This is a genomic window from Ochrobactrum sp. 19YEA23, assembly GCF_029909865.1.
Classification (GTDB): Bacteria; Pseudomonadota; Alphaproteobacteria; order Rhizobiales; family Rhizobiaceae; genus Brucella; species Brucella gambitense.
The window spans coordinates 57672-115342 of record NZ_JASAMQ010000010.1 but is presented as its reverse complement, the minus strand read 5'-3'; the positions used below and the strand labels follow the sequence as shown (position 1 = coordinate 115342).

The following is a 57671-nucleotide window of genomic DNA, read 5'->3' as shown; positions in this document are numbered from 1 at the left end:
GCTTTCAACGGGCGCGACGGTGAATGGAAGGTCCGGCTGAAGCCGGAAGGCAAGAAGCGCGTTCTGCTCGTACCTGTTGAGGAGACGCGCCCGCAGCCGACGCCAAGCGATCTCGTCTATTGTTTCGCACCACTGAAACAGGGCCGCCTCGATTATATGGTGCAAAAGGCTGTTGAGATGGGCGCAGGCGTATTGCAGCCGGTCGTCACCCAGCACACGCAGGTGCCGAAGCTCAGCACCGACAAGATAAAGGCCAATGCCATCGAGGCTGCCGAGCAATGCGGCGTGCTCAGCCTGCCGGAATGCCGCGACGCAGTGCGCTTCGACCGCTTTATCGACCAGTGGGACCCGTCTCGCCGCCTGATCTTTTGCGACGAAGGCCACGAATCGGACGACCCGTTGAGCATTCTGCAAGGTTTGAAGCCCCAATCGAAGCCCTGGCCGATGGGACTTCTGATCGGCCCGGAAGGCGGATTTTCGGAAGAAGAGCGGCAATTGCTGCATCGCCTGCCCTTCGTGACTGCCATTCCGCTCGGCCCCCGCATTTTGCGGGCGGATACGGCTGCGGTTGCGGCTATGGCTCTGGTACAGGCCATTCTCGGTGACTGGAGAAATGCGGCATGATGTTCTCTAAATCGATCGTTCAATGAAATTGACTTGCGTGATTTGACAAATTTGTCCAATCACGCTGACAAGCTGAAATACGACCAGGGATAGACTGTATGGCGCGCGATACGACTGACGAAACGGCACTGACGGGCGTTGAAGAACTTGCGATCTATCTTGCCGGGGGAAACAAACCCAAGGATGCCTGGCGCATCGGCACCGAGCACGAGAAATTCCCCTTCTATACGGCGGACAACAGCCCCGTTCCCTATGCGGGTCCGCGCGGCATCAAAGCTATTCTGGAAGGCATGCAGGCCATGCTCGGCTGGGAGCCGATCATGGATGAAGGCAACATAATCGGATTGGTGGAGCCGACCGGACAGGGCGCAATTTCGCTGGAACCGGGCGGCCAGTTCGAGCTTTCCGGCGCGCCGCTTACGACCATTCACCAGACTTGCCGCGAGATGAACGCCCATTTGAGCCAGGTGCGTGAAATCGCCGAGCCTCTGGGCATTCGTTTTCTTGGCGTCGGCGGCAGCCCGAAATGGACGCTGGCCGAAACTCCGGTCATGCCGAAGTCTCGCTACAAGATCATGACCAACTACATGCCGAAGGTCGGCCATGAAGGTCTGGACATGATGTACCGGACCTCGACCATTCAGGTGAACCTCGATTTCAGCTCCGAACGCGATATGCGCCGCAAGATGCAGGTTTCGATGAAACTGCAATCGGTCGCCACCGCGCTGTTTTCCAGCTCACCCTTCACCGAAGGCAAGCCGAACGGCCTTCTGTCGTGGCGCTCGAGCATCTGGCGCGATACCGATAACCAGCGCGCCGGTGTGCTGCCTTTCGTCTTCTCGGAAAATTTCGGCTTTGCTGACTATGTCAACTGGGCGCTTGATATTCCGATGTATTTCATCCTGCGCGATGGCCGTTATCACGATTGCACCCATGTCACTTTCCGCCAGTTCATGAACGGCGCATTGAAGGGTGAAGTCAGCGATCCGGTGCCGAATATGGGCGACTGGACCAACCATCTTTCAACGCTGTTCCCGGAAGTGCGCCTCAAGCGTTTCCTCGAAATGCGTGGGGCAGACGGCGGCCCGTGGCGGCGCATCTGCGCCTTGCCCGCCTATTGGGTCGGCCTGCTCTATGACGAAGAAGCGCTGACGGCAGCCGAAATGCTGACCAAGGACTGGACCTATGAAGAGGTTCTGGCGCTGCGCAATGACGTGCCGACCAAGGCGCTCACTGCAACATTCCGCGGCAAGCCGCTGGAAGGCATCGCCCGCGAAACGCTGAAGATTTCGCGTCTTGGCCTGAAGAACCGCAACAAGCTGAACCCGGAAGGTTTTGACGAAACCCACTTCCTGGCCCCGCTGGAAGAAATCGTCGCCGCTGGCATCACCGATGCCGAGCGCATGCTGAAAGCTTACAACAGCATCTGGGCCGGTTCCGTCGAGCCGATCTTCCTGGAATATGCCTACTGAGCTTCGAGCCGGTAGAAACACCCAAACAAAAAGGGCGCGTTTTTCGCGCCCTTTTTGTTTTTCGAGATGTGCCCCAGATCAGCTCGTGACCTGTTGACCCTTTGTCGGATCGGGGATCACAACAATCGTGCTGCCATCGCGCACATTGTTATAAAGGTCGATCACATCCTGATTGAGCATACGGATACAGCCGGAGGAAACGGCCTTGCCGATACTCCATGCTTCCGGCGATCCGTGAATACGATATAGCGTATCGCGACCATCCTTATGGATATACATGGCGCGCGCGCCAAGCGGGTTCTTCAGGCCGGGCGGCATGCCGCCATTGGCGATGCTGTAAGGCTGGAGTGCTGGCTGACGCGCGACCATCTCATCCGGCGGTGTCCAACGCGGCCATTGGCGCTTGTAGGCGACCACGGCCCGACCCGCCCAGGCAAAGCCATCACGACCAACGCCGATGCCGTAGCGCATAGCACGACCGTTGCCGAGCACGTGATAGAGATATTTGTTCGGCGTATCGACGATGATGGTGCCCTTCACCTCGGATGTCGGGTAATCGACTTCCTGCCGCCAGAATTTCTGATCGACCTTGCTGATATCAACCGCAGGGAGCGGAAATTGCTCTTCCGGCATGGCCTGATACATGAGCGGCACCGGCTGCGACGGGGCGACCGGCTTCTTGACGGGCGGGGTCGGTTGCGGCGGCTGGGCGGTCGAAACACAGCCTGACAAGGCGACGGCGCTGGCGCCAATCAGAAAGCTGCGGCGGCTGAACGCAGCCGTCTTCAGACCGGAAAATGGGGCGTCCTGGGAGTTTTTACGCGACATCCTTGAACTCTTTGTTGGACACGCATCGCGGCAATGAACGAGGTTCGTTCGCGCCGGAATTGTGCCGATCATTTCGGATGTGCGAGAAAGAAAAGGCCAAGCTTAAGCCAGCCTTAAGAGAAACGCCCCTGTGAGCGGGCGCCTCTCAATTCGGCATTCAAGAGATTGCGAGTGTTGCTAAAATAGCGATCCCTGCCCACCCGGACGGGACGATGCAGGCTTTTTCGTCCCGCTCGGCCTGGCTGGCGATTCGCCCTCTGCGCCGCCATCGGCGACCACCGCCACGTCGCCGTCACGGAAGCGGAGCGACAGAGCATCGCCCGCAGCCACATTTGCAGCCTGCTTGACCGGGTTCCCCTCCGCATCGAACACGATGGCAAAGCCGCGATCCAGCACGCTTTCATAAGACAGGGTGCGCATGAGGCGTTCCAGTTCCTGTCCGCGCCGTTTGGCCCGTTCGATCAAAAGCCGCACCGCCTGATCGCGCCTGCGATCCAGCTGTTCGACCGCCGATGTGGCAAGGCGGGTGCGCCGCAAAATCGGTTCAGGGACCAGCCGGTCTGCGCGATGCGAAAGCGCCGTGCGACGTTCACGCAGAAACGCTTCCAGCGCACGCGGCAGTCGCTGGCCAAGCAGCGACATGGTGCGTTGCTGCTCAACAAAGCGGCGTTGCAGCAGGCGCGGCGACAATTGACGGGCGCGCCCTTCAAAGTGAACGCGCTTCTTCTGTGTGTTGACGAACAGCGCCCGCGTCAGTCGTGACGCGGATTCGTCGAAACGGCGGCGTGGCAAGGCCAGCAACTGATCGGCAGACGGCAGCGCGCGCGCTGCCGCGCGATGCGCCTGCCGCTTCAAATCAATGAAGCGCGACATAGCAGAGGCCAACCGCGCCGATTGCCCGGCAAGCGTTGCCTGTAGATCGGCCTTGACCGGCACGGCCATTTCCGCAGCTCCAGTCGGGGTCGGTGCGCGCACATCGGCAGCAAGATCGATCAGCGTCCAGTCGGTTTCGTGCCCCACCGCCGAAATCACCGGAATATGCGACGCCGCCACGGCACGCACGACGATTTCGTCGTTGAAGCCCCACAGGTCTTCCAGACTGCCGCCACCGCGCGCCACGATCAGCACATCGGGACGCGGCACGGGACCGTCTTCCGGCATCGCGTTGAACCCGTCCACGGCAGCTGCCACTTCCTGACCGCTCGTCTCGCCCTGCACGCGGACGGGCCAGACGATGACATGCAGCGGATAGCGATCTGAAATGCGGTGAATAATATCGCGAATGACGGCGCCGGTGGGCGATGTCACCACCCCGATCACGCGCGGCATGAAGGGCAGAAGCTGCTTCACCGCCGGATCGAACAGGCCTTCCGCCGCTAAGCGGCGCTTGCGCTCTTCCAAAAGCGCCATCAGCGCACCGGCGCCCGCAGGCTCCATCTGCTCGATGACGATCTGATATTTCGACGATCCCGGATAGGTGGTCAGCTTGCCGGTGGCGATGACCTCCATACCCTCTTCGGGACGAAACCGCAGGCGGCCCATGGAGCCGCGCCAGATCACGGCTTCCAGCCGCGAACGGTCGTCTTTCAAGGCAAAATAGGCATGGCCGGAAGAATGCGGCCCGCGGTAACCGGAGATTTCACCCCGCACGCGCACATGGCCGAACGTATCCTCGACCGTGCGCTTCAAAGCGCCGGAAATCTCGGAAACGCTATACTCGGCGACATTCGACGATGTGCCGGTAAAACTCGAATCGGAACCCATGCTCATCCCATCATAGGCCATTAGCCGGTATGGCTGGTCAAGCAGCCACACGGCAATTTACAGTTCGATCACAACTGGCCTTACCAGCCAGGCAGCAATTCATTGGCCCGCACCCTCCGCGTGCGAACCGCCGGAAACGAAGAGATTTCCGGTGAATTCATCACGCCGACAATGCCCACCGGCTGAGGCGACGAAATATTGTCGAGGCTTTCGATAATGTGCTGCGCCAGCGCATCCACCACCCCATTCTGCTTGTTCAGACCGCGCATGATGCCAATGCCAAATTCCGGCAAGGTGCCAAATCCGTCCGCCTCGCCCAGCACGCGCATACCCGGGCGCAACGCACATTCCGGCAGCACCGAGACGGCAAGGCCGGACAGCACCGCAGCCGCCGAAACCGTCGCAGACCAACTTGTGATGATAATGCGATAATCGCGTTTCGCCGCCTCCAGCACTTCAATTGCCGCATGACGCCAGATGCATGTCGGACGTCCCACCGCAAGCGGCAGAACGGCTTCCTCATGCACGGCATGATTGGCTGAGGTAACCCAGAGTAGCGGCTCGGTACGCACCACCTCCGAACGGCGCTTGTCGTCGCACTGGGTGACCAGCGCAATATCCAGCGTGCCGCGACGGATCATTTCGTCGAGATTGACCGTCGGCTCGCAGACCACCGACAGTTCAACGCGCGGGTTGGAGCGGGCGAAACGCGCCATGATTTCCGGCAGGAAGCGGTCGGCATAATCATCGGGTGTTCCGATGCGGACATGCCCTTCCAGTTGCGTATCATCGAAAGCCGCAATGGTTTCGCCATTCAGCTGCATCATCCGCCGCGCATAAAGCAGCAGCCTGTCGCCATCTTCAGTCAGACGATTGGAGCGCCCGTCCCGCTCGAACAACGGCTTTCCGATCCGTTCCTCAAGCCGCCGCATCTGCATGGAAACCGCCGATTGTGTCTTGAAAATCGCATCGGCAGCGCGTGTGAAACTGCCAGTGTCGGCTATCGCGATGAAGGTTTGTAACTGATCCAGATCCAGAGGCGTGCTCATGGGCGCTATCCATCACTATTATTGAAGAATGACATTAGAAACATTCGTTGGAACAATCAATTCGATTGTTGGATAAAGCAGCCATCGTAGAGGAAAGGAGCCGCGAAAGCGCATGACCCTGACGATGAGAACCCCTTAGCACCGCTGATTTAAAGGAGAGCGGACATGACAGCGATAAGCAAGACAACGACGACCTATTTACCGGCAACGAGCGCAGCGACCTCCACGTTCGCGCAAACGGTGAAAGCTGTGTTTACGTCGGCTCTGCGTCGCTGGATGATTTTCCGCAATCGACAGCACGTAATGCAATTGAACGAGCTTGACGATTATCTTCTGCGCGACATCGGCCTGCATCGCGGTGATGTCTATACGGCGACGCATTATCGCGGCAAAGAAAATCCGACACGTGTTCTGCGCTCGCTGGCCGATGCGCAACGCCGCATCGAGGCCACACGGCATATCTGCTGAGCCAAGTGCTTCAGCAGCCTCTTGAATCCAAGTGGTTCGGGCGAAGACAACTCTCCGCCCGAACTGCCGACGGAACATCTGGCAGGCGCCACCTTCACAAGCCGGGTCCCCTCTCGGCCAGCCTGCCCTTTGCCCGGCCCGCTCCTCCGCTGGCCGGGCCTTTTTATTTTAAAGCCGTGTCAATTCACGCCGTCCGCTTGACCACCGGACGAAAGGCCAAGCTTTGCGACTGTTTGAGGCCCTTGCGGCTCGACAAATTGGGGATAGCTAAATTTGCTGTTCTTTTTTCAAAGAAAGGGGTTGCGTTCGCGGTTTGAGTTCGCTAGATGGAGGCCGTCGCGAACGAGCTTCACGCTCCTGTCGCAATTGCAAACTCTCGATAAGAGATTAATTTGCAATCCTTGCTGGGGAATAGTTTAAGGGTAGAACAACGGACTCTGACTCCGTTAGTCTTGGTTCGAATCCAGGTTCCCCAGCCAATATTTTCTTCAAGAAAATCAAAAAATTAGACGAGAATCGACACCGTTTTAGGTCTGTTTTCATGTCGCGTCTTGTCGCAAATAGATTTCCATAAATTACAATGACTTACGAAAATGCACGGCAGGCCCATGCAACATGGTCGGATTTTATAACGCCTGAACGAAAAAGAACATTTCTTACGAGGCGCTCATGGTATTTTGTCGTCGCTACATATGGTGGCTGATGCAGTTGTGGATATCTGGAATCACGTTATTGTCCGGTAATTATTCATAGTTTCTTTGGGGAGGGAGATTGAAACCACTCACCGTTATCTTCTGTGCGGCTCTTATCATCAGCGCCCTCTCCGGCTGCGCAAACCGCTCATGCCGTGACTGGCCCGGCACGTGCATTATTCAGTGATCGACGTCCAAGGCAGCCGCACCCTGTTTAAGGCCCTGAAGATTGCATCCCGGTCTCTCGATCGGGGGGCTTTTTGAACCGGCGAGTACATTCTGATTATCCTCTTAGGTAGACAGCAGTCATTTGTCCCGTTGCGGTTTTTCGTTGTGGGTGTATTTCGCAATTAGATAATCACGTTTTAATAAAGTGACTGTCCAGGCCTTGTAAAAATCCTCAGTCAGCGCTAGGTAATTTGTATCGATTTTGTCATCGAACGACGCGGCTAAAATTATAAGCCCCTCTTTTTCTTTCAAATCGTAAAACTCGCAGCGAATTAATTTTCGTTATTATTTAACCGTTCGATTTGAAGGATATTCAATATGACCAACGGAACAGTAAAATTCTTTAACAGCGCTAAGGGCTTTGGATTTATTCAGCCTGACGACGGTTCTCCCGATGTGTTCGTTCACATTTCTGCAGTTGAGCGCGCAGGTTTGCATTCGCTCAATGAAGGCCAGAAGGTGGGCTTTGAACTCGTAGCAGATCGCCGCTCAGGCAAAAAGGCTGCTGACAATCTTCAGGCTCTGTAATCAGAGAAGAAATATTGTCTCCGATCTTTGACCACGGATGTACTGGCATTGATGGTTGAGACAAACAGAAGGTCGGGTTAGCCCGGCCTTTTTTATTTTGGCCTCTGTTTTTCGTATCCAAATGCGGAACCAACGTGCCGAACGGGAGTATACTATGGGTGAACTAACAAAAGAAACGCTCTTCAAGCAGCCTCTCACGCGAATGGAAACCAAAAACGCGGTTACCGACAAGACGGCTAAAGGCATCCTGGAAAACGAAAGGGCGGCAGTAGACACAAAGACTGAACGCCTCCGAGCTGCGCGATTGGAGCGCGATCACACCAAACCATCAAAAGAGTAGGATAGAAATTGCAGGTACTCGTAAGAGATAACAATGTCGACCAAGCGCTCCGTGTACTGAAAAAGAAGCTGCAGCGCGAAGGTGTCTTTCGTGAAATGAAAGCCCGTCGCGCTTACGAGAAGCCATCAGAAAAACGCGTTCGAGAGAAGGACGAAGCCATCCGTCGCGCCCGCAAAGACGCGAAAAAAAGAGCGCAGCGAGAAGGACTGCTACCTAAGCCCAAGCGAAAAGCAGCGCCTGCACGACCGCGAAATTCTGCAACTTCTACTCAAAGCTAACAATGAATTTAGACGTTGGCACTTTATTCATGTGCCAACCGTCATTTATGAAACCCGCCAAGCTCAAGGCACAGCCGATGGCTATACACGACAGGAAAGCAGCATACCTGTCGCGCCTTGTTACGAAAGAATCCCATACTCACAGCCGGTTACGCACAATCGCGGAAATTCCTCGCGATATACAAGGCAACAGGCTTGACTCTTTTATAAGACGTGAACAAAATAAGAACATCGACGGTGAAAGCCAATAGATTCCGATATGCTCAGGAATGATGATGTCTGCTTATAAGGAGCACGGCAAATGAACGCGCTTGTACAAAAACAGGGCTATGAGGACGAGATTGACCTCGTTCTCGCCTACCACAATGGCGACGTGCGAACCGCTATCGAAGCCTTGCTGAAGGATCGTGATTTTCTCATCAAGGAAATTGAATATGCCAGTCTTGCAATGTCGATGGGTTTTGCTCGCGGCTGGAAGCCGACCGTCTTCACAAAGTGACTCCGCGTGGCGATGCGCCCGAAGGGTTGGGCCGTATTTTGATAACCATGTGACAGCTGGTATTGTGTAAGCGATCGCTTGGATTTGATCGCGATCAATGCCCATTCCGACCTGCTCTGCGAAGCTTGACCATAGCAAAGGAAGGAGACGTCATGTCGAACACGCCCCACACGCTCGGAGAAGAATTCCCCGGCCAGATTGAAGCTATCCATGCCCTTAAGGCGAAGGATGTGCGTTTCGCGCGCATTCTGGAAGAATATGACTCGATCAATGATCGTATTCATCTGGCTGAAACCAAGATCACGCCCTTGAGCCAGGAAGAAGAAACGCTTTTGCGCAAGCAGCGTCTGGCGCTGAAAGATACAATCGCAGAGGCGCTTGCCTCCGTGTAATGCGATAGCGCAAACGCGCTACGATAAAACCAGCGAGTGAGGAAGAAACCTTCCTCACTCGCTGGACGCCCCCGCGTAGACTGGCAAACCGCGTCAATGCAGCCAGCCAATATTATGACGTGATGTTGCAGGGAAATTATCGTTCAAAACCAGCCCATCACAATACGGCAGATGTCGTATATCGTGACAGTTTGCCTGATTGAAGCGTGATCCGCGGGCTTGATAGATTACACACACATTCACATGAACTTCCGTTTTTGCTGCCGTCAGCCCTCAAATAACGAGGAGTCAGACGGCTCTGACCACACGCATTGCGGCATTGCTATCAATACTTTACGCGCAGCAATTGCTAAACCGTCTGGACTGCACACCCGCACCACAAATCCGGCAATCCTAAGTTGTTTTATTATGCGAATTGTCACCCTTCGCACGATTCATATTATTCATTACTTAACAATGCCGCCTTTTCGCCGCACAAATGGTATAGCTATTCGACAACTCGAAAAAAAATGAAAATAAAATAATCGAAGCGATGGTCGGCTCTTGACGAATTCATTAGGCAAGCGTCTACTATGCTATTGTTTTCATTTGTTATAAGTGCAGGCGAAAGATCATGGACGCGAATTTTATCGAGTCTTATGAAATTCGAATGCGTCCGCAGTATTCACGCTGATTTAGGTAATTTGCTTTATTGACCGACCATCTCAGGGAGAAATGCAATGAACCTTAGTCGTCTTCTAGTCTGCCTGGTCGTGTGCGCGACCGCCGTTTCCGGCGCATTCGCCGGTTCTTTGCCCAAGCCGCAGGACAAGCCTATCCTCACCATATCGGGCAATATCCAGAACAAGAATAATGGGGACACAGCGCAGTTCGATCGCGCAGGTCTGGAAGCCCTCGGCCTCAAGACCGTGGAAACCGCCAATCCGTGGTACGACGGTAAAGTTAGCTTCGAGGGCGTTTCTCTCGATCAGCTCATGAAACTGGTCGGCGCAGAAGGCAAAACGGTTACCGCCGTCGCACTCAACGACTACGTGACCACCATTCCGCTCGATGATTTCAAGAAATTCAACGTAATTCTTGCTTTAAAGCGGGACGGAAAGTACATGGCCGTACGGGACAAAGGACCGTTGTTTATTATCTACCCGTATGACAGCGACCCTCAACTCCAGAATCAAACTTATTACACGCGCTCCGCCTGGCAGGTTGCCAAGCTGATCGTCGAATAGAGGCCAAGCTTGAGACGCATACTGGGTGTCATTATCTGCTGCTTTGTGGTGGCAACGGGCTATATCGCCTATGTCATCGCAGAGCGTCAGACGGCTTTGCAAAAGTTTTCCCGGTATAATGACTCCTGGTCCATCGGGCAGACCGTGTCAGAATATCTGCGCCTTGAGCACCGGCTCAGCGCGCTGGCGCTTGGGCTTCCAGATGTCGATCGCGATGAAGTCCGGCTGCGGCTCGACTTCATGGTCGGGCGCCTTGAAATGCTTCAGCAAGGCAATCTGCGCTCGTTCATTCAGGACGACCCGGGACGCCGACAGCTTTACGTGAAACTGAGCGAAATCATCCACCAGCTGGATATAAAGCTCGACACGATGAGCCCCGAAGACATGAAGGCCATGCTGGTTGCAATGAGCGAGCTGGACGGGCCGTTGACGACACTGGCCTCCACATCAGTGGAGCATGATGTCGGGCTGATCGATGCCGCCCAAAGCGACGTCAAGCAGCTCCATTTCATCTATACGGCGCTGGCCGCTGGCCTTATCCTCTGCGGCGTCATTCTGGTCATTCTGCTTATCCGCCATAATAATTTGTTGGACCGCGCCCACGGACGCATGCAGCGCCTCACGGCCGATCTGCGCGAGGCTACAGCGGAACTGCAATCACAGAACTTTCGTCTCGAACATGATGCGCATCACGACGCACTGACCGGCCTTCCGAACCGCGTCCTGTTCCGCCAGGATCTGGAAACGCGGCTGACAGCAGCCCTCTCCGGCGGGCCGTCAGCTGTCATTCTTCTGCTTGATCTGGACGGCTTCAAGGATGTGAACGACACGCTTGGGCACGATGTCGGCGATATCCTGCTGCAAGCCGTTTCACGGCGGCTGACGCGGCTGAGCCGCAAGGGCGACATTGTCTGCCGCCTCGGTGGTGACGAATTTGCCGTGTTGTCGACAGGCATGACCGAGGAAGACTCGCTCGAATTCGCCGCGCGCCTGATGGACGAAATCAGCCGCCCGTATCGGGTTGGAGAGCTGGAAATCAAGATCGGAACCTGCGTCGGTGTTGCCATATCGGAAGGCGAGCCGGACACGGAAGAAATGTTCAAGCATGCCGATCTGGCGCTTTATGAAGCCAAGGCCGTCGGCCATGGGCATGTCAGCGTCTTCAAGTCAGACATGCTGACGCGGCTGCGTGAAAAGAAGTCGTTCGAAGCGGATTTGCAAACCGCACTCCAGAACAATGAAATGGAAGTCTATTACCAACCGCAGGCGACGACAGACACGCGGGAAATCTGCGGCTACGAAGCGCTTCTGCGCTGGACGCATCCGGTGCGCGGCTCGGTCTCTCCGATGGAGTTCATTCCCGTGGCGGAGAAGATCGGCACGATCATGCCGCTTGGCGAATGGGTGCTGAAAACCGCCTGTCAGGAAGCGACACGCTGGAACAAGCCTCTGAGGATCGCCGTCAACCTTTCCCCGGTGCAGTTCCGCGACAAGGATCTTGTCCAGACTGTCATGGCGGCGCTGCAGGAAACCGGGCTCGATCCGCGCAGGCTGGAACTGGAAATCACCGAATCCGTGCTGCTCGACAAGAACGAGCAGACGCTGGAAACCCTGCGCGGCTTGAAAGCGCTCGGCATCCAGATCGCCATGGATGATTTCGGTACGGGTTATTCGTCGCTCGGCAGCCTGAGCGGCTTCCCCTTCGACAAGATCAAGATCGACCGCTCGTTTGTTCGCGATGTCACGACGCGCAGCGATGCGCTTGCCATTGTCGAGCTGGTCACCGGCGTTGGCCGCAGCCTGCGCATGATCACCATCGCCGAGGGCATCGAGACCGAAGAGCAGTATGAATGCCTCAAGGGGCTCGGTTGTGATCAGGTACAGGGCTATCTGATCGGCAGGCCAATGCCTGCAACAGAGCTCGCTTATCTGCATACCAAAAAAGGACGGGGAAGGACTGTTTCCAGTCGCAGCTAACTGCTACCACTAATTAAGTGGCAGCAATCAATTAGGTGCGCAAGTGTTGAATGTACATGGGGTCGTCGTGCCCATCGAGCCGGGCGAAGTATCGCCCGTCATCTGGCAGGCGCTGAGCAGCGGCAGCTATGAAGCCAAGGAAGCCCGTACGATTAGAAAGGCCGTGAAGGCCAGCGACCGGGTTCTGGAATTGGGGTCCGGCATCGGCATCATCACCTCTCTGATTGCGCGAATCGATGATGTGGCCGTCTGGGCGTTCGAAGCCAATCCGGCAACCGCCTCGCTGGCGCGGCGCGTACTCGACGCCAACGGCCATGACAATGTGGTCCTGTCGCAAGGCATTTTGAGCGCGGGTGAAACCGGCACCTTCCGTTTCTACGTGCGCAAGGATCTCTGGATGTCGTCCATGGACGAAAATCAGGGGCCTTACGAAAGCACGATTTCCATTACCTCGACCAATATCGACCAGTTTATCGCCGACCACGGCATCAATGTGCTGGTGATGGATATTGAAGGCGCGGAGCGTGATTTGCTCAAGCTGGCCGAACTGCCGGGCGTCGAGCGCATTTTTCTGGAACTGCACGACCATCTTTACGGTCTAGCAGGCATTCGCGATATCACCCATGCGCTGGCCGAAAAAGGCTTTGCCTATGACCCGCGCGGCTCGCAAGGTCCTTGCGTGCTGTTCGCCAAGGATGACGGCGCGCGCGAATATGAACCGGAAGCCGATGCGCCTTTGATGTAAGGCCTATTCGTTCCAACGCAAACAGCCCCGGTTCGATATCGAACCGGGGCTGTTTTCATTTTATCGATGCTGATTGCGATCAGAAATCGCGCAGCTTGCGTGCCGTGTCCTGCAACAGCGTGAACGCCTCGAAACGGCGATCATGCCATTTTACCCGGTCAGAATCGGGCTGATTGACCTCGCCCAGTTCGGACATGGCGTCCATCGCCGTCGCAAGGTCCGGATAGGCGCCACCAGCAACGGCGCCAAGCATGGCTGAGCCGAGCAGAACCGGTTCCGGCGAGGTGGAAGCCGCGATGACGAGACCCGTCGTATCGGCCAACACCTGACGCACGAGATGCGAACGGGCCGCACCGCCGCTGACGACGATGGTATCTGTCGCGATGCCCTTTACCTTCTGCGCTTCGACGATCTGGCGCGCGCCATAGCCAAGCCCGCAAAGACCGGCCAGATAAAGCGCAGTCAAGCTGTCGATACCCGCATCAAGATCAAGCCCGGCAATGACAGCACGGGCGTCCGGGTCTGCGAATGGTGCGCGATTGCCGAGAAACTCCGGCACGACATGAATATCGCCGATGATCTCAGCCGTCCTTGCAGCGCCGCCGCGCGCTTCCACTTCGAAAGCGAGACGGTCTGCAAGACCCTTGCCTTCAGCCGCAGCCTGCTTTTCCGCCTCCGCTGCGAAGGGATGCATATGGATGAGATGATCAATGGCCGCACCTGCCGCCGACTGACCGCCCTCATTGAGCCAGAACCCCGGCACCATGGCCGAATAATACGGACCCCAGACGCCATCCACAAAAACCGGCTGTTCTGTCGTGGTCATAGTGCAGGCGGATGTGCCGAACACATAGGCCATGCGCGACAACACCTTGCCCGCATCGCCGCGCGCGCCAACTGTGCCAATGCCGCCCGCATGAGCGTCGATCAGACCGGCGGCAATCGCGATGCCCGGCTTGAGGCCAAGCTCCGCAGCGGCCTGTTCGCTCAGAACGCCAAGCTTCTCGCCACCAGCGCGAACCTCCGTACCAATGCGCACAAAGCCCTCATCGGCCAATTCGCCGAGACCGACTTCGCGGAAATAGGCTTCGTCCCAGCGATTTTCATGGCTCAGATAGGTCCATTTGCAGGTGACCGTGCAGGCCGAACGCGCAAGACTGCCGCAAGACTTCCAGGTCAGAAAATCGGTAAGATCGAAAAACTGCCAGGCGGACGCAAAACTTTCCGGCTTGTTTTCCTTCAGCCAGAGAAGCTTTGGCGTTTCCATTTCCGGTGAAATGGTGCCGCCGACATAATCCAGCACCTTGGCCTTGGTTGCATTGATGCGCTCGGCCTGTTCGACCGCACGATGATCCATCCAGACAATGATGTCGCGGGCCGGGTCATTCGACGGGCCAACGGCGAGCGGCTTGCCGCCCCCGCCCAGCACCACGAGCGAGCAGGTGGCGTCATAGCCGATACCGGCAACGCTGGCAGGATCGATCCCGGCCACCTTCACCGCCTCGCGCACGCTTTCGCAGACGGATTGCCAGATATTGGCGCTCGACTGTTCAACAATGCTGCCAGCCTCGCGCCACATCGTAATGTCGCGCTTGGCCGAAGCCAGCATGGTACCCCTGGCGTCGAACACGCCGGCCCGGGCGCTCCCGGTGCCGACATCGACGCCCAAATAATAATGAGTCATGGTCTCCGACCCGTTCTTGAGCATTTCCAGCAAAAGTGCGAAGCGGTTTTGCGTAGGATAATGCGTAAAAACAACAAGATAGAGCGTTTCCCCGATTCCGTTTTAACCGGAACCGTTCTTGAAGGAATTACAGATCGAGGCTCTGCGGCACGATGACGAGATCGCGAATGGTGATGTTCCGCGGGCGCGTCAGCATGAACATCACCGATTCAGCCACTTCCTTCGGCTCCATCAGGCTGCCATTGGCCAGCGCTTCTTCGAGCTTTGCCTTCGGCCAGTCGCTGATCAGCGCGGTCACGACCGGGCCGGGCAGGACACCGCCGACGCGAATGCCATGCGGCGCAACCTGACGGCGAACCGTATGCACGAAAGCCTGCACGGCATGTTTGGAGGCCGTGTAGATCGGCTCCCAGATCACCGGCACAACACCGGCCACCGAGCTGGTCATGATGATGTCGCCCGTCTTGCGCTCCATCATATGCGGCAGCACGGCATGAACCGTGCGGAACGCCGCATTGATGTTGAGGTTCAACATGCGATCCCAGGCATCCGGGTTACCTTCCCAGAGCGGCCCGCCGATATAAGCGCCCGCATTGGCATGGAACACATCAAGCTGACCGGCCTGTTCGAGAATCTGCGGCACCATGGTGGCAACCGATTCCGGGCTGAGCAGATCGATGACCAGCGGCTTTGCCTTATCGCCAAGCTCCGCGCATTTTTCCTTCAGCGCCTTCTCGTCACGATCAACGAGAAACACAGTCATGCCTGCTTCGATCATGTGCTTTGCGCATTCGAAGCCGATGCCGGAGGCAGCGCCGGTAACCGCTGCAACTTGTCCTTTGAGATCCTGAGCCATTTGGAGAATCCTTCTATTTGTTAGGCGCGACCGTGCGACTGGCGCGAGCGGCGTGCAAGAGAATCAACAATCACAGCGATTGCCAGCACGGCACCGGTGATCATATAGCGAAGCGACGACGACAGATCGAGCAAGGTCAGACCGCTGGCAATCGACTGGATGACGATGATGCCGAGCAGGGCCGACCATGCGCTGCCGCGACCGCCAAACAGGCTGGTGCCGCCAATAACCGCTGCCGCAATGGCGTTGAGGTTGACGTCGCCCGTACCGGCCTGCTGGCTAGACGATGCCAGACGCGATGCAGCCAGAATACCGCCCGCTGCAGCCAATACCGAACAGGTGACGAAGGCGGAGATATAGATGAACGTAACGTTGATACCGGCACGGCGCGCGGCTTCGCGGTTGCCGCCGACGGCCTGCATGGCGCGGCCCCAGCGGGTGCGGGTCAGCGCATAGTTCATGGCAACCACCAGCGCCACAAACAGGCCGAACATCCACGGCACGCCACGCGACTGGTTGAGATAGAACACCGCGCCACCGACGATGAGCGTGACGATGATGGCCTTGAACGCGATACCGGCGACGGACGGAGCCGAAAGCCCGGCCTCACGACGACGCTGCGCCGAGCGAAAACCCGTGAAGAAGATCGCGAGACCTGCAATCAGCGCCAGCGCATAGGAGAGCGGACGCGGCATCACCAGAAGCTGGCCGAAGCTGACGAGCCACGAGCCATAAGGCAGGTTGATCGAGCCGGTATTGCCGAGGAGATAGAGCTGGAGACCAAGTGCCGCGAGCAGGCCCGCCAGCGTCGAAACGAAGCTTGGCATGCTGAAGCGATTATAAAGGAAGGCGTAGAGCAGGCCGATCAACGCGCCCGCGCAAAGCGCTGCGACAATCGCCAGCGCCACCGGCCAGCCATTGTTAACCCACAGCACACCGACGATAGCCGAGGCAAGACCACTGACGGAGCCGACCGACAGATCGATTTCGCCGAGCATCAGAATGCAGACGATACCAAGCGAAATGACGCCGATGGTCGAGCAATCGAACAACAGGTTCACAAGGTTATTGCTCGACAGGAAAACCGGGTTCAGCGTCTGGAACACGGTCCAGATGATGACGAGGCCGACGATAACCGGCAGCGAGCCAAGATCGCCTGAACGCACGCGATCGAAGAAGCCGCGCAGCGCGCCCGAAACGCCTTCATCATGACGCACGCGGGCATCCTGCCGGTCGAGCGGGGTATTTCCGGTTGTCTGGTTCATCATGCTTCTCCCCGGTCATGGGCGTCATCGTGCTGTGCCTGACGTCGTTCGGCACGGCGGGAAACGGAATTGCTGGTTGCGCCGGTGATGGCGGCGACCAGTTCCTCGTTCGATGAATCCGGATAGAAAACACCGTTATTGCGACCGAGACGCAGCACCACGATGCGGTCTGCGACGGCGCGCACATCTTCCATATTATGGCTGATCATCAGAACACCCAGACCGCGATCACGCACGCGCTCGATCAGATCAAGCACTTCCGCCGTCTGCGCGACGCCAAGTGCGGCGGTCGGTTCATCGAGCATGATGAGCTTTGGATCGAGCAGCAGCGAGCGCGAAATCGCGACGGTCTGCCGCTGACCACCCGAAAGCGAGGCGACCGGCTCGCGGACGCTGGGGATACGGGCAGAAAGCTCGTTCAAAAGCTTCCAAGCCTTGATTTCCATCGACACTTCATCGAGGCGGTAGGGGCTAAGCTCCCGGCCAAGGAAAATATTGGCCACGACATCGAGATTTTCGCACAGCGCCAGATCCTGAAAGACCGTCGCTATGCCAAGATCGAGCGCAACGCCCGGCGAGGACAGCACAACCTTCTCGCCATTGAATTCTATCGTACCCGAACTCGGCTGATGCACACCGGCAAGTGTCTTGATGAGCGTGGATTTTCCGGCGCCATTGTCGCCAACCAGCGCCACCACTTCACCCGGATAGACTTCCAGATCGATATCGGTCAGCGCAGAAACCGCGCCGAAATTCTTGGAAATGCCGCTGAGGCGCAGCACGGGCTGCGACGATGAAGTCGCCGCTTTGTTTTCCTGGGACATTTTTCACTTTCCCCGACATATCGCTCGATATGCCTTTGCGCACGAAACACAGCACATCCCGAAAAATGTGAAACGGCTTTCGGATCAGATGTGCGTAAAAAAGGACGCCCGACCGGTAAACCGGCCGGGCATATCATTGCTTAGTTCGTGATGCCGAGCTTCTTGCAGCCATCGGCATAGCGATCGACGCACAGCGTTGCTGCGGGCACGACGTTCTTGTCGATGATTTCAGCCTTGAGGTTTTCAGCCGTCACAACCGCCGGGACGAAAAGCTTCGACGGCGTGTTGTAAAGGGTGGTTTCAGCCTTCGGCGTTTCGCCATTCAGCAACTGGGCGGCAACGCGCGCAGCTTCCGAAGCAACGATTTCCGATGGCTTGTTGATGGTGTTGAACTGGTCACCCGAAATGATCAGCTGAAGCGCCGCAATCGTCGCGTCATTGCCGGTGATCGGCGGCAGCGGATCGATGCCCGCAGCCTTCATGGCCGCAATTGCTCCGCCTGCGGTGCCATCATTGGCAGCCACAATGCCGACGATCTGGTCGTTGAAGCGGGTGATCTGGCCGCTCGCCCACTGCTGAGCCTTGCTCGGCGCCCATTCCGGCGTGTCATATTCGGCCAGCGTCTTGTAGCCGCTGTCCTTCAGACCGGCATGAATGCCGTTCTTGATAAGACCGGCAGCCGCGTCGGTCGGCGAACCGTTGATCTGAAGAACGCCGCCCTTGTCGGTCGGCACGTTCTTGGCCTTCAAGTCCTTGACGAGCGATTCAGCAATTGACTTGCCGATGGCTTCATTGTCGAACGAAACGTAGAAATCCGACGTCGCATCCGGGATCGGACGGTCATAGGCGATGACCTTGATATCCTGCGACTGGGCCAGCTTCACGAGCGAGGCTGCGGCAGCAGTATCAACGGCATCGAGAACAATCACCTTCGCGCCCTGCGAAATGACCGAATTGAACTGTTGCTGCTGCTTGGTCGCATCGCCATCGGCGTTGAGATAAAGCACCTTACAGCTTTCGCAGAGCTTCTTCATTTCTGCTGCAAAACCCGGGAAATCGCGCTCTTCATAGCGCGTGGACGCCTGATCCGGCATCAAAAAGCCGACCACCGCATCCTTGACTTCCGCATGAGCCGTCGTAGCGGCCATCATCAGCACGCCAGCCAGCGCGCCTGTCATCTTCGATACCTTCATGACTCTCCTCCTAGTAATTGTCTGTTTTTCTGGCATCCGACCGGGAATTTCGCCTGCACGAGGCGGCTTTACATGCGCTGAAGCCAACGGCTCGCTCACCGGACATCCCCGAAATACAATCCCGTTTTCGAAAGGATGTGCTTGAGCGCAGATATCTAGAGCGCCGATCCGATTCAAACAGATCGAAACGCACTCTGGACAGCCGTTTTCAAAAATTCACGCGCGTAGCATTGCCTCCACCTGCCAGCGCCGCCATCTCCCGTCAGGCGGCGGCATCTCGTCCCCGGCCTCTTCCCGGTTGGAGATGCTGTAACTTTGCACAACAATGTGCACAATCGATTGTGCAAGCTGATAATGCGCCAGCCCCTAAAATCTGTCAACACGATTCCGCGGGGTATGCGATGACGATGTCGGAGTGCTTGTAATAAAACGAGCTTGGAAAAACGCAGCGCGGTTCCCGTCAGCGCTGCGCCAGCAGCATGTATTTATTTGATATCTTTCAGACTATCCACCGGCAGCGCGATGGCCGAACGCGGCGCAATTAATCTGGGCATAACCAGATGCAGCTCCGGTTCCGTGACGTGTTTTTCCATCAGATCGAAGGCTTTGGCGATCATGCCTTCCACATCCTGCTGGATTGAAATCACCGGGAACGACAGGAAAGATGCAAAGGGGTCGTAGTCGTAACAGCCGACCACCAGATCGTTGAGCTGCTCGTGCGGATGCTCGACCATATAGCGTAGCAAGCCCTCCAGATTGATCGAGGAATTGACGAACAGTCCACGCGGCAACCGACCATGATGCTCGCGATATTCATCCAAAGCCCGCAACGTATTTGATGGCGAATAGCCGGTGTGGAAAACGCAGTTTTCCGGATCGGAACCCAGCACGGCCTGCTTGGTATGATGAAAACCGCGAATACGCTGGCGGGTGGATTCGTCGTTGCGTCCGCCGAACAGACAAAGCTCCATCGGCTGCAAAGGTTCGCGATCGGCAAAATGCGCGATGATCGCTTCCGTCAGCATGCGGCCACCGGCGAAATTATCTGTGGTCACTGATGGCGCCCTCGATCCGGGCAGATCGATATTCACATGGGGGATCGCCGCCTGCTCGCATAATTCATGCAAACTGTCCGGGTCCGTCGCGCCACAGATGAACAATTCATCGATGGCATAGGAAATCAGCGTTTCTGCCGTTTCGCGTTCTTCGTCCGGATCGCGCCCCGCGCTGACCACGACAGGACACAGCCCCCGCGCGCGGACATGCGCCTCGAATGTCTGCGCCATGGACGAGAAGAAGCGGTTGTCGTGCAAAGGCAGCAGCAGCCCGACAAGGCCGGAGCGGGAATGACGCAACCCCTGCGCCTGACGATTGGCAGTGTATTGGTGCTGCTCGGCAAGATTGAGGATAGACTCCGCCGTCGCCTGACTGATCCTGCGCTTGCGCCACGTACCATTGAGCACGGCACTGACCGTGGAAGGCGAGCTTCCCGACAGAACAGAAAGGTCGTAAATCGTCGCCTTCTTCTTGTCGCGGCGCATTCTGTCTCCCTCATTTCGCAATATAGAAATATCGATGATCAGCGGAAACTGGAACAGGTTTCTCTGCTTGCTGATGCTGGACCCACAGAGTTGACGTTCAGCGGTTCATCCGACTTTGCCCGATGCGACAGCAATCATGTTTCGCGACACCCCGGTCTACCGTGTCGATAAACTTCACGCATGGCGCGGTTTTTAGCATCGCATTCCTTAAGCGAGCAATCTGGTCAGCTACAATATTCCCCGAACACATCGCGCTGCTCCATGTGTCCGATGGCATCCACCGGGCAATGAGTGGGCTTACGGAACACTGGAAGAAAGGTCTCTCATGTCCACCAATGGAAAGCCGCTCGATTTTCTCTGGTTCATCCCGTCTTCGGGTGACGGCACCTATCTGGGGACCGACGCGCTGAGCCGCCCTTCCGATCCCGCCTATTTTCGGGAAATTGCACAAGCCGCCGACCGCCTCGGCTATTCCGGCGTTCTCATCCCGACAGGGGTTGCTTGTGAAGAATCCTTCGTTCTGGCCGCTAATCTTGCCGCCTATACGGAAAAACTGAAGTTCCTCGTCGCGATCCGTCCCGGAGTCGCCTCGCCTGCTTATTATGCCCGCCTCGCCGCAACACTCGATCGCGTGTCTCACGGCAGACTTCTTCTCAATATCGTCGTTGGCGGCAGCCAGCAGGAGTTGGCTGGCGACGGCATTTTCCTGCCGCATGATGAACGTTACGACCATGCCGATGAATTCTTCCAAGTGTTCAACGATCTGATCGAAACCGGCCACGGCAATCTCGACGGCAAATACATCAAAGCCCACGATGCAGCTCTTGGCCTGCCGCCGGTGCAAGCCCGCCCGCCCATCTATTTCGGCGGTTCGTCACAAGCCGGCATCGATTTTTCCGTCGGTCTCGTCGACAAATATCTGACCTGGGGCGAGCCCCCGGCACAGGTCGGCGAAAAGATCGCCGCCGTTCGCAAAGCGGCCAAGGCAAAAGGTCGTGACGACCAGATATCCTTCGGCATTCGTCTTCACTTCATCGTTCGCGAAACGGATGATGAAGCGTGGGAAGCTGCCGACCGTCTCATTTCGCATCTCGATGATGAAACCATCGCCGCAGCCCAGCAGGTCTTCCTGAAAAACTCCGATTCCGTCGGTCAGGCCCGCATGGTCGCCTTGCACAATGGACGCCGCGACAAGCTGGAAGTATCGCCCAATCTCTGGGCGGGCATTGGCCTTGTGCGTTCCGGCGCCGGGACCGCACTGGTCGGATCGCCCCAAACCGTTGCCGCCCGCCTGCGCGAATATCAGGAACTGGGCATCGATACGGTGATCGCCTCCGGCTATCCGCATCTGGAAGAGGCTTACCGGGTTTCCGAACTCCTGTTCCCCGAATTGGGATTGGAAGGTCCGCGCAACCAGATTCGCTCGTCCTTCGGTAAAAAGCAGGTCTTTGGCGGCGGCGGACATGGGGGTAATGTAAAGGTCGCTTCCGGCTCGTGAGATCTGAAATGCTGACGAAAGCCCATACCGGCACCGTCGCCATTATCGGCGGCGGTTTTACAGGCGCGGCTGTTGCGCTGCATCTGGCGCGCCAACTGTCCCAGCAACAACATGACGCCAGCTGGCGGATCGTGGTGATTGAACCGCGCGAGAAGCTTGGGCGTGGGCTGGCCTATGACACGCTGGAACCCGTGCATCGCATCAACGTGCCTGCCGACCGGATGTCCATCCTGCCCGACGAGCCACAGGATTTCAGCAACTGGCTTGCGGAAACCGGGATACTGGAAAGCGATCCGGATGCTTTCAGTCTGGACGGCGCGCCCTTCCCGGCCCGTACAGTCTTCGGGCTTTATGCATCGTCGAGACTGGGGCCTTTGATTGAGGCCGGGAGCGTGGAACACCGCCGCACCCGCGCTATGAATGCGACCAAGGACAATGACTTCTGGACCATTGAAACAGAAGACGGTGATCCCGTCATTGCCGATGTCGTCGTATTGGCGGTCAGCCATCCCGCTCCATCCCTGCCGGGTGTGCTGGACCCGATCAGGGAGCATCAGGGGCTGATTGCCGACGCAACGCGCCCTGGCGCACTGGATAAGGTGCAGTCAAAAGATCGCGTGCTGGTGGTCGGCAACGGACTGACGGCAGCCGACGTCATCGCCACGCTGAAAGCGCATGGCCACAAGGGCCGGATCGTTTCGATTTCCCGCCGTGGCCTTCGCTCCCGCGGTCATCCCCGTACCACCCATGACCCTTATGGCGATTTCATCACCGAGCCATCGCTCAGCCCTTCAAAATTGCTGCACCGGGTGCGCAAAGCCATTAAGGCAGCACAGGCCGAAGGGTTGAGCTGGCATCCGGTTCTCGATGCAGTCCGTCTTCAAGGGCAGGACATATGGCGAGCCTTGCCCGTGTCGGAGCGCAGACGCATTGCTCGCCATGTTCGCCCGTTCTGGGATGTGCATCGCTTCCGCATTGCTCCACAAGTGGAAAATGCTCTCGATAGCGCTGTCGCCGATGGCAGCCTTTCGGTGCGGGCCGCCTCCGTCCGTATCGCGGAATCCTCCGGCGACACTTTGCGCATCAGCCTCAAAGACCGCCGCACCGGCGAACTCGATATTCTCGACGTGGACAAGGTGGTCGTAACCACCGGTCCCGGCCATGGCGGCATTCTCGGATCACAGCCATTGCTGACAGCGCTTGCCGCAGCAGAGCATCTGGCCCTTTGCCCGACTGGGCTCGGCCTTCTCTGTGACCGGCGAAGTCGTGCGATCTCGACATCAGGCTTCGCCGATGAAACGCTGCTGATCGCCGGACCGCTCGCACGCGGTACCTTCGGTGAGCTGATGGGATTGCCGCAGGTCAGCGAGCACGCGGTTCTCGTTGCCGGGGTCATTGCCACGCTGATTGCTGAGCGGGACCGCGCCCTCGAAAAGGCCGCGGTCTGATCTTTCAGGATTTGGCTGGTTGTATGCGAGCCAGATGATCCTGAATGTGCTGGTGCAGGTTGGAAGCCGACATCGGATCATGCCCCGGCACTTGTTTCAGTTCGCGCAGATCTTGCGGTGAAACATCATAGCGATCCTTGAACAGCCGCGTGAACTGGGCGCGATCCGAGAAGCCGCATTTATAAGCGATCTCTTTCAGAGTTTCCGCCTTGCCTTTGCTATGGATGAGATAGCGATAAGCCAGATCCAAACGCTTCTGCCGGATCAGTTTGGTAATGCCGTCATCCTGATCGAACTGCCTATAAAGATGCGAGTGCGAGAGTTTGAAATGCGCCATGATCGTTTTGGGGCTCAAGCGCTGGTCGCGAATATTCAGATCGATATAGTCCATCACTCTTTGTCGCATTGACTGGTCAATGGCGCTCGATTGCGCCGGAGAGAGCGCAACACCATCCACGGCCGCGACCAGCAACAGGACAAGTGCTTCCTTGATCCCCGGTATTTCATTCTCCTGAACGAAATCCAGCGCACCATCCAGACTCAAAATAAAATCGAACAGCACCTGATTGATGTTCACATTCCGCGGCAGAACCAGCCCATGCAGATCTTTCGCGGGGAACCATTTGTTTATCTCAAACCGGGGTATGGCGAGGGTCACTCGGGAGCCAGCTTCCTTTCGACTATCCAGCACTTTGGTGAGGTCCATGAAAAACATGTCACCCGGCTGCACATAGACATTCGTCCCGTCGAAATCGCCTGTATACTCGCCTGACAGGACAAGCTGAAGCAGACAGATATCCAGATCGGTGCGCGCAATCATCTCGGGCGTCCGCCGGCAGATTTGCTCATTGAACGTCGTGTCGCCCAGAACCATGCTGTCGAACAGCCGCGAGCGGATTGTCCCGATCAGCTCGGTCTCGATATTCTCGTCGGCAGGTGAAACTTCGTATATAAGTTTCGATACTTCCTGCCAGAAAGCATTGCGAGATTTTTCATCCACCATATCGGTCGAGAGAAAAAATTCCGGCACTATTTACCAGCCTTTCTTCAAGCCAAACATAAATGTTGAGGGCATTCATTACTTCCTAAAGTCAACCTGAGCGCGTCAAGTAAGCCTTCTAAACGGCACGCCCCTCGCGTTCTCATGAATTTGTCACAAAAATAACTGCTCTAAATAAAGCAAAGAGCACCATTAACAGAAGCCACCACTTTTATAGTTCCCTATAAATATAAACTGGTCGATTTATATTTCCAAATAAAATCTAATATCCTTTAGTTTTTATTAGATAGAGATAATATTCAATCCAATATGGGATAAATCCGTATTGCCACCCTCCGGTTTTTACATATAGCTCGTAGTCGAGGAGAATAGATATACCTGTTTCAATATGAAACATGCGCGCGCAGCGAATATGCAGAAGACTAAATCTCTCCAAGGACAGTTTTCACTACAATCGGAAAAGCTCACGCTTTTCCGACGCCAGATTCCTGCCCTTAAAAGATACCTATCCTTTCAGATACAGGATCTCGCGAATGGACCACGATCAGTCAAGCCGGTTTAGCTTTTCACGACGTTCGTTCTTAAAAGTGGCCGGAGCTACTGCAGCCGCCACAATTGCCCCGGAAATTGCATTTGCTCAGCAGAAGACTTTTCCACCCGGTTTCAAGTGGGGCGCCGCGTCCGCTGCCGCGCAGACTGAGAGCCGCGTCGGTCGCGGCCGCAGCAACTGGGACGTTTTCGCAGATATCTCTGGAAGGATCCACGACGGCTCCTCCAATGTAACGAACACGCAGTTTGAAACGCGCTACGGCGAAGAACTCGCCATGTTGTCAAATGCCGGTTTGAATGCGTTTCGTTTCTCTTTCTACTGGTCACGCATCCAGCCGGAAGGACCGGGAGCGCCAAGTATCGCAGCACTCGATCTGTATGACCGCATGGTTGACGAAATGCTGCAGCTTGGGCTCGACCCCATGGCGACTATCGTGCATTTCGAAAACCCGGTATGGGCGGGTAATTTTCGCAATCGTGAAATCATTCAATATGCAGCCGATTACACGGAAATCATCACGCGCAAGTTTGGCGACCGCATCAAGCTTTGGATCGCCATGAACGAGCCCGGCACCGTCTCCACCTTCGGTTACGGATCGGGACGTTTCGCACCGGGGTATATATCCTTAAGGGCGATGGGAGATGCGATCCACCATCAAAATGTTGCGCAGGGTCTTATCATCGCTACCGCCCGTGCCAACCTACCAAAAGACGCCAAAGTCGGCACCACGCTCAATCTCCAGACCGTCCGCTCAAAATCAAACTTCCCAGAGGACGAAAAGATCGTCCGCACCATGGATGCCTACTGGAACACAGCCTATCTCGATCCTCTGTTCGGGCAGGAATATCCGCAAGAGGTGCGCGCGCTGGTCGCACCAGTCATCCGCCCGGGAGACATGGAGATCATTGCCGCCAAACCCGATTTTCTTGGCGTGAACTATTATTCACGCTTCTATGTCAAAGCCGAGCCATACACGCCACTTGGGTTCATACAGGACACACCTCCCGATAACCTAAAGCGTACGAAATATCTCCCCTATGAGCCGGATGGCTTTTCCGAAACACTCTTGCGTGTCCACAATGGCTATGGGGCACCTGACATTTACGTCACAGAGTTTGGTTTCCCTGTCGACGAGCCTAATCTCGTCGTCAATGGCACTGTCGAAGACTTAACCCGGATTGAGTTCATCAAGGGCTATGTTGAGGAAGCCTATAAAGCCATGCAGAAGGGCGTCAATCTGAAGGGGCTGGTCTACTGGTCATCCACGGACAACTGGGAATGGAACGAAGGATTTGCAAAGAACTTTGGCCTGATAAAAGTCGACCCCAAAACACAGAAGAGATGGCCGAAGCGCAGCCTCGAATATTTTGGAAAATGCTGCAAAACAAACAGCATCGTTTGAACGCACTACCGATCGGTTTTCTCTGAAAGCAAATCACTGAGTTCTCATCCATCATACCGGTGTTCGCCAGGCTGATACAGACTACACAGTCAATCTGCGGGCACCGGTTTCAATGTTCTGACATGCATACATTTGGGGACGCGAATGGCTCGTTGGTGGTATTTTCTGGTTGCCGGAGCAATCCTCACTTCGTCCTTTTCTTTTGATGCACAGGCTGAGGACACAAGCGGCAAGATAGAGTTGCAACATGGATGGCGTCTTATCCAGGATGACGCCGCTAAAGCTGTGCAGATCGATGTGCCCAACACGCCGCTCGGCGACAAGGGCTATGCCGTCCAGAACATGCCATCCACTGTTTTGAACACGCTCAGCAAGGCCGGCGTCTACAAGGATATCTACTATGGCGACAATCTTGCCAAAGTGGATAACACACTCTGGAAGCACCAGTGGTGGTACCAGACAAAGCTAAACGTTCCAGAAGGTCATGACCGTTACACGCTGATCTTCAACGGTCTCAACTATCGCGGTGAAATCTGGCTGAACGGCCAGAAGATTACAGGGCCCGACGAGATTGTCGGCATGAGCCGCAAGTACGAATTTGACGTCACGCAGTACATTCATCCCGGGCCAGATAATCTTCTGGCGGTCAAGATCACCCCGGAGCAACGTACGCCCAGCCTGACTCTGGGCGACACACCCGGATCAGGAAAGCATGAAGGCGTCGATCTGACCGATACCTGGATGGATTGGATCAATCTCAAGTATTTTGGTGATCCCTCAACCAAGACCTCCTATGTGCCCGATAAAGGCGCAGGCATCTGGCGCAAGGTCTATCTGACCTATGGCGGTGATGTTGCTCTGCGTAACCCCTATGTCAAAGCCGATTTGGACGTGCCCAGTCTCCAAACGGCAAAACTTGATGTCTATGCCAATCTGGTCAACCGTTCATCCAAACCTGTCACCGGGGTGCTGAGTGGCGAGATCACCCGCGAGGGTAAGCCGAGCATCAACTTCGAAAAGGCCGTTACCCTGAAAGGCAACGAAACCCGGGAAGAAAGCTTCACGCCTGAACATATAAAGGCTTTGACAATCGACAAGCCCGATGTCTGGTGGCCCTATATATGGGGCAAGCCGAACCTTTATAATTTGAAGCTCACCTTTCGCATCGGTGACAAGGTTTCCGACACCGCGACGACCGATTTCGGCATACGCAAGATTACACAGCACCGCGACAAAACTCCGCTGTTTCGCAAGTTCAAGAGCCCTGGCAGTTTCTACATTAAGGTCAATGGGCGCGATTATCTGATCCGGGGCGCGGCTTATACGCCCGATTTGTTGTTCGACAACAATCCGCAACGTGATCGCGACATCATCCGCTACGCGAAAGACCTTGGCGTCAATATGCTGCGCTGGGAGGGCAAGTTTGCCGATGATGATATACTGGAGTTGGCCGACAAGGAGGGCATTCCTGTCATGCGCGGCCTCATGTGCTGCGGGTCGTGGGAACTGTGGAGCCATTGGGACAAAGAAGACTACGCCGTTGCTTCCGCCACGGTCCGGGATATGATCCTGGACTACCGTTCGCATGCATCGGCGTTTATCTGGGCAAACGGAAGCGATGGCCTACCACCCACAGATGTTCTTGAAAATTACCATAACATCTTGAACGAACTGCACTGGCAAAATGCGGTTGTCGATACCGTATCCGCACGCAATGCTCACTGGAGCGGCATCCACATGGCAGCCCCCTATTCCTGGCGCTCACCTGCCTTCTGGTTCAAGGGTAATATCGTCGGCGCGATGGGCTCTATAGCCGAAGCCGGCAATGACGAGACTATTCTGCCTCTGGATAGCCTGAAGAAATTCCTGCCAGCGGATAAGCGCTGGCCGATCAATGATTTCTGGTATATGCGCGCCGGTTCCGCGCCCGGCAATAGAACGCTGGATAGCGCCAAGGCCGCCGTTGAAAATCGATATGGCCCGTCGAACAGCGTGGAGGATTTTGCGCGCAAGGCGCAGCTCACCACCTATGAAAATGTCCGTGCGCAGAACGAAGCCTATGGCGCACTTGGCGGCGACACCCACAAGATGACGATCTTCTGGATGCTCAACAGCCACTGGCCATCCTTCTTTGGTCATCTCTTCGACTATTATATGAAGCAAGGCGGCGGATATTTCGGCGCCAAAAAGGCCCTGCAACCGCTAAGCGTGGTTTTTGACGGCTATGCAACGGGCGACCGCTCCAAAGCCAACATCTACCTCGTCAATCAGACACGGGAAGATCAGAAAAACCTGATCGTCTCAGCGCGCCTATATGATATCAACGGTAAGCTCCAACACGAAAAGAACGTGACCGTCAAAGAGGCCAGACCCACAACGTCCACAATCGCGATGACGCTGCCCCGTTATGAAGACATGGGCACGGTCTATTTCGTACGATTACAGATCCGCAATGGCGAGAATGACGTGTTCGCAGAGAACACGTATTGGCAGTCAGCTAAGGACGACATTCCCGAGGACATGGATCCGAACAACATGATGGACGCCATGATCCTGAAGCAGAAACAATGGGCTGATTTCACACCGCTCAACACGATGCCGAAGGTGGATCTCAAATCGGCTATCACAGAGATCGAACCGCAAGGTGATCTACGCCGTTTTCGAATTTCACTGACCAATCCCACCGATCATATCGCGTTCTTTGTGCGAGCCCAGCTACAGAAAGACGGCGATTCCGGTGAAGTTCTGCCGATCACCTATGACGATAATTACATCACGATCTACCCCCAAGAGACCCGCGAAGTCACCGCAGCCGTCACCAAGGCACAGATTGAAGGCCTGAACCCGATGGTCGCCATCGAAGGCTACAACCTCCGCTGATTGCCACTTTAGCAACCATCCAACCAAACGTCCGACTCGGAGCAGGCCCATGAAATCAGTGATCGGAAGCGTGAAGCTTCTCTTTTGGACCATTCCAATGGCCCTGCTCTGTTTCAGCGCGCAAGCGGCGGAAAACGGCCTTGGCTTTTACCTGCTAGGGTCGAAAGGTCCGCTCGCCGCAATATTGCCTGCACCGGGAGTATATTTGCAAAACGACACATATTTCTATCGCGCGAGCGCGGGTGCGTCGGCTCCGCTGCCGCTCGGCGGTGTCGTGGGCTTTGGTGTCGATGCAAAAGCCGTCGTCGATCTGCCCACCTTCATATGGTCCACACCCTATGAGTTATTGGGGGGACGGCTGGCTTTCGGTCTGACCACACCCTTTGGCCATCAAAATGTCGATGCCGATCTGGTGTATGGCCCCTATTCCGGCGACATCGATAACAACGTCACCAAGATTGGCGACCCCATTGTGACGACGACAATTGGATGGGGTGCCGGCGACTTCCATTGGACTCTCAACGGCATGGTCAATGTTCCCATTGGGGACTATGAGAAGAACTCGCTCGCCAATATTGCTTTTCATCGCTGGGCTGGAGATATTTCCGCCGCTGGAACATGGTTCGATCCGGCGCGCGGCCTCGACATATCGGGTGTCGTAGGCTTCACCTTCAATGGAGAGAACCCCACCACAGATTATCGCACCGGAACCGAGTTTCACGTCGAAGGCGCGGTCTCGCAGTATCTGTCGAAACAGTTCTCGCTCGGCGCCATTGGCTATTATTACCAGCAGATCAGCGATGATAGCGGCAGTGGTGCGATACTCGGCGGCTATCGCGGACGCGTTGCAGCGCTGGGTGTAACCGCCAGCTATAATTTCGAACTCGATAAAACGCCGGTGCAGGCACGCGTGAAGCTCTTACGGGAATTCCATACCGAGAACCGGGTCGAAGGTACATCAGCGTTTCTCACGGTTTCGGTTCCGCTTTATGTCAGCAGATGAAGGACACATTATTTCCCGGCGAGAATGCCGATCTGAATGAAGCGGGCCTGCACTGTTGATCGCCGCTTTCAGTACGGCTTGACCATCAGTACCAGATCGGCATCAGCCCATTTGGATTTTCCCTGCACCAAAACACATCACGACCATATAATATTAGATAGATATAAATTTGCGACTTCTTAAATAATGCAATTATTAAATCATCCAAATTTTTATAATTACAAATATAATTCATATGGCTTATCTTTATAAGCGATTCGATTCGCAGAGAAAGAGCGGCAATGCCAGCACCTTCCAAAGTACAGTTTGTAATTTCGCGTTCGCTACGACGTCAGACGCCTGATTTTGCTTAAGATGCTCTGACCAAAATCATTCTGGCCCACCGGGTCGGGTTCGCAACGCTCATCGTTCAAAGCGTGGCGCGAGCCTTCTGGAAACAATCCTATCAGTCCCAAACAGACGGCTAGCACTCCAGACGGGAGAAGCATGGCCTAAAGCAACCTGCCCGGTTGTTTTGCGAAATATGCAGGATAATTTGATGCGCACATACCGATTGCACGAGCTGGCAGCTCTTCTTTCTGCGAGCACAGCGTTGCTTGTTCTTTCCCAAGCGGCGTGGGCAGCAGACATTGGATATGTAGGCGTGCCGGCTGGTGGTCTTTGGGGAACAGCTGCCAACTGGAACGGTGGAGTTCTACCAACGGCGACTGACACAGTCATCATCGGACCCTCAGTGCAAAGTATAAACATTAACCCGGGTCAGGTTTATTCTGTCGGCAAGATTTACGTCGCGGACGGCTCCTCTCTAAATATCAACGGTATTGGGGGGACCGTTACAGCAGGCAGCCTGATGATTTATGGTGTTAACGGTGTTGGCTTCCAATATTCCGGCACTGGTATCGGCGCGTCAGGGCCAAGAAAATTTGAGCTGGCGAACGACGTAAAATTCATTGTCGATAATCCGAATGGCAGTCAGATCACAATCGGCAATAGTGGTACGGTCAAACTTAGCGACAAAATACTGACAATCGATACGGTCTACGCAAACAACACTATGGGGATTTCCGGTGCGGTTTCAGGAACAGGCGGCATCGTAAAAATCGGTGACGGTCTGGTATGGACAAGCGTGGGCACCCATACTTATACCGGCACAACCGATATCCGGTCGGGCACCATGGCGCTCAACACAAACGGTAGTCTGAGTTCATCCAGCCTGATCAATGTGGATGGAACATTTGATATCAACGCCATAACGGCAGCCTCTACCACGATTCAGACCCTGACCGGCACGGGCACTGTACTGCTTGGCACCAAGACGCTCAACTTTTCCAATGCAAGCACAACCTTCGCTGGAAGTATCAGCGGCACCGGCGGCATTACGGTGAGCACTGGCAGTCTCGCGCTGTCGGGTGCAAACAGCTATAGCGGCGTAACAACGATTGCAGCCGGTGCCCGGCTTCAGCTTGGCGCAGGCGGCGCGACGGGCAGTCTGGCCAGCCAGCAAATCGTCAATGAGGGCGAACTGGCGTTCAACCGCAACAATGCGTTTGATTTCGGCGCTGACATTTCAGGAAATGGCGGCTTGTCGCAGGTTGGCACGGGTACAACGACGCTATCGGGCATCAACACCTATAGCGGTGACACCACTATTCTTGCTGGAACCCTGAAAGCCGGTTCGGCCAATGTGTTCAGCACGACATCGGCATTTGCGGTCTCGACGGGAGCGACGCTCGACCTCAATAGTATGGATCAAACGCTGGCCGCCCTTACCAATGCAGGCAACGTCAACTTCGGTACATCGACGGACAATATTCTCCATATTACCGGCAATTATACCGGCAACAATGGCATGCTGACGATCAATGCCGTTCTTGGCGATGACACCTCGAAAGCCAACAAGATCGTCATCGACGGGGACACGTCGGGTACCACCCTCCTCCATGTCAACAATCGCGGCGGAACAGGTGACGTCACAACGTCCGGCATTGAGGTCATCACGGTTAGCGGCAGCTCTGACGGCGACTTCATACTGGATGCGCAATATCGCACGGGCGGCAAACCAGTCATCGTGATCGGCGCGTATGAATACGGTCTTTATAAAGGTAACGCCCAGGGTCAGGACACCAATGACTGGTATCTGATCTCCAAGAAAACGCCAGTTGACCCCAAGCCGGACCCAGATCCAGATCCGACCCCTACACCAAATCCAAATCCGGAAAACCCCAATACAGACCCCGAGCCACAACCCGAAGGCAAGCTGCAGGCTGGCGCGCCGGTCTATGAGGCCTATTCGCAGCATCTGCTCGGCATGAACGAGGTCTCTACGCTGCGCCAGCGCACTGGCAATCGTGTATGGGTGGGTCAAACAACAGCTCCCGACAAGGTGGCCTCAATGGGTAATGGTGTCTGGGGCCGCATCGAAGGTGCACATAATCGCCTCGAACCGGATCACACGACGACCGGCATCCAAACTCGCCAGAACATCTTCAAGATGCAGGCCGGTATCGATGGCGCATTTCTGGAGAATGATCAGGGCAGCCTGATCGGCGGTATCTTTGGCCAGTATATGCATGGCAAGACCAGAACATCGTCACGCGACTTTGTATCCGGCGACATTTCGACCGACGGTTACGGCCTCGGCGGAACACTGACCTGGTATGGCGCAAACGGTTTCTATGCCGACGCACTGACACAGGCCACCTGGTACGACAGCGACCTGACCACATCAGCCGAAGGTGCATCGGCACTCGCCACCGGAAGCCGTGCTTTTGGCTATGCGCTCTCGCTGGAAAGCGGCCAGAAACTCACCATCGATGAGCGCTGGTCCGTCACGCCACAGGGCCAGTTGGTCTATTCGTCGGTGGATGCCGACAACTTCATCGACGGTTTCGGCAGCGCCGTCCGGCTTGATCGCGGCGAAAGCCTGCAAGGGCGTCTCGGCCTCAATCTCGATTATGCATCCTCCTGGCAAAACGCCAAGGGGACAACCGACCGCGCCAATCTCTACGGCATCGCCAACCTTTATTACGAGTTCCGCGACGGAACCCGCGCCGATCTGTCAGGTGTCAGTCTGGCAAGCCGTCTGGACCGTCTGTGGGGTGGGCTCGGCGTCGGCGGCACCTATAGCTTCGACAATGAACGCTATTCCCTGTTCGGCGAGGGCCTGATCAACACCAGCCTGAACAATTTCGGCGACAGTTACGCGCTGAAAGGCAATGTCGGTTTCCGCGTCCACTGGTGATCACACGACAGAGCGGCGTCGCATCACGAGGCCGCTCTCAATTTTGTTACAGGCCCGATTGAACCAAATCGCCAGAGCGGCGTTTATTAAGCATTCGTTAACCATAACGGAGGCTGTCATGCTCTGGTACTACAGACTGGAAAGCAGTTTTGCCGCCGCATTCGTGATCGCTGCGGCAGTCACACTCTGGTTAATGTGAGGCGGAGGCCTTTACCGCCCACTTTATCCATCATCATAACAACGGAGGACCACCCTATGCAGTGGCTCCATTGGATTGCGTTTGGAATGATTGCCGTCATGCCACTTGTCGTGTTCGGCATTACCTATCTTGAAGTCGGTCGCAAATGATCTTGTTAAGCAGACAAGGCAAAATCTGCCGCCCGGCAGGTGATGCCTTGCATGCATAATGTCGTTCTCTTTCATGAGACGCAGAACCAGAATTTCGGATGACTTCTGTGCATGCAGCCCTTATGCACAGGAGAACGATTTTTGCTGGTTTTGCTGCATGAAAGGACATCACGATGAGCGACGCCATCCTGATTACGGTCGATGAACTCTTCGAGCTTGTGAAGGACACGCTCCGTAACGCCAAATTCAGCGACGCCCATGCAAGCGCCATCGCGCGCACCATCGTGGCGGCAGAGCGCGATGGCTGCAAATCCCATGGCATTTACCGCATCGAGGGCTGCCTGCGCACCGTCAAGAGCGGTAAGGTGGTTACCGACGCCGTGCCAGTACTGACCGTGGATGACAGCGCAGTGGTGCGCGTCGAAGCCCATGGCGGCTTTGCCAATCTCGCTTTCGAAACCGGCAAACCGGCACTGATCGAACGGGCGCGCAAGCTCGGTCTTGCCGCTCTCGTCATCAATGATTGCACCCATTTCGCTGCCCTGTGGCCGGAAGTGGAAGCGCTGGCCGACGAAGGCCTCGCCGCCATGGCCATGTGCCCAAGCTATGCAACTGTTGCGCCTGCGGGCGGCACCAAGCCGCTTCTCGGCACCAACCCGTTTGCCTTCGGCTGGCCGCGCCCGGGCGAAAACCCGTATGTATTCGACTTTGCAACCAGCGTCGCAGCGCGTGGCGAACTGGAGCTTTACCGCCGCGCTGGCAAGCAATTGCCGGAAGGCTGGGCTATCGATGCCGATGGCAAGCCGACCACCGACCCGGAAGCCGCCCTTGCAGGCGCGATGCTGCCTTTCGGCCAGCACAAGGGTTCAGCGATTTCGACCATGATCGAGCTTCTGGCCGGGTCCATGATCGGCGACTTCAGCAGCCCGGAGGCTCTCGCCTATCTCGGCACCACGACGATTGCGCCGCGCCACGGCGAACTGGTTCTCGCTTTTGATCCGACGCGCATGGCTGGTGGACGCCTCAATCCAATCCAGCACGGCGAAATTCTGCTTGAAGCCATTGCCGGTCAGGGTGCCCGTCTTCCGTCGCAGCGCCGTTTCGCCGCCCGCCGTGAATCGCTTTCGAAGGGCATTTCGCTCACCCAGGCGGAAATGGATCACCTGGAAATGCTGCGCCAGAAAGGCCTCGACGCCATCGCGTAATTTCGAACTATGGCCAAACAAAAACCCCGCCATTTGGCGGGGTTTTTTATTCGCAAATCTATAACATTCAGGCTGCGTATTTCGCGACCACGCCGCCCTGCTTGATCCAAGCTGCATACCAGGTCTGGAACAGCTTCAGCTGTGCTTCGCAATAACCGCGCTGGGCATCGGAAAGCTTGTCCGTTTCATTGAAATGCAGTTCGTATTCCGGGTTTCCGGTCACGACCATCATATGCTTGTAGAACAGGACGAGGTCCGGGCCTTCATCAAAGGACGACAGCACGCCAAGCGCGGCTTCCAGTTCAAGCGCGGCAACGCGGGCTTCAACATCGCCGGCAGCAGCAGCCTTGGACAGCGAAACCAGATGCTGTACTTCCTTCGGCAGCACATTGCCGATGCCAGTGATCGCACCCTTGGCGCCGCAATTGACGAAGCCGTGGAACACACCAGTATCAACGCCGACCATCAGGGTCACATCGTCGTCGGCGCTGGTGATGTTTTCAGCAGCATAGCGCATGGCTTCCGCACCGCCGAATTCCTTGAAACCGATCAGGTTCGGATGCTCGGCGCGCAGCGCGAAGAAAAGATCGGCGCGGGTTGCAAAGCCATAATAAGGGCTGTTGTAGATCACAGCCGGAAGATCGGGCGCAGCCGCCAGAATGGCCTTGAAATGCGCCTTCTGGGCGGAGATCGACGAACCGCGCGACAGAACGCGCGGGATAACCATCAGACCCTTTGCGCCAACTTTCTGGGCATGCGCGGCGTGAGCCGCAGCCGAGGCAGTGTTGACGGCGCCGGTGCCGACGACCACAGGCACGCCAGCCTTGGCAAGCGCTTCAACGCCAGCCATGCGCTGCTCGTCGGTCAGAAGCGGCCAGTCACCCATCGAGCCGCAATAAACGACGGCAGACATGCCAGCGGCGATCAATTCCTTGCCCTTGCGCACCAGCGCATCGAAATCCGGCGAGCGGTCTGGCTTGCATGGCGTCATGAGTGCCGGGATGCAGCCGGAAAAAATATCAGAAGTCATGGTCCTGTCCTTGAATCTCTTGAACGCGTTTTTCAATCAACCAGAGTCTACAACCGGCTTCAGCAAGCCTTGTATGAAGACAAATATACACAATGTATTTTTCTTGTCGACTAAAATTTCAATTGCAACTACGATCCAATCACCATCACAAAGGATATTGCGGATAGCTGCGTGAAAGCATGCCTCCCGGCTCTTCACGCCCTGCCCCTTTCAATAAAAGGACACGCCATGAGCAAAGCACCATCCAGCCAATCGGCGAACCAATCAGCCGACCGCAAGAAGGGCTCGGGCGTCAAGATGGTCTATGATGTGCTGCGGGATGAAATCATCGATCTTTCGCTCGCGCCCGGCAGTCCCATTGACGAGAACCAGCTGGCGGAACGCTTTGCCATGTCGCGCACGCCGATCCGCGAAGCGCTGGTCCGGCTTGCCAGCGACGGCTTTGTGACGACACTGCCGAACCGCTCGACGGTGGTTTCCAATATCGACTTTCTAAGCCTGCCCGCCTTTTTCGACGCGATCACGCTGATGTATCGCGTCACGACGCGGCTTGCTGCGCGCCACCGTACCAAAGCGGACCTCAAGATCATTCGCGCCCATCAGGAAGATTTTGCCAAGGCCGTGCGCGCCCAGAATGCGCTGGACATGATCTCGACCAACCGCGATTTTCACGCGGCGATTGCCGAAGCCGGGCGTAACCCGTTCTATACGAGTTTTTTCGCGCGCCTTCTCGATGAAGGTCGCCGCCTGCTGCGCCTTTATTATTCGTCCTTCTCGGACCAGTTGCCGGAACAATATGTGACGGAACACGAAGACATGATCCGCGCCATTGAGGAACAGGATGTCGAAACTGCCGACCTGCTGGGCAAGGCCCATGGCGACCAGATCGTGCAGCAGATACGCAAGCTGATCGCCGAGGATCGGCGTGACGTCATGGATCTCTGATTAGCCGCCATTCACCAGCGCGAGCACAAGCTGCTGCACATTGCCGCCATTGCCCATCTCGACACGGTCGAAATCGCGGCCATGGGCACGCTGTACGGCAACCAGATCGGTGATCTCCTTGATCAGCACCTTGCGGATTTTCTGACATTTCGGGTCATTAGGCACGGAAAGTCCGACCGTTCGGCGCACGATTTCGCGCGTCATGTCCTTGGCGCTGTCGCCATGCACCAGCTCATGCTTGCGGATGCCTTCAATGAAAACGTCCCAATTTTCCCGCACCGGTGACGGCAGCTTTTCCGAAGGTTTCGGCAGCGTATAGGTGATTTTCAGCTTCGGTTTTGCAGACAGGATCGTGCAGGCATTGTTGCTGTGATCAAATTTGCGATCCCAGGTCAGCACATAGGTCGTATGGGCGATCACCCGTCCGATGCCGATCTTCGGCCCACGCTGGCCGATGGATCGATAAAGATCAATGCCGGTCTGCCCTGTAATGGCATAGGGCTTGACCTCTTCAATCGCCTTCCAGTCGTCCTCTGCATGGGCCGGAAAGGCCGCGAGCAGTGCAAGAATTGCCAGTCCAACGATTTTCTTCACGGCCACTCCGTCCATAGAATACAGGCGGCAACTTACAGGACCCAATTGCATTCCAGAAGCCATGCATTTCGTTTCAGGAACCTATTGTCCACAGTGACGCAAATCGAAGGAGATTGACTCCCGCAAGCCGTCATCGTTTGATCGCACCATGCATGGGGGTTCTGCGGGGTGGCATTTTGCCAGAGCAAGGAAAAACCATCTCATCGAACATAGAAACTGGAGTTGCGTTGTGCTCAAATCCACCAGACGGGGAATAATTCATCTTGCCTTTGCTCTTGCCGCCACGACGGCAATGGGCACCTTCGCCACGGCGGCGGAAGCCAAGGACAAGATCCTGCTCATCATCAATGGCGCGCTCGGCGACAAATCGTTCTTCGATTCCGCCGCCAAGGGCATGAAGATGATCAAGGACAAATATGGCGACGATGTCGAGACCAAGATTCTCGAAATCGGCGACGATCCGACCAAGTGGGAACCTGTTTTCCTCGACGCTTCCGAACAGGACTGGGACCTGATCATCGGCGGCACCTATCAGATGTCCGAAACCGTCGGTTCGGTCGCCAAGCAATATCCGGACAAGAAATACGTTCTCTACGATGCCAGCGTTCCTTACGAGGAAGGCGGCTATGACAACGTCTATTCGATCCAGTACAAGCAGAATGAAGGCTCCTATCTCGGCGGCATGCTGGCAGCCTCGCTGCTGAAAGACGGCAAGCTCGGCGATACCGGCAAGAATCTGGGCTTCCTGGGCGGCATGGATATTCCGGTCATCAACGACTTCCTCGCCGGTTATATCGCCGGTGCGCAGTCGGTTACGCCGGATGTGAAGATCGCCATTTCCTATGCCGGTTCCTTCATGGACGCCGCCAAGGGCAAGGAACTTGGCCTCGCACAATATCGCTCCAATGTGGCGCTCGGCTTTGTGGTCGCGTCGCAGACCGGCCTCGGCCAGCTTTCGGCTGCCAAGGAAACCGGCAAATATGTTCTCGGCGTCGATTCCGATCAGGAAGCGATCTTCAAGGACAGCGACCCGGCCATTGCCAAGCAGGTTGTCAGCTCCGTTCTCAAGAATGTCGATGTCAGCCTTTTGCAGGCCTATGACCGCTTCAAGGCAGGCGATCTGCCCTTCGGCAAGGCGGAAGCGCTCGGCCTGAAGGAAGGTGCGGTCGGCATCGTGACGGACGGCAACATGGCCACCATGGCCAGCCAGGAAACCAAGGATGCCATCAAGAAGGCTTCCGACGAGATTTCCGAAGGCAAGATCACGGTTCCGACCGGTTTTGGCCTCAGCACCGAAGATCTCAATGCGATGCGCAACAAGGTTCGTCCCTGATCGTGTCAAATCCAGCTGAAAAACATGAAGGCGGCGATGCAATCGTCGCCTTCCACGATGTGAGCAAGGTTTATCCGAACGGCACCGTCGCGCTCAGCGACGTGTCGTTTTCGATCCGCGCCGGATCGATCCATGCCATTTGCGGCGAGAACGGCGCTGGCAAATCGACGCTCATGAAAATCCTGTTTGGCATTGAAAATGCCACGGCGGGAGAAATCGTCATCGATGGCCAGCATATCGCGTCCTGGTCGCCGGAAGATGCCGCCACCAAGGGCATCGGCATGGTGCATCAGCATTTCTCGCTGGTGCCGACGCTGACCGTGACGGAAAACATCATTCTCGGTCATGAGCCGGTGAAGGCCGGACTGATCGACCGTGTTGCCGCGCGCAAAATGGTCGATGAACTGATGCAGCAATATGATCTGCATGCCGACCCGGATGCGATCACGGGCACGCTTTCCGTGGCTGCACAGCAGAAGGTCGAAATTTTGAAGGCGCTGGCGCGCCGCACCCGTTTGCTGATCCTCGACGAACCGACTGCCGTTCTCTCTCCGCCGGAGATTGAGGAATTGATGCGACGGCTGAAAAGCCTGCGCGACGACGGCATCACCATCCTTTTCATTTCGCACAAGCTGAACGAAGTGCGCGAGCTGGCGGAAAGCGTCACCGTGCTGCGCGCCGGTGCCGTTACCGGCACGGAAAAGCTTGCCGATGTGCCGGACGACGCCATCATGCAAATGGTCATGGGCCATGCGGTCGACATTCCAAAACGCGCCCACAAGACCGGCCCGACCAGAACGGTCCTCGCCATGAATGGCGTGACGACCAAAGCGCCCGATCCTGCCGACCGCATCAACGATATCAACCTCACCATTGGTGCAGGCGAAATCGTCGGTGTTGCAGGTGTGGACGGCAGCGGCCAGCGCGGTCTTGTGTCCGTCCTGTCCGGTCTGGCAGAAGCTGCGACCGGCAGCATCAGCCTCAACGACGCGAATATGCTGCGCGCCGATACGGCGAGCTGGCGTAAAAAGGGTCTTGCCTATCTTCCCGCCGACCGCTTTTCGCAAGGCGGCGCGCCCGGCCTGTCTCTGGCGGAAAATGCAATCGCCGGAACCGATCGCAATCCCGATACAGATAGGGGTCCTTTCCTGCGCTGGAACGCGATCAAGACGCGCGTGCAGGATATGATCAAGCGCTATTCGGTGCGGGCAGGTGCGATTACGGAGCGGCTCGATTCGCTTTCCGGCGGCAATGCGCAAAAGCTGATTGCCGCACGTGAACTGGCAACCAATCCGAAATTTCTCATCGCCGATCAGCCGACACGCGGCATCGACGTTTCGGCGGCGGCTTTCCTGCATCGTCGCATTGACGAAGTGGCGCAAGGCGGCTGCGCGGTGCTGCTGGTCAGCGCCGATCTCGACGAATTGCTGCGTCTCAGCGACCGGGTTGTCGTGCTCTTCAACGGGCGCATTGTCGCCCATCTGGAAAACGGGCCCGACATCACACCTGCGACGCTCGGCCCCTACATGCTCGGAACCAAGGTGGCTGCCTGATGCATAAAATTCTGGCTTCCCTCGTTCCCTTCTTCCTGACCGTGTTGGTTATCGCCGTCATCATGGCCGTTCTGCTCGTGCCGCTGGCGCTGATGCAGGACGACCCGGCGGCGATCCTGAAGACGTTCTTCCTTGGCCCCTTCGGCAGCATTCGCCACATGGGCAATATGGTGGAAGCAGCAACGCCGATCATGCTGACCGGCCTTGCCATCACCATCATGTTCCGCTCCGGCCTGTTCAATCTCGGTGCAGAAAGCGGCTTCTTTCTGGGCGCACTCGGCGCGGTGACCGGCGCTGTGCTGATCCCGTCGCTCGGCTGGTTCTCGCTGCCAGTCGCCATTTTGTGCGGCGCGGTTGCGGGCAGCTTTGCCTGCACCATTCCGGCGGCACTGCGCCTGCGCTTTGGCGCATCGGAAATGGTGACGTCGCTGGTGCTGAACTACGCCTTTCTGTTTCTCGGCCTGTTCGTGCTCAATTACGTCATCCGCGACCCGGCAGCGGGCGGCATGATGTCGTTGAAAATTCCGCCCGAGGCGAAGCTTGACCGGCTGCTGGCGGGCACGCGCCTCAATAGCGGCTCGATCATTGCTATTCTCGCCTGTATCGCGGGCGGTATCTGGCTTTACTGGACGCGGTCCGGTCTCAACATCCGCATTGCAGGCTCCAGCCCCGGTTTTGCCAACCATCTCGGCCTGCCGCTCAAGGGCATCATCATGCGGGCGCAGATCGTCGGTGGTCTGGTGGCGGGCATGGCAGGTGCGCTTGAAGTGCTCGGCCTGCACGCGCGCTTTTCGTGGCTTGATCTGCCGGGTTATGGCTGGACGGGTCTCGTCGTCGCCATTCTGGCGCGCGAAAATCCGTTCCTTCTGGTCCCGGCGGCCTTGTTCCTCGGTTTCGTTCAGGTCGGCGGCGACCTTCTCGCCCGCAACATGAATATCCCGACCGAAGTGGTGGGGCTGGTAACGGCGGCCATCATGGTGGGTTCGACCGCAAGCGTCATCCATAATCACCCGACCGTGCTGCGCCTGATCCGCAATTTGCGTAACCGCAAAGACGAACAGGCCCAGGAACGGCAGATTGGAGAACACGCATGAGCACCGTTCTCGCACAAATTCTCGATCCATCCTTCATTGGCACGATCCTGCGCGTTTCGACACCACTTCTGCTGGCGGCGCTCGGCGTGATGATTTCCGACCGCGCCGGTGTTCTGAACATCGGCATGGAAGGCATGATGCTTGTGGCGGCGCTCATCGCCGTTCTGGCCAGTGCGGCAACAGGAAGTCCAGCCATCGGGTTGCTCGCCGCGCTGATTGCAGGCGCGCTTCTCGGATGGATCATGTCGGTTTCGGTCAATCGTCTCGGCACCGACCTCATCATGACCGGCATTGCGCTCAACATCGCGGCAGCGGCGGCAACAACGCTCGGCCTTTATCTCGCCACTGGCGACAAAGGCATGTCGGGCGCGCTGAAAAGCGGTTCGCTGCCAAGCCTGCCAGTGCCTTTCATCGGCAATATCCATGTGCTGACCTTCGCTGCCCTTCTGGCGGTCCCAGCGGTCAGCCTGTTGATGATGCGCACCCGCTTCGGCCTGCATCTGCGCGCCACCGGCGTTGATCCCAAATCGGCGCGTGCGGCAGGCATTCATGTCGGGCGTGTGCAGATGCAGGCGCTGGTGCTTTCCGGCATTTTCGGGGGGGCGGCGGGCGCCTATCTCTCGCTTGGCTATGTGACCTGGTTTGCCCAGAACATGACCGCCGGTCGCGGCTTTATCGCGATTGCAGCCGAAGTTATGGGACAGGGAACGGCCTGGGGCACGCTTGCCGCAAGCCTTGTGCTGGCTGCTGCGGAATCGCTCGCCATCACGCTGCAAAGTCTCGGACTGCCATTCGAACTGATGCAGATGATCCCCTATCTCGTTCCGGTGGTCGTGCTGACGGTCCATGCCGCCCGCAAGCAGCGGCGCGCACGGCAATTGAAGAACTCCTGAAATGCATGAAAATGAGAAGAACATGAAGGCTTGGGAACTGACCCGCGACCTGCTGCGCGACACCAAACCCGTGGTGCGCACGGCGGAAGAACAGACATGGGATGCAAGCGCCGTCATGAAGGCGCAGGACGATCTCATGGCCATGTTCTGGAAAAGCAATGTGCCCGGCTCGGCTGCACCTGAATGTCTGATGGCAGGCGCGCTGCAGTCACTCGAAAACAAGGGCTATGTGCTGGAGCCTTACGCAGAGCTTCTGCTTGACGGGCTGGCAGCGCTTGAGCGCGACGATTTCGAAACGCTTTACCGCATCGACATGCGCCTGCGCGTGCTGATGCGGGCGGCACGGCCCGACCCGAACCACATCTCGCAAAAGACGGTGCGATACACCACGTGGGAGCAGTTCGACGCGGCCGTTCAATGGCCGGACGATGTGCTCTATGCTGTGCAGTCTGACGATTTCCGCGACCGCACCGCAGCCGCGTGGATGGCGCAGCTGGTGGGCGCAGCGGCTGGAACCGCACTCGAAGGCTATACGGCTGAGAACATCATGGAGGTTTTCGGCCCGATCCGCGATTATGTGCGTGAGCCGAATACCTATAATGACGACATCACGTTTGAGATTGCCTTTCTGGAAGCCTTTGGCGACAAGGGTTCCGCCGTCACCAGCCGTGACATTGCCGAACGCTGGACTTCACTGATCCCGCTTGGCTGGTCGGCGGAAGCCATTGCGCTTTCCAATATGCGCCGTGGCCTGACGCCGCCGGAAACCGGCACGTCCGACAATCCGTTCGATGAATGGATCGGCGCGCAGATGCGCGGCACCATTTGCGGCATGGTTGTGCCCGGTCGCGCCCGCGAAGCCGCACGGCTTGCCTGGATGGACGCGGAGATTTCCCATGCCGGTAACGGCATTCTGGGTGAGGTGTTTAACGCCGTCATGGCCGCCCGCGCTTTTGCCGTAAAGGACACGCGTGAACTGCTCGTCTCAACGATAGAGCTGTTTTCAACCGAAACGGAATATGGCGCTGTTCTGGCATTCACGCTCGATGCCTGCCATGCCGCAAACAGCTGGCAGGATGCATGGGCGAAATGCGATGCGGAATATGCCGAGTATAACTGGATCCACGTCTATCCGAATGCAGCGGCGCAGGTCATCGCATTGTGGTTCGGCGACGGCGATTTCGACCGCACGCTCGAAATCGTGTGCGGCATTGGTCATGATGTCGACTGCAACGCAGCGCAGATTCTCAGCATGATCGCCATCCAGTACGGCCCTCGCATCATCGCCGAGCGTTGGTCGAAGCCGCTGCTGGCCGACGACATCGTCACCTATATGCGCCGCCCGGCGAAAATCTCTTTCGAAGCGCTTGTCGACCAGACGGTCAATGCAGCGCGCAACGCTCTTTAAATCCCCTATTAGGAAACCTATCATGGCCCGTAAAATTATTATCGATACCGATCCCGGTCAGGACGATGCCGTCGCCATTCTGCTGGCCTTGGCAAGCCCGGAACTGGACATTCTCGGCATTACCGCCGTTGCGGGTAACGGCCCGCTGGCCCGCACGGAAATCAACGCGCGCACCATCTGCGAAGTGGCGAAGAAGACGGATACCAAGGTGTTTGCAGGTTCCATCCGCCCGCTGGTACGCCCGCTTGTCACCGCCGAAAACGTGCATGGCAAGACCGGCCTCGACGGTTATGATCTGCCCAGGCCGACCATGCCGCTGCAGGCGCAGCACGGCGTTGACTTCATCATCGAAACGCTGATGAAGGAAGAACCAGGCACTGTCACGCTTTGCCCGCTTGGACCGCTGACCAACATTGCCTCCGCGCTGATCCGCGAACCGAAGATCGCCGGGCGCGTCAAGGAAATCGTACTGATGGGCGGCGGCTATTTCGAAGGCGGCAACATCACGCCTTCGGCTGAATTCAACATCTATGTCGATCCGCATGCCGCAGCGGTCGTGTTCAAATCCGGCATCCAGATCACCATGCTGCCGCTTGACGTCACCCACAAAGTGCTGACCACCGAAAAGCGCATCGCCGCCATTCGCGGTCTCGGCACCCATGTCGGCGAAGTGGTCGCGGCATGGCTCGAATTCTTCGAGCGCTATGACGAAGCGAAATACGGCACCGATGGCGGCCCACTGCACGATCCAAATGTCATCGCCTATCTGTTGAAGCCAGAGCTTTATTCCGGCCGTCATTGCAATGTGGAAATCGAGATCAATTCGGAGCTGACCATCGGCGAAACGGTCGTCGACTGGTGGGAAGTGACCGACCGCCCGAAGAACGCGCTGTTCATCAAGGATGTCGATGCCGATGGTTTCTTCACGCTTCTGACGGAACGTCTGGCGACGCTCTGATCTCTCGTCAAAATGAAAAAAGCCGCGCTGGTCCAGCCAGCGCGGCTTTTTGTTTACAACTGAAACTCAGGCGCTGGCGATCAGCGCTTCCACTTCGCTTGCAGTCGGCGCTGCCGCGCCTGCACCTGCCCGTGTGACCGCAATCGCCCCCGAGGCGGACGCAAAGCGCACGCAATCATGCAGCGATTTTCCTGCCGCATAGGCGACCGCGAAACCGCCATTGAAACTGTCGCCTGCCGCGACCGTGTCCACGACCTTGACTTTGAACGGCTCGAAATGCCTGACCTCACCCGCGGTCACCAGCAATGCCCCACGGCTGCCAAGTTTGAGGATGACGGTCTTGGGGCCGCGTTCCAGAAGGTTGCGGGCTGCCGCTTCCGCCGAGGCCAAATCGGTCGGCTCGATGCCGGTGATTTCGGCGGCCTCGGTCTCGTTCGGCGAGATGATGTCGCAAAGCGCAATCAGATCCGCCATGCGGCTGGCATCGCCAACCGGAGCCGGGTCGAACAGCACCTGCCCGCCTGAAGCACGCACGGCTTTCGCAACCGCCAGATTGGCCTCATGCGGCACTTCGCGCTGCAGCAACGTGATCTTCGCTTTGGCAATGTCCGCGGCGTGCGCATCGATATCGGTTGCCGACCAATGTGCATTGGCCCCCGCGCAAACGGCAATCGTGTTCTGGCCAGCCTCGTCGACCTGAATGATCGCCATGCCTGTCTCGACACCGTCAGTCACCCGCACGCCATCTGTGTTGAGGCCGAATTCCTGCATCTGCTTGACGGCAAGATCACCGAAGGCATCGTTGCCGACCGCGCCGACGAAGCGCACATCGCCGCCGAGCTTGGCGACAGCCACGGCCTGATTGGCGCCCTTGCCGCCGAGACCAATCCCGTAGCCCGACGCATTCACCGTCTGCCCCGGACGTGGCAACGCCGCCATTCGTGCGCTGACATCCACATTCACACTGCCGAAAATGAAAATCTTCAACGGCTTCCTCCATAGAAGTTTTGCTGCACCATAACTGCGAGCGAAGAAAACTTCCATGTCGGTACTTCTGTCGTGCACAGACAGAAAAGCCGCGAGATTGTCTCGCGGCTTTTCTTCAATCACGGGGCAGTCGACTTATTCGGCTTTCAGGAATTCGCCGACTTCCAGCAGCACGAACTCATTATCGTCAACCTTGTCGAGCGAACGGCCTGCCGAGAACGGCAGATTATTGTCGTTACCGACGATGATATGGGTATCGTCCACGCGGTCGACATTCTCGATCGTCACAAACGGCATGTCGTAAATGGCGTCATGACCACCCTGACGGCGCTTATTGTCCGGGTCTGCAATGGTCAGCAGATCGATGTAGCCGATCTTGCGCACTTCCTTGCCGACATTGCTGTCATCGAAGGAAATCTTGTAGATGCGCTTGACCTTGGACGGCACGTCGAAGCAATCCGGCTGCGGCTTCTTCGGATCGGCACAAGCCTTTTCCGCAACGCCTGCACCGTTGTCGCGTTCGATGACCAGACCCGTGCTGGCATCCAGCATATTGAAATCGCCAATCGCTTCGCCGCCTTCAGCCAGAGGATAGAGCCACGAACGGCCCGTCCACTTCTTGTCAGCCACGCTGAACTCGATGATGCGCAGGCCAGTCTTGCCGCTGTCGGTCTTTTCCGGTGCGCCATCGACGAAAAGCGGGCCTTCGAGGAGACCGTAGAGCTTCGAACCGTCCTTCGACATGGCAAGGCCTTCAAAGCCGCCCGAACGCTTCAGATTGTAAACCGGAAGCTTGAGGCTCGGATTGGCCGGCAAGGCGAGCTTTGGATTGTCCGGCGAGACGACCTGCGTTTCACCAACCTGCGTTGAGAACACGTCCGTCAGCTTGCCGTCAGTATCGAATTTCAGCAGGAACGGACCGAATTCCTCGCCCACCCAGAAACCATCCGCCACGGGCTGGATCGATTCCACGTCGAAATCCGCGCCAGTCAGGTAACGCTTTTCCGCGCCTTCCATGACGATCGGGAATGGTGCTTTCTTGTCCGGGTCGCTGAGGAATAGGGTCTTCACGCGCTCGACCTTGCCGTTGTCCCAGTCGAACTTGACATTGTGCAGCATCAGCATGGCGTCGGGCGAATTGAACTTCGTGCCGAAACCATTGTCCGACAGCGTCCAGAAGCTGCCGTCTTCCATGGTCTTGATGCCCGAAAAGCCCTGCACAGGCTGGCCGTCGAAGGGAAGCGAAACGCCGGTTTTACGCACGCCATCCTTGCCTTCAATCGTACCGATGCCTTCAGCACGCTTGCGGTCTGCTGTGGTGAATTTGCCGGAGGTCTTCAAATGATCTGCCGCACCATCCGGTGCCGCGATGACCGTGTTAGCTGGCAGGATCGCATGGGCCTTCAGCGTGGCAGGAAATGCTTTTTCCTCCGCCGATGCCGGAACAATGGTGAAAGCCAGAAGGCTGGCGAGAATGGTCGACGTGCCGAAATACCGATGCATGGAATGTCCCCGTTCCAAGTTAGCTCTGCGGTATCGGTAAGCTGGCTTCGTGACATGTGCTTGACTGTCCAATGAAGCTTTGAAGACTTTCCCTGAGAAAGCGCGGGAAAACCGAACTTCGGTGATTTGGAATATTTTTCCTCTATTCGGCAGACAACTATGACGCTAGTTTCCTGCGTCGTTGTATGAGGGAAAAAATGACCGATAATTCGTCCGTTCGCCGCAATATTCTTATCCTGACGATGGCGCAGGCGCTCGGTGCGTCGAGCCCGCCTATCGTCATCTCGCTCGGCGGCCTTGTCGGGCAGAAATTGTCGTCCGATCCGGCCCTCGTCACCCTGCCCGTCAGCCTGTTCAATCTGGGACTGGCGCTCGGCACTTTGCCTGCCGCGTTCTTGATGCGGCAGCTCGGGCGGCGCAATGCCTATATGATTGGTGCGCTTGTCGGCGCGACGGCGGGGCTTGTCGCAGCCGCTGGCATTTTCTCCGCATCATTCCTGATCTTCTGCCTTGGCACGCTGACAGCAGGTCTCTATGCCGCCTATGTGCAGAGCTATCGCTTCGCCGCCGCAGACACCGCCAGCGGCGACATGAAAGCCAAGGCAATTTCCTATGTGATGGTTGGCGGGCTCATCGCCGCAATCGTCGGGCCGCAGCTGGTGATCTGGACCCGCGACACGATCCCCGATGCCATGTTCGCCGGCAGTTTCCTCAGCCAGGCGGTGCTCGGCCTCATCGCATTGCCGGTCCTGTCCATGCTGCGCGCGCCCAAGGCTGTCAAAGCGGCCAATGCCAGCAATGACACCGGAAGACCCCTGATCGAAATATTGAAAATGCCGCGCTTCATCCTGTCGGTCGCGGCAGGCGTCTGCTCCTACGCCCTGATGACCTTTGTGATGACGGCTGCACCTATCGCCATGGTTGGCCATGGTCATTCGGTCGATCACGCAGCGCTCGGCATTCAATGGCATGTGCTTGCCATGTTCGGACCAAGCTTCTTTACCGGCAAGCTGATCGCCCGCTACGGCAAGGAAAAGATCACCGCGCTCGGCCTTGTGCTGATTGCCGGGGCGGCTGCCGTTGCACTCGGCGGCTTCGATGTCGGCCATTTCTGGATGGCGCTGATCCTGCTTGGCATCGGCTGGAACTTTGGCTTCATCGGCGCAACCGCAATGGTCACCGACTGTCACACGCCAGCCGAGCGCGGCAAGGCGCAAGGCGCCAATGATTTCATCATGTTCGGCACGGTTGCCTGCGCGTCGTTCTTCGCGGGATCGCTGCTGCATGCGTCCGGCTGGGAAACGATCAACTGGCTGGTTTTCCCGGCTGTCGCACTGGTGCTCGTGCCGCTTATCCTGCGCCTGAAGCCAAAGGCAGTGACACAATAGCCAGCTTCACAAATAAGCACGCTAACGTGACTTGGACTTAGTTTTGCCAGAAGCTATCTATTTTACTGACGAGCATCGATCCGATTCAATCGGATCGATGCTCTATCTTTCTTTTCAAAAGCATCAATTCGACGCCGTATATTCAGCTTATTGAGTGCCGGACGAACCGCTGGAACGAGACAATGATCAACGATCTGACCGACGAAATCTTCTGGCTGTTCACCATCGGTGTCTGCATTCTGTTCATTATCCGCCTGCTGTCGCCACCCCCGGCGATGCGCAGCAAGGCATCCGCGCAGCCGCTTCCGCGCCCGCGCTGGCGCTCGCGTCGCCGCGCTTTCCGTGAACGCTGGATGGCACGCAGCAAAGCCGAACGGCCCTAAAAGGCGAAAGACGTCTCAGCGCATAAAGATAAGCGCCATACCGACCACGGTAAAGGCCGCGCCAAGCCATGCGCCTGCGGCAGGGCGCTCGCCCGTCCTGAGCCAGAGCAGCGGCAAGATGATGACCGGGGTTGTGGCCGAAATGGTCGAGACGATGCCCGCTTTGCCACCCGACAAGGCGAAAAGCAGCAAGGTCATGCCGATGCCCAGCGACAGAAATCCGGTCAATGCCGTCATCGCCCCAACCCGCCAGTTGAGCGGATTGCGCGGCTTCACGGCGGTAAATGGCAACTGCATCAGTATCGACAGACATAAGGCGGCAGTGCCGACGCGCAACATGGACCCGACGAGCGGGTCGATGCCCGTTTCCATCACCGGACGCGCAATGATCGAGCCGATGGCCTGACCGAGCGCGGACAACAAGCCAAGGCCGATGCCCGCCCATAGCGATCCCTTGATCGTTTCCCATGGATGCAGCTGCGTTGCGCGCTTGCCAAAGAAAATCGCCAGCGAAACCCCAAAAACCGTGATGACAATGCCGAGCACGGCGATCAGAGACAGAGTTTCACCGAGCACCAGCCAGCCGAGCAATGCGGTCATTGGCGCGTTCATGGCGAAGAGAATGCCGGAGCGGCGCGGTCCAAGCCTGTTCAGCGTGATGAAAAGCAGAGTATCGCCCAGAAAAATGCCGATGAAACCGGAAAGCATCAGGGGCAAGACAACATCGCCGCTCAGCTGCTGCCATTTCCCAGTCGCGATGACATAGATGGCAAGCAGGCTCGTGACAAACACCTGCCGCACGCGATTGAAGGCAAGCGCGCCCAGATGACCGGCTGGCCAGGCGGAGATGAGGCCCGTCAGTGCCCAGCACGTTGCTGCGCCAGCGGCAGCCAGCTCATAGATCGGCATGTTATTCCTGCAATTTTCCCAAATCCGGCATTTGGTGCGCCGCTCCTCCGGCGCGCCAAACACTATGCCGCTTTCTATCGGGGCAGGAAAATGCCGTCTATTTCATTCTCGTGAACTGGCTATCACGGAAATCGAACGATCCGCCCGCTGATCAGAACCGGTAGGTCACGCCCAGAACGGGACCGTTGAGGCGTGAATCGAACACGTAGCCGTCACGGTCGTAATCGACATGCAGCGCCTTATAGCCTGCCGAAACCGACAGGTGATCGGTGAGCACATAATTGACTGTGCCAAGCACCGACCAGGTCAATTCAGAACCCGCGCCAAATCCGCCAATATCCGCCTGCGCCTGCAGGGATAGCTTGTCCGTCAGGCGCAGAAGCGCCCGCGTGCCCACGACCGGATCGACCCAGTTGAAGCTCTCGCCATAGCTGCGCGACAGGCCCAGCGCGCTGACCGTCACATCATTGGAAATGTGCCAGAAACGGATGCCGCCCAGTGCATCAAGCGAGAATTTCGGCGTATCGACAACGCGATAGCCGGCTTGCAGCGTGGCCATGAACTGCTTGCTGTCCACATCGCCCTTGACGACCGTGCCCGATGGAATGGCAATCGGCAGCGGCGGCAGATTGCCATAAGCATGGCTTTCGGTCGTATCGACATACATCATGTCGCCCGAGACGACGAAACGGTCGTATCGGCCCCAGACATTGACGAAGCCGCTGAAATTAAGATCGCTCAACACATCGGAAAAGGACTTTTCAATGCCAATGGTCGGTGCGCGCTGGAAGGGCGAAATATCTCCCTTGAGACCGGCAGCCCAGACATAGGGCGTGACTTGCAAGGCCCAGCGCTGGCTTTCCACGACGGACGGCGCTTCCGGCGGAACGACTACCGCGTCGGCAGCACTTGCGGCCTGCGCGCCGCAAAGGGACATGACAGCGGCAACAGCATACGTGTTCAGTCTATTCAAAATGCGTCCCTCAAGCTGAAAGCGTGTTCTTGTGAATGCGCCCATCCTTCATGATGAGCTTCATCGTGCGATCCGGATCGGCAATCAATGAAATATCATCGAGCGGATTGCCATCCAGCACGAGAATATCGGCGTAGGCTCCGGCTTCTATACGGCCAAGCTTTGCCGGGTAAGGATTGCGCGGCCCCGAAAGCGCGACCAGATCGGCGTTACCGCTGGTCAGCATGCGCAGCACCTCGGCATTGTCATACCAGCGCGCAAACTTCGCGAGCTGTTTGCCTTGCGTCGCCGTGCCCTTCGGGTTGAACAGAATGTCGGTTCCAAGCGCCATCTTGACCTTGTACTTCCGGCCAAGCTCGATGGCCCGCACAGTACCGTCGGAGATCTGCTGCTGTTGCTGGCGCTGCACCGGATCGGATTTCGGATTGGCGTCTTCGTCAGCGAGAAATGGCTGGATGCTCCACCAGGCATCGGCATCGGCCATGCGCTTGACGGTTTCCTCATCGGCAAGCTGGCCGTGCTCGATGGATTTCACGCCGCAAGCCAACGCCCGCTGGATACCGGCGGACGTATAGGTGTGGATGCAGACATAGGTGCCCCAGTCGGAGGCAGCAGCAACAGCCGCCTTCGTCTCGGCCTCAGTGAACTGGATGCCATCGATAGGATCGTAAGACGAAGAAACGCCGCCGCCGCCCATGATCTTGATCTGGCTTGCGCCCAGCATCAGCTGCTCGCGCACGCGGCGCAGCACTTCCGCCTCGCCATCGGCAATGGCCGAAATGCCTGCCCGTTCTGCAACGCTCAGATCGCTCTGGGCGCTTCGCGGCAGATCGGTGCGCATGCGGAAATCGCCATGACCGGAAGTTTGCGAAATCATCGCGCCCGATGGGTAAATGCGCGGGCCAACCACGCCGCCCTCGTCAATGACGCGCTTGAGCGCGAAGGACGGCCCGCCGACATCGCGCACCGTTGTGAAGCCGCGCAGTACCGTGCGCTCGGCTTCCTGCGCAGCGACCAGATGCACATAGGGAATATCGGCGGTCATGGCCGCCAACTGCGAAATTCCGGCCAGAATGGAGTGCCAGTGCGCTTCGATCATACCCGGCATCAGCGTGCGCCCGCCGCAATCGATAACGTCCGCGTCTGCCACCGTTTCCTGCGCGCCGACCAGCGCCTTGATGAAATTGCCTTCCACCAGAACGTTCTGGCCCTCAATGAGCCTGGCGCCAGTGCCATCGAAAATCGTCACATTGGTGAGAAGAACGGGCTTTGCCGGGGCTTTGGTCTGGGCCATTGCCGTACCGCTCAGACCGAGGGCCGAGACCGTAAGCGACGCGGCAGCCGCCTTGAGCAAATTGCGGCGCGACAGCTTCTTTTCCATCCGCGCCATCAGTTGCAAGGCCTGCGGGCTATGGCAGGCGCAGCTCCATCCGTGAATGAGGTGTCCGTATTTTTGGCCAATCCGTATCGACAAGACACACCCCTTCTTTTCATTTGCGAACTATAGCGCGCAGAAAGCTTCAGGAAGCCGAAGCGATAACGTTCATGTTAGAGGATTCTTCAATAAAAACATCTCGAATTTGCCGGTTTCATCCATTCGATGTATATATTTTCCATCCTGTGCATCGCGAATAAAATGTCGAACGAACCTCCCTGCCTTACCGCCGATTTGACTATTGAATCTGGAGTAAAAATTGCGCCGTGAACAAACTGTCCTTCAAGTCTCGATAGGCGTTACTCTCCTTGTCGCCGGTTTCGGCGTCGTATTCGGTCTTTTGTCCGGTTCATTTTCGATTGTATTCGACGGCGTCTATATGCTGGCCGATGCCGCCATGAGCGGGCTCGCGCTCATCGTATCGCGGCTGATCGCGCTTTCCGCCTTGCCGGAGCGGACCAACCGCAAACTGCGTGAGCGTTTCACCATGGGTTTCTGGCATCTGGAACCGATGGTGCTTGGCCTCAACGGCATCATGCTGACCGGGGTTGCAATCTATGCGCTCATCAATGCAATCGCCATTATCATGCAGGGCGGTCGCCATCTCGAATTCACCTATGCCATTTTCTATGCCGTGGTGGCATTGATCGCCTGTCTCGGCATGGCCTGGTTCGAAATGCGCGCCAATCGCAATATCAAATCGGATTTCGTGGCACTGGACGCCAAGGCCTGGATCATGTCCGGCGGCATTACCGCCGCGCTGTTGGTCGCCTTTCTGATCGGCTATCTCGTCGAGGGAACGGAGCTGGGGTGGATAGCGCCCTATATTGATCCGACCGCGCTGGCCGTGGTCTGCCTTGTCATCATCCCGATGCCCATCGGCACGATCAAACAGGCGCTGGCCGACATTTTTCTGGTCACGCCTGCGGACCTCAAAATGCATGTCGACAGCGTGGCGCAGGACATTGTGAAGCGCCACGGCTTCGTGTCCTATCGCGCTTATGTTGCCAAGGTCGGTCGCGGCAAGCAGATCGAACTTTACTTCATCGTCCCGCCCAACCTGCCGCCTCGGCGGCTGGAAGAATGGGATGCCTTGCGCGATGAAATCGGCAATGCGCTGGGTGAGGAAAGCCCCGACCGTTGGCTCACCATCGCCTTCACCACCGATGTGGAATGGGCGGTGTAATCGCTGATTTATCCAGACAGCTTCTTCGCCTGAATTTTCTGCGATGACGCTTCGACCGTCACATCGTAGTGGTCGCCCTGCACGACATCGAGAACGCGGCTGGGACGAAAGGCGGCGATGTTGACGCCGCCTTCATGGCGCAGGCTGTCGAACAGGATGCCGTCTTCTCCGGCGGCGCGCATTTCCTCGCCGAAATGCTGCGATGCGCCGTAATCGCTGGAGGCGTAGACGTCCGGCCTTGCCGCTTGCTCACCACATATATCGACAAAATCGCCTTCAAGACGCGCGCTATAGACACGGAATGTCCGGGAAAGTGCCGTCTGCCCCGTGGCAACCGCCTCACGGCGCATATGATGCGCGACTTCCACCACGGAGGTGGTGAGGCTTGCTGCGGCATACCATGCGCCAAGCTCCGGCCCGTTGAACCGCATGCCGCCCGGTGCAACATGCAGGAATGTCGCCATGACGATGCTGGAATTCGGCCTACCGAACACCCATTCCTCATGCGGCAGCCTTTGCAGGCGCTCGACGAGAAGCCGGTCGTTGGTCCAGCCCGCCAGTTCCATCACGGCTTCCAGATCGGCAGCGGTTGCCACCGTGTCGAAAAGCCCGACCGGAGGAAAACGCGACGGAATAAGCCGGTAGCTCGGTTGTGGGGCGGGATTGCGCCTCACGAAAACACCACGTCGGAATCGCGATAAGGTGTGAAGGCGCTGTCGATTTCGTTTGGCTCCATGACGTGGCCGCCACGGGCCGCGTCGAGAAACCGCCGCACGGTCAGCAATCCATCCTGCGTGCCGCCTGTGACCAGCCTCAGCGGTGCATGACCGCCAAACACCGTTGCGCGATTGGGCGTCGTCAGCCAGCGCACGCCCGCTATCTCATCCGCATAAAGAACACCCAGCGCCTGATGAATGCCGAGCACGGCGGACAGGCGCGTCAGCACATCGACATCCAGCGTGATATCGCGATGCTCGCGCACGGCTTTGATCCAATTGTAATAGGTTGAGCGCGATGGAAGACCCAGCACCAGCAGACGCTGCTGCTCGTCCAGCCCCCAGAGATCGGCAATGGCCAGAAAGGTGCGCAGACCGGGAGCGCTCAGCCGCTTGCGCGACAATGGCTTTAAACGGCCCGGATCGAGAACATCCGGTCCTTTTTCAATCCCTGTCTTTAACATCGCCGCGTTTCGAGCCATGATTGCCTCCATTCGTCCAGAATGGAATATAGTCCAAATCTGGACTTTTACAACCCGGTATGAGAGCGCATCCCGAAAAGTGTGAAACGGTTTTCGGACAGGATGCGCGTTGAAACAGAGGATTAGAGTGCCGATCTGATCCAATCAGATCGAAACGCGCTCTAAAGAAAGCGATTATTCAGCTGCGATGAGCGGGGCGTTGGCAGTACCCGGAAGATCGAAATGAACTGGACGCAGCGAGACATGGCCGTTGCGGATATCCAGCACATGCGAATAGACCTGCGCGCCGCTTTCGAGTACCGGCAGCTTTTCCTCATGCATGATGCTGATGACGATGGCGTCGGGGCAGCGGGTCTTCAGAGCGGTATGGAAGCGTGCCTTTGCAGCCGGGTCGAGAGCACCTGTGGCTTCGTCGAGGAAGATGATCGACGGCTTGTGCAGGAGGATGCGCGCCAGCACGATCTTCTGCTTCTGCCCGCCGGACAGAACCATATCCCACGGTGCGCCACCGGCATCGCTGTCGTTCATCCGTTCGATGAATTCACCGAGACCCGCTTCATGCAGGACGGCTGCAACAGCAAGATCGCCAAAACTTCCGGCATCGCCCGGCAGGCTGACAAGCTGCTTCAGCGATACGGACGGGAACTTTGCATCCTGCGTCGCATAGAGCGAGGTCGCATTCTGCGGATAGATGATATCGCCGGTGCCATAGGGCCAAAGACCGTTCAGCGCCTTGACAAAGGAGGTTTTACCCGAGCCGGATTCACCGCGCATATAGACCCAGTCGCCAGCGCGGATATTGATCACGCCGGAGCGCAGGAACGGCGCCTCGCTGTCCGGCCCCTGCATCAGTGTGAGGTTGCGGACAGACAGGCCGAAGCGCGGATGCTGACGGGCGAAAGCAAAGCGATTGACGCCCGAACGCGCATAGAATTCCGTCGGGTCCTGCACATTTTCCATGGCCTGCGCCAGCCCGGTCACGCGGTTTGCATTGGCGCGCAGATTGGCGATTGCAGGCATAACCTGAATGAACCACGAGCAGTCGTTGATCATCGCGGCAACCAGTTCCGCACCCGTGACATAATTACGGAAGCTCACCGATCCGCTCATATAGGGCAGAAGGCCCGGAATATAGGCGACGATGCGGTTGGACAGGAAGCCATAGGCCTGCGAGAAGGCGAGATAGGCCGCGTCAAAACGATTGAGCTTGTTCCAGGTGCCGTCAACATCCTTGTAGAGACGTTCATTCACCGAACGCTGGACGGCCTCGCCATTGGAGGCGGAAATCTGGAAGCTGCGACGCAGAAGGGTTGTCCATTCGCCACGATAGGAACCTTCCGCCTGCTGAATGCCGAGATTGAGGCGTTCCAGACGGCGACCGATCTTGATGGCTACGAATGTGCCGAGCGGGACGTAAATCAGGATAGCTGCAAAGGCGAGAACCGCGCTGCCATAAGAGCCGAAGACTTCCAGCCCCTCCACATTCGTGGACATTTCGATGAGCTTCTGCCCGATGAAGAAGGCCGACAGGACGACGCCGACAATACCCATCACGAGGCCGATGGCGCCGCCAGTCATACCCTTGATCGATTCCTGCAAGCGCTGATCGACATTGTCGATCTGGTCCTTGCCGCGACCTTGCTGCAAATGGAAATGGCTGTGCTTGCTATTCAGAAGCGCTGCGGAGAACTGATCGTTCAGCCACTTGCGCCACTTGCGATGCAAGGTCGTGGAAAGGAAATGGCGCGAGCCAACCAGCATCACATCCTTGCCCAGCATCAGCAGAACCAAAAGACCGGCATTGACCGAAATCGTCGCCAGCGGGTTTTGAACCGGTGCGGTATTGGCATTGACGATGGAGTTCATCAGGTGACCGGAAGCTTCCGCTACCCAGACCGTCATCTTGCTGACGAATGCCGTCAGAAGAAAAATCGCGGCGGTGAGCGCCCAAGCTTCTCTCCAGCGGTCGGATACCCAATAGGCGCGCATCAGGCCCCAGAACAAGGTCATGTTGGCCACGGCAGACTTGTCCCCTTGTTGCAGGCTGACCTGCCGGGACTGTCGTTCTATCTGCCGTACTCCTTTCAATCCACACCTCGCTTCCAGTTCACCGATTGTAACTCTGTGTAACACATTGCAACAAACTGTGGTTAACGCAATGTTAACAGTCAATACAAAACGCGAGCACAGAATCTTGAAAAGCGGGACGTGCCCTTTCAAGAACATGAAATCGTTCAGCTATTGGATGTGCTAAATTTTATGGGGAAGCGTCGTTTTATGCGGAAAACACACGCTTAGAAGCAAATATGCAACATGATTCGGCGTGATCGCTCTGTTACAAGGCGAGAAATGCCTGCAATCGCGGCACCGCGAAATCGAGGAAGACCTTCACGCGCTGGGGCAGTCTGGCCCCGCCAAGGAACACGGCATTCACCTCTTCCTCGTCGCTTTCGATGACATCCGCCAGCACCTCGACCAGCCGTCCGGCTGCTATGTCGTCGCGCGCATGGTAATGCGCGATGCGGGCCAACCCCACCCCGGCTATGGCCATGCGGCGCACCGTTTCACCATTATTGGCGAGCAATGATCCACAGACGGCGCGGTCAACAATGCGACCGCTTTCCTTGAGCGGCCAGACCGGCGCGACACGGCGGAAGTTGAAGCCGATGCAATTATGCTCGGCGAGATCGTCAACCGAGCGTGGCATGCCGCAGCGCTCCAGATAGGCGGGGGCCGCCACGATCTTGCGCCGCGCCAGACCGATCTTGCGCATCATCATGCTGGAATTTGCAAGCTTGCCGGTGCGAAACGCCACATCGGTCCGGTCGCGATAGAGGTCGACGATCTCGTCGT

At 57.1% G+C, this 57671-nt stretch carries 49 protein-coding genes and 1 tRNA gene (2 of these 50 cut by a window edge); 29 read left to right on the top strand and 21 right to left on the bottom strand.

What is annotated here, in order from left to right; translation table 11 throughout:
• Positions 1-624: the 3' portion of a 16S rRNA (uracil(1498)-N(3))-methyltransferase gene (locus QBD01_RS21600; protein ID WP_280994475.1), read on the top strand. The gene continues 135 nt to the left of window position 1, outside the view; only the last 624 of its 759 coding nucleotides appear in the window; its start codon lies beyond the left edge, outside the window; its stop codon occupies positions 622-624.
• Positions 625-722: 98 nt separating this feature from the next.
• Entirely contained in the window at positions 723-2096 is a 1374-nt protein-coding gene (locus QBD01_RS21595) for a glutamate--cysteine ligase (protein ID WP_113533895.1), read from the top strand.
• A 78-nt stretch (positions 2097-2174) separates the two neighbouring features.
• Here QBD01_RS21595 and QBD01_RS21590 read toward each other — a convergent pair whose 3' ends face one another.
• The 3 genes from QBD01_RS21590 to QBD01_RS21580 form a co-directional block, all read right to left on the bottom strand.
• The gene (locus QBD01_RS21590; protein WP_280994474.1) at positions 2175-2924 is read right to left on the bottom strand and encodes a L,D-transpeptidase; all 750 of its coding nucleotides are present in this window, start codon (positions 2922-2924) and stop codon (positions 2175-2177) included.
• 177 nt (positions 2925-3101) lie between these two features.
• Complete coding sequence (xseA, locus tag QBD01_RS21585) at positions 3102-4688, bottom strand: exodeoxyribonuclease VII large subunit (protein WP_280994473.1); 1587 nt, start codon at positions 4686-4688, stop codon at positions 3102-3104.
• Positions 4689-4768: 80 nt separating this feature from the next.
• Positions 4769-5737, bottom strand: a complete 969-nt coding sequence (locus QBD01_RS21580) for a LysR substrate-binding domain-containing protein (RefSeq protein WP_280994472.1) — start codon at positions 5735-5737, stop codon at positions 4769-4771.
• Positions 5738-5902: 165 nt separating this feature from the next.
• On the opposite strand from QBD01_RS21580, the gene QBD01_RS21575 reads away from it, so the two are divergent.
• The 10 genes from QBD01_RS21575 to QBD01_RS21530 all read left to right on the top strand — a co-directional run bounded on the left by QBD01_RS21575 (position 5903) and on the right by QBD01_RS21530 (position 13110).
• Positions 5903-6205 (top strand): DUF1127 domain-containing protein, encoded by a 303-nt coding sequence (locus QBD01_RS21575; RefSeq protein WP_280994471.1) that lies wholly within the window; start codon positions 5903-5905, stop codon positions 6203-6205.
• Positions 6206-6610: 405 nt separating this feature from the next.
• Positions 6611-6684 (top strand) — tRNA-Gln (locus tag QBD01_RS21570).
• A gap of 759 nt (positions 6685-7443) precedes the next feature.
• Complete coding sequence (locus QBD01_RS21565; RefSeq protein ID WP_182519518.1) at positions 7444-7653, top strand: cold-shock protein; 210 nt, start codon at positions 7444-7446, stop codon at positions 7651-7653.
• Positions 7654-7807: 154 nt separating this feature from the next.
• Complete coding sequence (locus tag QBD01_RS21560) at positions 7808-7993, top strand: hypothetical protein (protein WP_280994470.1); 186 nt, start codon at positions 7808-7810, stop codon at positions 7991-7993.
• Positions 7994-8001: 8 nt separating this feature from the next.
• Positions 8002-8271, top strand: coding sequence for a 30S ribosomal protein S21 (gene rpsU, locus QBD01_RS21555; protein ID WP_280994469.1), 270 nt, complete (start codon positions 8002-8004; stop codon positions 8269-8271).
• Positions 8272-8572: 301 nt separating this feature from the next.
• Complete coding sequence (locus tag QBD01_RS21550) at positions 8573-8770, top strand: CUE domain-containing protein (RefSeq protein WP_182519515.1); 198 nt, start codon at positions 8573-8575, stop codon at positions 8768-8770.
• Between the two features lie 152 nt (positions 8771-8922).
• Complete coding sequence (locus tag QBD01_RS21545; protein WP_182519514.1) at positions 8923-9162, top strand: YdcH family protein; 240 nt, start codon at positions 8923-8925, stop codon at positions 9160-9162.
• Between the two features lie 719 nt (positions 9163-9881).
• On the top strand, positions 9882-10388 hold the full coding sequence (locus tag QBD01_RS21540; protein ID WP_182519513.1) for a molybdopterin-dependent oxidoreductase: 507 nt from the start codon (positions 9882-9884) through the stop codon (positions 10386-10388).
• Positions 10389-10397: 9 nt separating this feature from the next.
• The gene (locus QBD01_RS21535) at positions 10398-12365 is read left to right on the top strand and encodes an EAL domain-containing protein (protein WP_280994468.1); all 1968 of its coding nucleotides are present in this window, start codon (positions 10398-10400) and stop codon (positions 12363-12365) included.
• A gap of 43 nt (positions 12366-12408) precedes the next feature.
• Positions 12409-13110 (top strand): FkbM family methyltransferase, encoded by a 702-nt coding sequence (locus tag QBD01_RS21530; RefSeq protein ID WP_280994467.1) that lies wholly within the window; start codon positions 12409-12411, stop codon positions 13108-13110.
• A gap of 79 nt (positions 13111-13189) precedes the next feature.
• Here QBD01_RS21530 and QBD01_RS21525 read toward each other — a convergent pair whose 3' ends face one another.
• The 6 genes from QBD01_RS21525 to QBD01_RS21500 form a co-directional block, all read right to left on the bottom strand.
• A complete protein-coding gene (locus QBD01_RS21525) occupies positions 13190-14794 on the bottom strand; it encodes an FGGY-family carbohydrate kinase (protein ID WP_280994466.1) in 1605 nt (534 codons plus the stop codon).
• A 127-nt stretch (positions 14795-14921) separates the two neighbouring features.
• A complete protein-coding gene (locus QBD01_RS21520) occupies positions 14922-15650 on the bottom strand; it encodes an SDR family oxidoreductase (RefSeq protein ID WP_078338990.1) in 729 nt (242 codons plus the stop codon).
• A 20-nt stretch (positions 15651-15670) separates the two neighbouring features.
• Entirely contained in the window at positions 15671-16915 is a 1245-nt protein-coding gene (locus QBD01_RS21515; RefSeq protein WP_280994494.1) for a sugar ABC transporter permease, read from the bottom strand.
• On the bottom strand, positions 16915-17739 hold the full coding sequence (locus QBD01_RS21510; RefSeq protein WP_138783453.1) for an ATP-binding cassette domain-containing protein: 825 nt from the start codon (positions 17737-17739) through the stop codon (positions 16915-16917). Before QBD01_RS21510 ends, QBD01_RS21515 begins: the two co-directional genes overlap by 1 nt.
• Positions 17740-17879: 140 nt before the next feature.
• Entirely contained in the window at positions 17880-18932 is a 1053-nt protein-coding gene (locus tag QBD01_RS21505) for a sugar ABC transporter substrate-binding protein (protein WP_182519508.1), read from the bottom strand.
• Positions 18933-19417: 485 nt separating this feature from the next.
• The gene (locus tag QBD01_RS21500) at positions 19418-20473 is read right to left on the bottom strand and encodes a LacI family DNA-binding transcriptional regulator (protein ID WP_280994465.1); all 1056 of its coding nucleotides are present in this window, start codon (positions 20471-20473) and stop codon (positions 19418-19420) included.
• A 325-nt stretch (positions 20474-20798) separates the two neighbouring features.
• On the opposite strand from QBD01_RS21500, the gene ssuD reads away from it, so the two are divergent.
• Both ssuD and QBD01_RS21490 read left to right on the top strand, forming a co-directional pair.
• On the top strand, positions 20799-21971 hold the full coding sequence (ssuD, locus tag QBD01_RS21495) for an FMNH2-dependent alkanesulfonate monooxygenase (RefSeq protein ID WP_280994464.1): 1173 nt from the start codon (positions 20799-20801) through the stop codon (positions 21969-21971).
• Between the two features lie 8 nt (positions 21972-21979).
• On the top strand, positions 21980-23419 hold the full coding sequence (locus tag QBD01_RS21490) for an FAD-dependent oxidoreductase (protein ID WP_280994463.1): 1440 nt from the start codon (positions 21980-21982) through the stop codon (positions 23417-23419).
• 4 nt (positions 23420-23423) lie between these two features.
• Here the strand turns inward: QBD01_RS21490 and QBD01_RS21485 are convergent, their stop codons facing one another.
• The gene (locus QBD01_RS21485) at positions 23424-24449 is read right to left on the bottom strand and encodes a helix-turn-helix domain-containing protein (protein ID WP_280994462.1); all 1026 of its coding nucleotides are present in this window, start codon (positions 24447-24449) and stop codon (positions 23424-23426) included.
• 365 nt (positions 24450-24814) lie between these two features.
• Between QBD01_RS21485 and QBD01_RS21480 the strand changes: the two genes are divergently transcribed.
• From QBD01_RS21480 to QBD01_RS21460, 5 genes are all read left to right on the top strand, one after another.
• Complete coding sequence (locus QBD01_RS21480; RefSeq protein WP_280994461.1) at positions 24815-26371, top strand: family 1 glycosylhydrolase; 1557 nt, start codon at positions 24815-24817, stop codon at positions 26369-26371.
• A 144-nt stretch (positions 26372-26515) separates the two neighbouring features.
• Positions 26516-29251, top strand: a complete 2736-nt coding sequence (locus tag QBD01_RS21475) for a sugar-binding domain-containing protein (protein WP_280994460.1) — start codon at positions 26516-26518, stop codon at positions 29249-29251.
• A gap of 49 nt (positions 29252-29300) precedes the next feature.
• The gene (locus tag QBD01_RS21470; RefSeq protein WP_280994459.1) at positions 29301-30254 is read left to right on the top strand and encodes a transporter; all 954 of its coding nucleotides are present in this window, start codon (positions 29301-29303) and stop codon (positions 30252-30254) included.
• Between the two features lie 850 nt (positions 30255-31104).
• Complete coding sequence (locus QBD01_RS21465; protein ID WP_280994458.1) at positions 31105-33495, top strand: autotransporter outer membrane beta-barrel domain-containing protein; 2391 nt, start codon at positions 31105-31107, stop codon at positions 33493-33495.
• Between the two features lie 521 nt (positions 33496-34016).
• Complete coding sequence (locus QBD01_RS21460) at positions 34017-35048, top strand: Ldh family oxidoreductase (protein ID WP_280994457.1); 1032 nt, start codon at positions 34017-34019, stop codon at positions 35046-35048.
• A gap of 67 nt (positions 35049-35115) precedes the next feature.
• Here the strand turns inward: QBD01_RS21460 and QBD01_RS21455 are convergent, their stop codons facing one another.
• Positions 35116-36078 carry a dihydrodipicolinate synthase family protein gene (locus QBD01_RS21455; protein ID WP_138783442.1) on the bottom strand — a complete coding sequence of 321 codons (963 nt, stop codon included), beginning with the start codon at positions 36076-36078 and terminating at the stop codon, positions 35116-35118.
• Positions 36079-36306: 228 nt separating this feature from the next.
• On the opposite strand from QBD01_RS21455, the gene QBD01_RS21450 reads away from it, so the two are divergent.
• Positions 36307-37023 (top strand): GntR family transcriptional regulator, encoded by a 717-nt coding sequence (locus QBD01_RS21450; protein ID WP_078339004.1) that lies wholly within the window; start codon positions 36307-36309, stop codon positions 37021-37023.
• Here QBD01_RS21450 and QBD01_RS21445 read toward each other — a convergent pair whose 3' ends face one another.
• Positions 37024-37599 carry a DUF922 domain-containing Zn-dependent protease gene (locus tag QBD01_RS21445; RefSeq protein WP_377514343.1) on the bottom strand — a complete coding sequence of 192 codons (576 nt, stop codon included), beginning with the start codon at positions 37597-37599 and terminating at the stop codon, positions 37024-37026. It abuts the gene before it with no gap.
• 247 nt (positions 37600-37846) lie between these two features.
• Here QBD01_RS21445 and QBD01_RS21440 point away from each other — a divergent pair, with 247 nt between their 5' ends.
• From QBD01_RS21440 to QBD01_RS21415, 6 genes are read left to right on the top strand one after another with little or no spacing between them, the layout of a single operon-like run.
• Positions 37847-38950: a BMP family ABC transporter substrate-binding protein gene (locus tag QBD01_RS21440; RefSeq protein WP_078339006.1), complete on the top strand. Its 1104-nt coding sequence runs from the start codon at positions 37847-37849 to the stop codon at positions 38948-38950.
• Positions 38951-38952: 2 nt separating this feature from the next.
• Positions 38953-40503, top strand: coding sequence for an ABC transporter ATP-binding protein (locus QBD01_RS21435; RefSeq protein ID WP_280994456.1), 1551 nt, complete (start codon positions 38953-38955; stop codon positions 40501-40503).
• A complete protein-coding gene (locus QBD01_RS21430) occupies positions 40503-41597 on the top strand; it encodes an ABC transporter permease (RefSeq protein ID WP_280994455.1) in 1095 nt (364 codons plus the stop codon). Before QBD01_RS21435 ends, QBD01_RS21430 begins: the two co-directional genes overlap by 1 nt.
• Positions 41594-42490 (top strand): ABC transporter permease, encoded by an 897-nt coding sequence (locus tag QBD01_RS21425; RefSeq protein WP_280994454.1) that lies wholly within the window; start codon positions 41594-41596, stop codon positions 42488-42490. The genes QBD01_RS21430 and QBD01_RS21425 overlap by 4 nt, the downstream gene beginning before the upstream one ends.
• A gap of 22 nt (positions 42491-42512) precedes the next feature.
• Positions 42513-43898, top strand: a complete 1386-nt coding sequence (locus tag QBD01_RS21420; RefSeq protein WP_280994453.1) for an ADP-ribosylglycohydrolase family protein — start codon at positions 42513-42515, stop codon at positions 43896-43898.
• A 22-nt stretch (positions 43899-43920) separates the two neighbouring features.
• Complete coding sequence (locus tag QBD01_RS21415; RefSeq protein ID WP_280994452.1) at positions 43921-44856, top strand: nucleoside hydrolase; 936 nt, start codon at positions 43921-43923, stop codon at positions 44854-44856.
• Between the two features lie 66 nt (positions 44857-44922).
• Here QBD01_RS21415 and rbsK read toward each other — a convergent pair whose 3' ends face one another.
• Entirely contained in the window at positions 44923-45900 is a 978-nt protein-coding gene (gene rbsK, locus QBD01_RS21410) for a ribokinase (RefSeq protein ID WP_280994451.1), read from the bottom strand.
• A 78-nt stretch (positions 45901-45978) separates the two neighbouring features.
• Positions 45979-47346 carry an esterase-like activity of phytase family protein gene (locus QBD01_RS21405; RefSeq protein WP_280994450.1) on the bottom strand — a complete coding sequence of 456 codons (1368 nt, stop codon included), beginning with the start codon at positions 47344-47346 and terminating at the stop codon, positions 45979-45981.
• A gap of 197 nt (positions 47347-47543) precedes the next feature.
• Between QBD01_RS21405 and QBD01_RS21400 the strand changes: the two genes are divergently transcribed.
• Positions 47544-48734 (top strand): MFS transporter, encoded by a 1191-nt coding sequence (locus QBD01_RS21400; RefSeq protein WP_280994449.1) that lies wholly within the window; start codon positions 47544-47546, stop codon positions 48732-48734.
• A 182-nt stretch (positions 48735-48916) separates the two neighbouring features.
• Positions 48917-49117 (top strand): hypothetical protein, encoded by a 201-nt coding sequence (locus tag QBD01_RS21395; RefSeq protein ID WP_280994448.1) that lies wholly within the window; start codon positions 48917-48919, stop codon positions 49115-49117.
• A 15-nt stretch (positions 49118-49132) separates the two neighbouring features.
• Here the strand turns inward: QBD01_RS21395 and QBD01_RS21390 are convergent, their stop codons facing one another.
• The 3 genes from QBD01_RS21390 to QBD01_RS21380 all read right to left on the bottom strand — a co-directional run bounded on the left by QBD01_RS21390 (position 49133) and on the right by QBD01_RS21380 (position 52473).
• Positions 49133-50026: a DMT family transporter gene (locus tag QBD01_RS21390; RefSeq protein WP_280994447.1), complete on the bottom strand. Its 894-nt coding sequence runs from the start codon at positions 50024-50026 to the stop codon at positions 49133-49135.
• Positions 50027-50177: 151 nt separating this feature from the next.
• Positions 50178-50963 (bottom strand): hypothetical protein, encoded by a 786-nt coding sequence (locus QBD01_RS21385; protein ID WP_392391463.1) that lies wholly within the window; start codon positions 50961-50963, stop codon positions 50178-50180.
• Between the two features lie 46 nt (positions 50964-51009).
• Entirely contained in the window at positions 51010-52473 is a 1464-nt protein-coding gene (locus tag QBD01_RS21380; protein ID WP_280994445.1) for an amidohydrolase family protein, read from the bottom strand.
• Between the two features lie 220 nt (positions 52474-52693).
• On the opposite strand from QBD01_RS21380, the gene QBD01_RS21375 reads away from it, so the two are divergent.
• Positions 52694-53620, top strand: a complete 927-nt coding sequence (locus QBD01_RS21375) for a cation transporter (RefSeq protein WP_280994444.1) — start codon at positions 52694-52696, stop codon at positions 53618-53620.
• 8 nt (positions 53621-53628) lie between these two features.
• On the opposite strand, the gene QBD01_RS21370 is transcribed toward QBD01_RS21375, so the two are convergent.
• The 4 genes from QBD01_RS21370 to QBD01_RS21355 form a co-directional block, all read right to left on the bottom strand.
• A complete protein-coding gene (locus tag QBD01_RS21370) occupies positions 53629-54294 on the bottom strand; it encodes an RES family NAD+ phosphorylase (RefSeq protein WP_280994443.1) in 666 nt (221 codons plus the stop codon).
• Positions 54291-54818 carry an MbcA/ParS/Xre antitoxin family protein gene (locus QBD01_RS21365; RefSeq protein ID WP_280994442.1) on the bottom strand — a complete coding sequence of 176 codons (528 nt, stop codon included), beginning with the start codon at positions 54816-54818 and terminating at the stop codon, positions 54291-54293. Before QBD01_RS21365 ends, QBD01_RS21370 begins: the two co-directional genes overlap by 4 nt.
• A 174-nt stretch (positions 54819-54992) precedes the next feature.
• Complete coding sequence (locus QBD01_RS21360; RefSeq protein ID WP_280994493.1) at positions 54993-56837, bottom strand: ABC transporter ATP-binding protein/permease; 1845 nt, start codon at positions 56835-56837, stop codon at positions 54993-54995.
• A gap of 316 nt (positions 56838-57153) precedes the next feature.
• Positions 57154-57671, bottom strand: partial view of a LysR family transcriptional regulator gene (locus tag QBD01_RS21355; RefSeq protein WP_280994441.1) — the 3' portion only. The gene runs 385 nt beyond the window's last position; the window shows 518 of its 903 coding nt (coding positions 386-903); its start codon lies off the right edge, out of view; it ends in the stop codon at positions 57154-57156.

Excerpts from the sequence above, each read along its gene's own strand:
- QBD01_RS21470 (WP_280994459.1), top strand. The coding sequence starts at position 29,301 with ATGAAATCAGTGATCGGAAGCGTGAAGCTTCTCTTTTGGACCATTCCA.
- QBD01_RS21455 (WP_138783442.1), bottom strand. The coding sequence starts at position 36,078 with ATGACTTCTGATATTTTTTCCGGCTGCATCCCGGCACTCATGACGCCA.
- QBD01_RS21560 (WP_280994470.1), top strand. The coding sequence starts at position 7,808 with ATGGGTGAACTAACAAAAGAAACGCTCTTCAAGCAGCCTCTCACGCGA.
- ssuD (WP_280994464.1), top strand. The coding sequence starts at position 20,799 with ATGTCCACCAATGGAAAGCCGCTCGATTTTCTCTGGTTCATCCCGTCT.
- QBD01_RS21580 (WP_280994472.1), bottom strand. The coding sequence starts at position 5,737 with ATGAGCACGCCTCTGGATCTGGATCAGTTACAAACCTTCATCGCGATA.
- QBD01_RS21450 (WP_078339004.1), top strand. The coding sequence starts at position 36,307 with ATGAGCAAAGCACCATCCAGCCAATCGGCGAACCAATCAGCCGACCGC.
- rbsK (WP_280994451.1), bottom strand. The coding sequence starts at position 45,900 with ATGGAAGTTTTCTTCGCTCGCAGTTATGGTGCAGCAAAACTTCTATGG.
- QBD01_RS21465 (WP_280994458.1), top strand. The coding sequence starts at position 31,105 with ATGATTTATGGTGTTAACGGTGTTGGCTTCCAATATTCCGGCACTGGT.
- QBD01_RS21480 (WP_280994461.1), top strand. The coding sequence starts at position 24,815 with ATGCGCGCGCAGCGAATATGCAGAAGACTAAATCTCTCCAAGGACAGT.
- QBD01_RS21490 (WP_280994463.1), top strand. The coding sequence starts at position 21,980 with ATGCTGACGAAAGCCCATACCGGCACCGTCGCCATTATCGGCGGCGGT.
- QBD01_RS21400 (WP_280994449.1), top strand. The coding sequence starts at position 47,544 with ATGACCGATAATTCGTCCGTTCGCCGCAATATTCTTATCCTGACGATG.
- xseA (WP_280994473.1), bottom strand. The coding sequence starts at position 4,688 with ATGGGTTCCGATTCGAGTTTTACCGGCACATCGTCGAATGTCGCCGAG.
- QBD01_RS21415 (WP_280994452.1), top strand. The coding sequence starts at position 43,921 with ATGGCCCGTAAAATTATTATCGATACCGATCCCGGTCAGGACGATGCC.
- QBD01_RS21420 (WP_280994453.1), top strand. The coding sequence starts at position 42,513 with ATGAAGGCTTGGGAACTGACCCGCGACCTGCTGCGCGACACCAAACCC.
- QBD01_RS21385 (WP_392391463.1), bottom strand. The coding sequence starts at position 50,963 with ATGTCCCTTTGCGGCGCGCAGGCCGCAAGTGCTGCCGACGCGGTAGTC.
- QBD01_RS21430 (WP_280994455.1), top strand. The coding sequence starts at position 40,503 with ATGCATAAAATTCTGGCTTCCCTCGTTCCCTTCTTCCTGACCGTGTTG.
- QBD01_RS21520 (WP_078338990.1), bottom strand. The coding sequence starts at position 15,650 with ATGGCTCAGGATCTCAAAGGACAAGTTGCAGCGGTTACCGGCGCTGCC.
- QBD01_RS21460 (WP_280994457.1), top strand. The coding sequence starts at position 34,017 with ATGAGCGACGCCATCCTGATTACGGTCGATGAACTCTTCGAGCTTGTG.
- QBD01_RS21525 (WP_280994466.1), bottom strand. The coding sequence starts at position 14,794 with ATGACTCATTATTATTTGGGCGTCGATGTCGGCACCGGGAGCGCCCGG.
- QBD01_RS21505 (WP_182519508.1), bottom strand. The coding sequence starts at position 18,932 with ATGAAGGTATCGAAGATGACAGGCGCGCTGGCTGGCGTGCTGATGATG.
- QBD01_RS21500 (WP_280994465.1), bottom strand. The coding sequence starts at position 20,473 with ATGCGCCGCGACAAGAAGAAGGCGACGATTTACGACCTTTCTGTTCTG.
- QBD01_RS21475 (WP_280994460.1), top strand. The coding sequence starts at position 26,516 with ATGGCTCGTTGGTGGTATTTTCTGGTTGCCGGAGCAATCCTCACTTCG.
- QBD01_RS21395 (WP_280994448.1), top strand. The coding sequence starts at position 48,917 with ATGATCAACGATCTGACCGACGAAATCTTCTGGCTGTTCACCATCGGT.
- QBD01_RS21425 (WP_280994454.1), top strand. The coding sequence starts at position 41,594 with ATGAGCACCGTTCTCGCACAAATTCTCGATCCATCCTTCATTGGCACG.
- QBD01_RS21405 (WP_280994450.1), bottom strand. The coding sequence starts at position 47,346 with ATGCATCGGTATTTCGGCACGTCGACCATTCTCGCCAGCCTTCTGGCT.
- QBD01_RS21365 (WP_280994442.1), bottom strand. The coding sequence starts at position 54,818 with ATGGCTCGAAACGCGGCGATGTTAAAGACAGGGATTGAAAAAGGACCG.
- QBD01_RS21565 (WP_182519518.1), top strand. The coding sequence starts at position 7,444 with ATGACCAACGGAACAGTAAAATTCTTTAACAGCGCTAAGGGCTTTGGA.
- QBD01_RS21515 (WP_280994494.1), bottom strand. The coding sequence starts at position 16,915 with ATGAACCAGACAACCGGAAATACCCCGCTCGACCGGCAGGATGCCCGC.
- QBD01_RS21575 (WP_280994471.1), top strand. The coding sequence starts at position 5,903 with ATGACAGCGATAAGCAAGACAACGACGACCTATTTACCGGCAACGAGC.
- QBD01_RS21545 (WP_182519514.1), top strand. The coding sequence starts at position 8,923 with ATGTCGAACACGCCCCACACGCTCGGAGAAGAATTCCCCGGCCAGATT.
- QBD01_RS21595 (WP_113533895.1), top strand. The coding sequence starts at position 723 with ATGGCGCGCGATACGACTGACGAAACGGCACTGACGGGCGTTGAAGAA.
- QBD01_RS21390 (WP_280994447.1), bottom strand. The coding sequence starts at position 50,026 with ATGCCGATCTATGAGCTGGCTGCCGCTGGCGCAGCAACGTGCTGGGCA.
- QBD01_RS21550 (WP_182519515.1), top strand. The coding sequence starts at position 8,573 with ATGAACGCGCTTGTACAAAAACAGGGCTATGAGGACGAGATTGACCTC.
- QBD01_RS21590 (WP_280994474.1), bottom strand. The coding sequence starts at position 2,924 with ATGTCGCGTAAAAACTCCCAGGACGCCCCATTTTCCGGTCTGAAGACG.
- QBD01_RS21540 (WP_182519513.1), top strand. The coding sequence starts at position 9,882 with ATGAACCTTAGTCGTCTTCTAGTCTGCCTGGTCGTGTGCGCGACCGCC.
- QBD01_RS21510 (WP_138783453.1), bottom strand. The coding sequence starts at position 17,739 with ATGTCCCAGGAAAACAAAGCGGCGACTTCATCGTCGCAGCCCGTGCTG.